This is a genomic window from Microcoleus sp. AT3-D2 (genome assembly GCF_036705715.1).
GTDB lineage: Bacteria > Cyanobacteriota > Cyanobacteriia > Cyanobacteriales > Microcoleaceae > Microcoleus.
Map to the genome: position 1 here is coordinate 1 of NZ_JAUBVE010000049.1, position 49769 is coordinate 49769.

Consider the following 49769-nt stretch of genomic DNA (forward strand, 5'->3'; position numbering starts at 1 on the left):
TTATTTTAGAGAAATGGTAAGTGAAATAATAAGCTGGGGAGTCAAACCCCGAATGGTAACAGGAGATAGTTGGTATTCAGGAGCTGGGGGGGTAACAACCAGCCTGAAACCCAGAGGTGGTGAGGATTGAGCCAATGTGTGCTAAAAAAAGATAGGCAGCATAATTGTTACACGCTTGCCTATCCCAAAAATAATGATACCAACATTTTACCAGACTCATTTAAAAAAACAACTCACGAAAGCTCAGTTTCTTGTAATGACAATTTTGCTATCTGTGATGCAATCAGAAAAACAAGTGAGATTAGAAAGACTGGCACGGGTATTTCCTTATCCAATTACAACAGAAAGTCGGCGTAGAAAAATACAAATATTTCTGGATTTACCAAATTTAACTATCTCATTCATTTGGTTCCCCTTGATTACTTATTGGTTGACCACTTATTGCCCCATTGGTACTCGTTTATCAATCGCAATTGACCGCAGTCAATGGGGGCGCATTAATCTTTTTATGGTTAGCCTAATTTGGGAAAAAAGAGCAATTCCATTATACTGGTCATTATTGCCAAAATTAGGAAACAGTAACTTGGAGGAGCAAACAGCAAATTTACAGCAAATTTTACCATTGTTTTCAGAATATAAAGTCATCGTTTTAGGAGATCGTGAATTTTGTTCTTTTGATTTAGGAAACTGGCTTAAATCAAAGGGTGTGTCGTTTTGCTTGAGACTCAAAAAGAATCATTGTATCGAAATGGAACATTTAATTTGGCAACGGTTAGATGAATTAGGAATAGTACCAGGAACTTCTCTGTATGTTCAAGGAAAAAGAGTGAGAAAAACACGGGCCTCCAACCGGATTTGATCTGGCTAGTAAATGGAAAAGAAATTATGGTAAATATCAAGTTAAAGAAGCTTGGTTTATTCTCACAGATTTAGGTTCATTGCCAGCAGCAATCAATGCTTATAAGCAGCGGATGGGCATTGAAGAACTGTTCCGAGACTGTAAAAAAGGAGGCTACGATCTTGAAGGGACTAGCCTCGAAGGAAACAGACTTATTAATATGATTCTCCTGATGACGCTTGCCTACAGTTCGGCAATATTTCAAGGCACTGAATTGAGAAAAAAGCAGGTACAAAAATATGTATCTCGTCGCAAAGAACCCAAGAAAAAATATCGTAGACGGAGTACATTTGGTGTTGGTCTAGATGGAGAAAAGTGGGTTCATTATCTCGAACAATATTCTTTGGAGGTGGAACAGTTAATGAAGTTAAGTCCTTCTAAACGCCGGTTTTATCAACAAGGTATGCGGGCTGCAACCCTTATACAGTCTATCTCGTAGACCTCTTTGTCACCCCCCCAGATTCAGGAGTAGAAAACTTGAAATTTCTAAAAAACCAGAAATTGGGTTTTCTATTCGGAATTGAAAAAAATAGAACTGTTTCAAATGAACCACACAAGTATTGTCAGGTAAGCACTCTGGCTATTCCCGAAGAAGGATTAAAGACTCATCTGAAAGAATTTGGATTTATAAAGTTGTAAAGGTGCGACTTTAAAAAAGAAGACTCTAGACATTATATTTTATATCTGCCAGATGAGGAAAAAATTCAATACATAACCAGAAGTACCTTCGTCACAATTCATGATAGTCATTGGGGTATTGAAACTTTTCATCGTGCTATAAAACAAGTATGTGGAATTTGTCGATTCATGGTTAGAGATACCTATGCAATAAAAACACATATATTTTGTTCCCTTCAAGCTTTTGTGAAATTGGAGTTTATGCGCTCTGAAAACATAATTAGCAATTGGTATGAAGTACAGAGGAATCTGTTTACTTCTGTTGTCCGTGAGTATATTTTTGCCAACCTTCACAAGGATGCCATTATCTAGACTACATAGATGATATTTTTTGTCAATGCGTAAGTCCTAAAGTAGAAGCATATCATAGGTTCACAGGATATTATCCAGAGTCCGTTCATGCCGATCGTATTTATCGAACAAGAGAAAACCGAGCATGGTGTAAAGAAAAAGGAATTAGGCTCAGTGGGCCGCCCTTAGGAAGACCGCCAGCAAATGTAAGTAAATCAAAAAAAAGCAAGCCTTAGAAGATGAGAGGATTAGAAATGCAATTGAGGGCAAGTTCGGACAAGGCAAACGAAGATTCGGTCTGAATAGAGTGATGGCTAAACTTAATAATACATCTGGTACGGTTATTGCAATTACTTTTTTGGTAATGAATCTTACTACCTGGTGGCGCCGGGTTTTTTGTGTGTTTTTATGTCTATTTGGAAAAAGAATACCTGTTTGTGGGTTGAAGATAATCTACAATTATACTTGGGGGGATAGACACAAAAAAAACTTATATTTAACCGAGCTTTCAGATATCGATCGCACTTGTTCTTTGCGGGCGATCGATTATTCAGCAAGCCCTAATTAACGCTTGATTGTCAAGAAAAAATGCCCCGTAATAACTGTCGTGCAGTCGCACAGCCTTGTAGTCAAGCCAGTGACTTCCCTCTCCCTCTTCTTTTCTCAGATGCACTTTCCCCCCATCCACATTGGTTTCCTTTACCTCCCCAGCAGCTATTATGGACGCCCATTCTTGCTTTTCCACTAATCGGTGTAAACAACAAGTGTGACCTATATGCACTCCCGTTTGGGCTTCTATTTCACTCTCAGCTTTCTCATAAAAGAGATTAGCCACCTGACGGAGGCAGCACTTTTCAAATAATGGAGCTAAACGAGTAGATTTTTTCACTCCCAATTTTTCGGCTTGTTTTTCAGTAATTATTAGTTTACCAATGCAACTTTTTACTGTGCGAGACCGTCTTGATTCTGTTCCGGTTGCCTGTTTGATAAAAAAAAACAATCTCCGGCCCGACTAATTCTAGCCATTGCTCTCGAATATGCTTTTCGATTGTTTCCAGACTTGATAATTCTGAGACCGGAGTATTTGTGTACGTAATCTCGGCAATCTCAGCAGCACAAGCTTTTAAACGCTCCTTCTGTTCAGGGGTCATAGCCACGGGCTGCGATGAACAATTACTATATGATGCAAATTCTCAAGTGCTTTTGTCAAGCATGATTGAGATGCTCTTACCCTGTTAGCTGAGGCTCATTATCAACTTGCTTTAACTTACCAAAAGATGAGTGATACCGAGAAGAGTCAGACTTCGTTTCAAGAGGCGATTCGACTTTTCAATGAAATCAAAGCATCTAACCAAGTTGAGAAAGTGGGAAAGGCAATAGGTAAGAGCGACGAAGTTTAGTTTTGGATACATAAATACCATGTTAGTCCGCGAAGGTGGACTTCGTTTGTATAGATGCGGTTTCAACCGCCGAATTATCTAAACCAAAGCTTGCCGCTGAGCCTCCAACAATTCCTGAATCCCGATTTCTGCCACATCCAAAATTTGATTTAACTGACTCCGGCTGAAACTTCCTTCTTCCGCAGTTCCCTGAATTTCGATGATGTTCAAATCTCCATTCATTACCACATTACAATCAATTTCAGCCGCTACATCTTCAAGATAATTCAAATCTAAAAATGGCTCGCCTTCCAAAAGCCCCACAGACACGGCCGCCACTTGACGAATAATGGGCGATCGCACAAAATCACCTTTTTGTACCAACTTGTTCAAAGCATCAGCCACAGCCACAAACCCGCCAGTAATTGAAGTCGTGCGAGTCCCCGCGTCCGCTTGCAAAACATCGGCATCCACAAGTATGGTGCGTTCTCCCAATAGTTGCATATCCAAGCACGATCGCAAACTGCGCCCAATCAACCGCTGAATCTCTTGAGTCCGTCCCGATAATTTCATAAATTCCCGCTCTTGTCGCTGCGGTGTAGATCCAGGCAACATTCGGTATTCCGCTGTTAGCCAACCTTGTCCAGTATTCTCCAGAAATCTCGGCACTCCCGGCTTGATTGTAACGCTGCAAAGTACCTGAGTATCGCCACTTTTTGCGAGTACGGAACCGCTAGCAAATTTGGTAAACTCTCGATCGAAACTAATCGGACGAATTTGATTTGGTTGTCTGCCATCGGGACGTTGGAAAAACATAATATTGAGGTGATTGGTAATGGTAACTGGGCCTTAAAATTTTAAAATTGGGTATTAATCTCTTCCGGTTTTTTTTGACTCGGTAAATATGCAGTCATTCAATCTAAAATCTAAAATCTAAAATCTAAAATCTTATGCCGATTTGCCCTGAGCCTCGATTAATTTGAGAATATCTTGCTGGACTTGTTCAGGGGATTGGTTGCCATCAATAGTTAACAGTTTGTTGCGGTATTCGTAATATTCTAAAAGAGGAATAGTGCGTTCGTGGAACAAATCGAGCCGACGTTGTAAAATTTCAGGATGATCATCCGATCGATCTCGTTCGATCGACCTGCTCAGCAAAACCTCGATCGGCACTTTCAACAAAATCGCCCAATCTAGCTGCTGAGCCAAATCCTCTAATAAAAAATCCAATTCCTCAGCTTGAAAAGCCGTTCGCGGATAGCCCTCCAACACCCAGCCATTAAAGACATCCCACAGCAGCAGTCGCCGGCGAAAGAATTCAATCATAGTTGCGTCGGGAACTAATTCCCCTTTTTCGACATAAGACACCGCCAGCTTGCCTAAATCTGTGTCTTCTGCGATCGCCTCCCGTAGAATGTCCCCCACAGCCAGCAAAGGAAGGCTCAAATTGCTGCACAGTAGTTCAGCCTGAGTTCCCTTTCCCGCTCCTGGCCCTCCCAGAATCACCACTCTCACAGTCCCTGCTCCTAGTGCCGCGACATTCAAATTTTACGCGATGTGTGTACCTTTTCTTAAAAGCCCTGGACGCAGCGAGACTCTCATCACCTTGGTTTTATACCCTATAACTGTATAAATGTCAAGATCCACGCCGTATTTTGGTAAAAAACCCCGTTTCTGCCTAAGTGCTAATTGAGTTCAAAAATCGAACAAACGACTGCGAATGCCACTGCCGCGAGCTTTTGACAACTTGTATATCTAGTGTTCGATCCGATGTGCACTCGGCCCCGTACACTATATATTGTCAAGCAGGCTTCAGCCGCGCCAAGGTCGGAGCTGCACTCAAGACTTAGTTGCTGATTAAATATTGCCCTATGGTTGCTCAGTTACAAACCCCTAAACTAAATTTAAACCACAGCTTGCCCTACACAGTTCAAGGGCTGGTGCAAGTTTTTACAGGCCCGCACCGCTGCTTTTTTACCAGTGTCATGGCTCAAGCCCTCAGAATTGCAGGACAGGGAGCTCCCGTGCTAGCGGTGCAGTTCCTCAAAGGGGGAATTAATCAAGGGCATCAACATCCGGTGCGGCTGGGGCAAAATTTAGATTGGGTGCGCTGCGATTTGTCACGCTGCATTGAGAATGCCGATTTAGATGAGCTGGAGACGCGATCGATCGAACAATTGTGGCAGTATGTTCAAAATGCGGTGCGCGAAGGTCGTTATTCCTTAGTTATTCTCGATGAATTGAGTTTAGCGGTTAATTTGGGCTTGGTTCCCGAAGCCGAAGTGGTGGCATTGATTGACAACAAGCCGCATCATTTGGATATGATTTTTACCGGGCCATCGATGCCGCAAAGAATTTTGGATGTTGCCGACCAAATTACTGAAATTCGCCGCAGTTAAGGACAATGATTCAATTTGCGATCGCCTGTTGAGCGATCGCATTTTTTATGTATAGCAAGTCTATTTGAGTCGTGAATGTAGAACAACCTGAAACGTTTGTGATGATTGAATCCATTGTTTACAAATCAAATGGTTTTGCTATAGAAAAATAGTATCTGAAAAAAGAGGCGATCGCTTAGCTCAAAGAGCGATCGCACGCCGATCAATTTACCAGCGACGTTACGCTTGAACTACCGGATCGAACACAACACTCAATCGATCCGTCGGCACCATCCGCTTGAGAATTTTCAAGTGACCGTCTGCATCAGACCAACTGCGAAACTCACCCACAACCACCTTTTCCACATTTGGAAGCGAGCGAACTATAGTCCACGGCTTGAGACGTTTTTCTTGCAACATACTAGATAAATCTCCTTGGTAAATTGGAGCCAAAGCCAGTCCCCATGGTTTGCCACGCTTGAGGACTGGCTTTTGACTTTGAAAACTTGCCCTTCTCTAAGAACATAGCACAAAAAAAAAATTGTGATTATATCTTATTTTTCGCTTTTTTTAGAGCTATTTTCTACATAACAGATGATTAAACTCAAAACTTGTTAACTCTTTAATTCCCAACTCAAAACTATTTCATGACTAACACTTCGACTTCGCTTGGGGGGCAGCCTGACTAATAAATTGTGCCTTCTACCTTCTACCTTCCTTCTACAAATCCCGTCGCGACAGCAGAAACCAGATCCCACCCAAACCCAAAACACCGCACAAAACCCCGCCTTCCCACCCAAAAACAGTCCCCCCCGGCAAATGTCCAGGCTTTGCTTTAGAAGTAAAATTCAGCTCCGAATAGTATACCCACTCGCTGTTAACCCGCCAGCCCACTCGATCGCCAAACTTCTCCCAAACTGTAGCATCATAAACACCAGGCTTTCCCCCCAACTTGAGCCACAAACCCTTTTGCACAGAAAAACCGAATCTGCGGTGACTGTGCCGCACCCAAAGTTGATCGATAGTTTGCAAATCCTTAGCTGGAAACTTCCTAATATCTTCCTCGCTCAAATAACCCCGTGAATTTTGCTGCATCACCTCCAGCATTTTCACAGAAGTTTCCTCATCAGCACCACGCCAATTTTTAGCAGCTAGTAGCCTTGCCAAGTGAGAATAATCAATACCTTTTTCGGACTCTAAATTCACAGAAAGTAGCGGAGAATCAGTCACCGGTTGAGTCGGTACAGAAGGACTAACAACAGTTACCTGCTGCGACTTTTCCAGCACTGGGACAACAACAACAGGAGGTTTTAAAGCATCCAAAACTTCCACAGCGGATTTGTAGCGGTCTTTAACATATTCCTGAATCAACTTATCCAAAATCTGACCTAAATCGTCGCTAATTTGTGTTCCTTTGGGCAAAGCCTCCCTCCAAAGCCACCGACCTTCAAGCGGATCGTAAAGGTCATCGTGAATGTCCCCGTAGATATCGAGATAAGGCATAACAGAAGTCAGCAAACGAATGCAAGTCACCCCCAAACTATAAAGGTCGCTAGCAGGAACAGCCCTACCGTGACGCTGTTCTAGAGCCGCGTAGCCGGGAGTTCCCAACTTAGTACCTGTTTTGGTCGGAGCAGCAGCTACTACCTGTTTAGAAACCCCAAAATCTATCAGCACTAACTTACGATCGCGAGATCTGCGGATCACATTCTCAGGCTTAATATCGCGGTGAATTACATTTCGGTCGTGAACAAACTTCAATAAAGGCAACAAATCTAACAGCAGTTCGCAAGTTTTAATTTCGCTATAAGCACCGTACTTATCTAACTCATCCTTTAAATTATTTCCATCAATAAACTCTTGTACTAAATACAAGCGCCCATCTTCCTCAAAATAAGAAATTAACTGAGGAATTTGCGGGTGCTTCAGTTCGTACAACCGCCTTGCCTCTTGTTCAAACAGTCGAACATATTTTTTAAAATGACCGGGCTTCCGCTGAAACTCTTGAGGAGGTGACAACTGTTTGATGACGCACAATTCCTCAAATTTTCCATGATTAACAGCTCGGAAAGTCCTGCCAAATCCTCCGTCTCGCAGCGGTTCAGTTGCTGCATAAAGGTCTTTTAGCAGCAGTTTTGAACCACAATTAAGACAATACTTTGTGCCTGGTGGGTTCTGACGCTTGTCTCTTGGGCAATCGAGATTAAGGCAGTATGTCATATATTAAAAAAATGCGAACAAAATTATACTCAGGGTTTTATATTATTCAAGAGTCCGATCGCGAGCTGGTTTTTGTAGAGGCGAAACCTCGAACCTTACGGAGGCGGCAGCCACCCTCGCGCTCAGAGGGGGCGCTCTCACCAGACTGCCCCTGAGCAAGTATAACTCTCTTGAGGGTTTGACCTCAAACTCGAAGTCCATATCTAACCTTAGACTCCGCTGCGTGCAATACATTTGATTTAGCGGTCAAATAGCCCGTAGATCAAACAGAAATAGTAATTTATTACCAACCGCGTGAGCTCTGCAACGCCAAAAAAACTGAGGATTCCGCCTGAGATATAATTTTATTGCCAGAGAGAAGCACACTAACGGCAGCCACAGCTTCCGTCAAGTTCGATCGGCTTTAATATTTTAGCAGCATAGTTTATTACCTAACCAGGCAGAATCAACAATCCCAAACTCCCCAACAAACGCACGTTAAAATAAAGACTAGCTTCCGCGATCGTAATCCGAGCGCGACCCGACAATTAGCCAGTTTTCCCTGTTTCCTTTTTTCAGCTATTACCAGTTACATCTATTTCCATAGGTCTACTTAATTAGGAATCGCCAGTGACACCAAAACTACAGCCCTCTCCCACTCCAAACTCCCGCAAAAAATCACCAAAAATACCTTGGTTCGAGCGGCTCATGGCACTGGTCGCCCTAGGAAATTTAAGCCTAGTATTATTTGACATAACTTACGTCTCCGGGCGAGATTTCTACCTCCGGCAACTGCCAGTTCTAACTCAAGTATACGACCCATTTAAAGGAATTAAACCCCACCGAGACACCCAGCAATATCTAGAAACCTTAGAAGAATTAAAAATTCAAGTAGTGCAAACAGGGTTGCCCTCTCCCCAAGTAGCAGCCAAATTGCAGGAAATAAACAATTTGAGCGCGAAAATGATCGACGAAGATCCCTTTCGAGTAGCATCAAAAAGTGGCACCCTAGAAAAAATAAAAGACCGGATGCGCGATCGCGTCCCAAATCCACAAGACTCTGCTAAACAATCATTCCAAAGATTTTGGAGCCAAGACTATTTAAACAAACAAGACTGGCAAAAAGAAATCAAGTGGTTTGACTCCAAAATCAAGCCATTAATCGCCACCAACTATTACCGCGAGATCGGAGAAAACGGCGAATTCACCGATAATTTCTGGCTAATCGATCTGCCATTCATTGCCATATTCGCGATCGAATTTCTAGCCCGTACCTACTTGATCAGCCGCCGCCACCGCAGCGTCACTTGGCGATCGGCTATGCTCTGGCGATGGTACGACATCTTCCTGCTGCTCCCATTCTGGCGCCTGTTGCGAGTATTACCCGTCACAATTCGCATCCACCAAGCCAAAATGCCGGATCTCCAACCCATACGCACCCAAATCAGCCGAGGTTTCGTTGCCAACTTCGCCCAAGAATTAACCGAAGTTGTAGTAATTCAACTCATCAACCAGATGCAACAATCAATCACCACAGGCGAACTCGCTCGTCAACTCTTTAAATCCCCAAAACAGCGCTATCTCGACATCAACAATATCAATGAAATAGAAGCGATCGCCACCCATCTTGTGCAAATAACCGTCTACAAAGTCCTCCCCCAAATCCAGCCAGACCTAGAAGCCCTCCTCCGGTACAATATTGAAAGTTTCCTCAAACAATCCCCCCTCTATCAAGGATGGAAGCAAGTACCCGGGCTGGGAAACCTGCCCGAACAGCTAGCAGAGCAATTAGTTGCAGAACTCTCAAAATTAGTCACCCTCGGCCCCCAAGATGCCTACGAAGCCTTCAAAATCGCCAGCGAAGACCCCATAAGCATCAAACTCTCAAGCCAGCTAGTCCAACATTTCGGGCAAGCTTTAGGAACCGAACTACAACAGCAGCAAACCTGGCAAGAAATACAACTGCTGCTGTGCGACTTTCTAGAAGAGTTCAAAATCAACTACATTCAGCGGTTGAGCGAAGAAGACTTCGAGAAAATTTTAGAACAAGCCAAAGAACTGCAACGGATAGCCCCGCGCTAGGGCAAGTCTCGCCACGGGATGCCCGGGTAGCGGTACAACACCACTTCCACGAACAACCAATTGTAGGCAGACTGTCCCCCCACATCACCTTCACCTCCGCGCCACAAATCTTTGATCCTTTACCACTGTGGTAGTCCTGCAATATCAGGGTTTTGATAACGGTCGGTCAACCGTTTTATTTCCCCAATTATCCGATGCCTTGCAGGACTACCTTAGCGAGAAAGGTCAATCGATTTTAGATTTTAGATTTTAGATTTTAGAGGCGACCCCACGGATAAATGCGGGGGCTTGAGGATTTTAGATTTTGGATTGATTCCACGGATAAATCACGTGGCGGGTACCATCAAGAAATTCTTGGTCAATTTTTTTAGACGTATATTATATCAATATATATTTAAGTTTGATGAGATTATACTTTTTAGCGTCAATCTGTAAAGTAAAGTTAAAAATTACTACAAATAGCTCTAAACCAAGTAATCTATTAGATATGATTCCTAACTGGTTTCCTAAAGACTAAAAAAAATTACAAAGCCTAGGAAAAAATAAGGCGCGTCAGTATCTTTAGTCAGCTATTATTATACCGCTCTCAGAGAAAACACGTAAGTAGCCATGCTTGTTTAAGCAAGTTACTGCCTCCAACTTTTCACTAAATATTATAGATTGCTTTTCAATATATATTTCCTCAGCCTCATTTAACTCAATCCACTGAGATTTTTCAGCCAACTCGTTACCCCAGGAGTAACACCAATAAATGTCACAGACCTCTGCAACCACTTTCCTGTCAAACCGTTATAAAAAAAAGGTGTCCCTGCGCCTGATTTTAGTATTACCATTCGTTCTGCAAATATTTGCTGCTGTCGGGCTGACAGGCTGGCTATCCTTACGCAACGGGCAAAAAGCAGTCAACGAAGTTGCTAGTCAGTTGCGGAGTGAAATTACGGCCCGCATCCAGCAGCAGCTCAACACATACCTAGATACAGCCCCTCTGGTCAATCAATTGAATGCCAATGCCCTTCGCCTAGGATACTTAAATCCAGAGGAATTGGAGAGTATGGAGCGCTATTTTTGGGAGCAAATTCAAGCCTTTCCTTCTCTGCCTAATATAGGCTTTGCTACTAAAACAGGAGAGTTCATTGCCATTGAACGCCAAGAGAATGGCCAAATATTTTTTAAAAGAGTCGATAAGGATAGTCGTACTGAATTTCATATTTATGAATCGGATAGCAAAGGCAATCAAACAAAGCTCTTAAAAGTTTCTCCTAGCAACAATATACTCAACCGTTCATGGTATAAAGACAGTGTACGGTTAGGCCGGCCCACATGGAGCGAAATTTTTCCACTTACAGGTCAGAAAACGCTCTCCCTCCCTGCCGGACATCCAGTGTATGGCGAAAATGGCGAACTGCGCGGAGTATTCGTTGCTAATTTTCTGATCTCTTTCCTCAGTGACTTCCTGCACAGCTTAAACATCGGTCGATCGGGACAGACATTCATAATCGAACGTTCTGGACTCATAGTAGGCAGTTCAACTCTCAAAGAAGCATTTATTACCAACAATGGCAAACTTGATCGCCTGAATGCTTTAGATAGCACAGATGATTTAATCCGGCTGACAACAGCGCATTTAAAAGAACACTTTGGCAACCTCACTAAAATTAATAGCTCTCAGCAATTGGATTTTACGATCGCCGGTCAGCGGCAATTCCTCCAAGTTATGCCCTTTCAGGATAGCCGAGGATTGGACTGGCTGATCGTCGTCGTCGTTCCTGAAAGCGATTTCATGGATCAAATTAACGCCAATACCCAGACAACCATTTTGTTGTGTTTCGGAGCCTTGGCGCTGGCTACCGTTTTGGGAATCTTAACCGCACGCTGGATTACCAGCCCGATTCTCCGTTTGAGCGCCGCTTCTAGGGCGATCGCCAGTGGCGACTTAGAGAAAAATGTGCAGGTAAAAGGCGTAGAAGAACTAGAAGTTCTGGGTCAGTCTTTCAACCTGATGGCACAACAGTTGCGCGAATCCTTTGAGGCGCTAGCCAAGACCAATTCAGAGCTAGAAATCCGAGTACAAGAACGCACCGCCGAACTCACGGAAGCCAAACAAATCGCTGATAGTGCCAACCAAGCTAAAAGTGAATTTTTAGCGAATATGAGTCACGAATTGAGAACGCCCCTCAATGGAATTTTAGGATACGCTCAAATCCTAGAACGCTCAACAACTATGGCTCCGAAGGAGCTCCAAGGCATCAGTATTATTCATCAGTGTGGTTCCCACCTTTTAACCCTGATCAATGACATCTTAGACCTCGCTAAAATTGAAGCTCAGAAATTGGAACTCTACGCGAAAGATTTCCATTTTCCTTCCTTTTTGCAGGGAGTCGCGGAAATCTGCCGCATCCGAGCCGAACAAAAAGGAATGGCTTTTGTTTATCAACCCAGTTCGGAAATTCCTGCAGGCATCTACGCTGACGAAAAACGCTTGCGACAGGTACTAATTAACTTACTGAGCAATGCAATTAAGTTTACAGACTCGGGACGAGTGACTTTTAAGATAGAGCATCTGGAAAAGGAGACAGGTGAAAAGGTACAAAGCAATGATCAAAAGCCAGCCTCACCAATTCACAAAATTCGGTTTCAAATTGAAGATACTGGCGTTGGTATGACACCGGAACAATTAAAAAAAATATTTTTGCCTTTTGAACAGGTAGGAGACAGTAAGCGTCAGGCAGAAGGAACCGGACTCGGTTTAACAATTAGCCAGAAAATTGTGGAAATGATGGGTAGTACCATTCAAGTCAAAAGTCAGTCAGGATCAGGCAGTGTTTTTTGGCTAGATTTGGATTTACGGGAAGCGACAGACTGGGCAAATATAACCACGATTGCCAAGCAACGAAAGCTGGTTGGCTACCAAGGTAGAAAACAGAAAGTTTTGGTTGTGGATGACAAATGGGAAAATCGCTCGGTGATTTTAAATCTGCTGGAGCCCCTCGGCTTTGAAGTAACCGAAGCTAAAAACGGTCAAGAAGGTTTAGAAAAAGTAGAAGAGTTTCAGTTCGATTTGATTATCACTGACTTAGTGATGCCAGTGTTAGATGGGTTTGAGATGATGCGCCGTATCCGAAATTTGTCAGACTATATAGACGTGGCAATCATTGCTTCATCTGCCAGTGTATTTGCTACCGACCAACATAAAAGTTTGGAGGGGGGAGCAAACGATTTTCTCGGTAAACCTGTGCAGGCAGAAGAGCTATTTGAGATGTTGCAAAAATATTTAAAACTTGAATGGATATATGAGGAACAAAAGAATGAAAAAATCAGCACTATTCCTTTTTCATCAGATCCTCAATCACTTTCTGAATCGACCTCTGTAGTAGCGCCCCCGCCCGGAGAAATTGAACTCCTACTTGAACTGGCGATGAGAGGCAACGTGAAAGGAATTGTGAAGCGCAGTGAGCACCTAGAGAAGCTGGATCAGAAATTTGTGTCCTTTGCTGTTGAGCTGCGCCAGTTAGCCCAAGGCTATCAAGTCAAAAAAATCAAAGAGTTTATTACATCCCACAGCATCCAAAAAGAATGAAGGCAACCAATATGGAAACAAGTAGCATCTTAATCGTCGATGATAATCCTAGCAATCTGGACGTGCTTTCTGAAGCTTTAGCGGGTTCGGGATGGGAGATATTGGTAGCAACTGATGGTGAAACTGCAATCGAACAGGCTGAATATACTCAGCCTGATTTGATTCTTTTAGATGTGATGATGCCAGGAATTGACGGGTTTGAAACTTGCCATCGCCTGAAGGCCAGTCCCTTGACGAACGAAATTTCGGTAATTTTTATGACGGCTCTGTCTGACATAGGAGATAAAGTCAAAGGCTTTAATCTAGGGGCTGTGGATTACATTACTAAGCCCTTTGAACAAAAGGAGGTGTTAGCTCGCGTCAACCTCCATTTAAAGCTGCGTTCTCTTACTAAAATTCTTGCCGATCAAAATCTACTTCTCAAACAGGAAATAGAAGACAGGCTCGCAGCAGAAGCAGCGTTACATCAGCTCGCGCAGGAGTTAGAAAAACGGGTAGAAGAACGAACGGCTGAACTTTCTCAAGCTTTGGATAATCTTAAAAAAGCTCAAGTGCAAATCGTTCAAAGTGAAAAGATGGCTTGCCTTGGTCAACTTGTAGCTGGGGTAGCTCATGAAATTAACAATCCAGTTAGTTTTATCTCCAATAATATCCCTATTGCCAAAGAATATATTGCCGATTTGATCGAGATGACTCGGCTTTGCCAGCACAACGTTACTTCGACCTCAGAATTTGAGGATAAGTCCCAGGAGATGGAGTTAGATTTTATTGTTGAAGATTTACCTAAAATTCTTGATTCAATGGCGGTCGGAACAGAGCGACTTTACAATCTTTCTATGTCACTGCGTAATTTTTCTCGCTTGGATACATCGGCGCTAACGCCAGTGAATATTCACGATGGGCTAGATAGTACCTTATTAATTTTAGGGCATCGACTGAAACCTAAAGGAACTTTCCCAGGAATTGCAGTGATTAAAGAATATGGGGAATTGCCGCTAGTAGAGTGTTATCCGGGGCAACTTAATCAGGTGTTTATGAATATATTGGCGAATGGAATTGATGCTTTAGAAGAGTCTACGATTAGTTGTCCGCTGTGCGGGGAAAAGAAACAGAGCAATGACACTCCACAGCTTCGGATCTGCACTGAAATGCTTCAGGATGACAGAGTAGTGATTCGGATTGCTGACAATGGGGTTGGCATAACTCAGGAAGTAATGCAGCATTTATTCACGCCGATGTTTACTACTAAATCAGTAGGTAAAGGGACAGGTTTAGGTTTGTCTATTAGCCGTGAGATCGTAGAACGAAAACATCGTGGTAAGCTGACTTGCATTTCCTCGCCCGAATGGGGGGTAGAGTTTGTTATTGAGCTTCCAATTCAGCATTAGTAAAGGGGATTTTTTAGGGTTAATTTGAGTTTTGCTGTTTTGTCAATATACCGTTAATGTTGCGATCGCCCATCTCTAATCTACCAATCACTATCACTGTCAAACTCTTTGCAGCCTATCAAGAAGCAGAGGGCTTGTCCGAACTGAAATTAGAATTTCCCAAAGAAACTCCCGTATCGCAAGCCCTAGAGCGCCTGAGTGCCTCTCCCCCCCTGTTCTAGGATTGATCGCACCGGCTTCGGTATCAACCAGGAATTTGGCCTCGCCCCACCCCACTCCAAAACGGTGATCGAGTCGTCCTTATTCCCCCTGTCAGCTCTCCTCTTCTGCCCTCGGACAGTCCGCCGATGCCGATTCTGTTTGTCACCGGACGGGCGATCGAGCTAAACTGAGAATTGAGGCCTCCCTTCGATCAGAAGAAGTCCTCAAACTTCTTGGAAGAAATTGTTTTACCTAGGAGTGGGTCAAGCCCACTTTTTTTGTTGCATTAGTCGCAGGAAAAGAGCTCAGGGCGTCTGACTTGCAAGTTGAGGACTGATTGAGTAGGGGTAATCCCCCCGCTTGAGATCCCTGCTGGGATGTTGGGTAAGTCCCAAAGTTGAAGACGAAAGTCGCAGCCACCTAATCAAACCACCTCAAAGCCAAGCAATCTCAACACCAAATTTTTCCTTGCCCGTGTCCGAGTTTAGGAGTTTTAACTTAAGTATTCGATATGACTCATCCCCTAATCCCACAAATCATTGACTTAGCTACCCCTGTTGCGGAAACACTGGGATTGGAAGTAGTGGGAGCAGTGTTTCACACCAACCAAAATCCTCCCGTCTTGCGGGTAGACATCCGCAACCTCCAACAAGACACTGGTTTAGCCGACTGCGAGCGCATGAGCACAGCCCTCGATGCTGAGTTAGAGGCAGCCGACATCATACCCGATGCCTACGTGCTAGAGATTTCCAGTCCCGGAATATCCCGATTGCTCAGCAGCGATCGAGAATTTATTACCTTTAAAGGTTTCCCCGTGACAGCCAAAACCACCGAACCCGACTCGCGAATCAAAGAGTGGAAAGGACTACTCCTAGGCCGGGATGAAACAGCCGTTTATCTCAATCAAAAAGGGCGACAGGTTAAAATTCCCCGCCCTCAGATTGTCAAAGTTGAACTAGACGAAGGAAAGGAGATGTAAAGGGAAATTTTGAGTGTTGAGTGTTGAGTGTTGAGTTTTGAGATTGCCTCGCAGCAAGCTGAAAACGCTTGGCTGCGAGTTAATTTTTAACAATCACATCTTTAGCAGCGGGTTGAAGAGGAACAACAAATAAATTGTTACAGCACCTAGCTTCCCTAATACTATCCAGTAACTCATCACTCCTCTGTAATCACTTTTTCTGGAAATTTTCCAAGTACCAATTACCGATTACCAGTTACTTATTACCACAGCAAAAAAGGAGTGTTTTATATGTCAATGGTTCCCCTGCCCGGACTAAAAGAAATGGTCGAAGGTATTAGCAAAGAACGCAATTTACCCAAACACGCCGTCCAAGCAGCCTTGCGAGAAGCCCTGCTCAAAGGATACGAACGCTACCGCCGTACCCAAAAACTCGATCACTTCAGCGAAGAATACTTCGACAACTTTGATGTAGAACTCGACGCAGAACAAGAAGGTTTCCGCGTTTTAGCCAACAAAACTATTGTCGAAGAAGTCGCCAATCCCGATCACGAAATCTCACTTTCCGAAGTACAAGAAGTAGCCACCGAAGCTCAGCCTGGGAGCATCGTACTCGTAGATGTAACACCAAATCAAAAAGAATTTGGTCGCATGGCCGCCATCCAGACCAAACAAGTTCTCGCTCAAAAACTGCGCGACCAACAGCGCAAAATGATTCAAGAAGAGTTTAAAGATTTAGAAGAAACAGTTCTTCAAGCAAGAGTTCTCAGGTTTGAGAGGCAGTCGGTAATTTTAGCAGTTACCAGCAGCTTCGGTCAGCCAGAAGTAGATGCCGAACTCCCTAAGCGCGAACAGTTGCCCAACGACAATTATCGGGCCAACGCTACATTCAAGGTTTATCTCAAAAAAGTAGGCGAAGGCTCTACTAGAGGGCCGCAGTTACTTGTTTCTAGAGCAGATGCAGGTTTGGTGGTTTACCTGTTTGCTAACGAAGTACCAGAAATAGAAGACGGGGTGGTGAGGATTGTCGCCGTAGCCAGGGAGGCAAATCCGCCCTCCCGGCACGTCGGCCCCCGGACTAAAATAGCAGTTGATACTCTCGATCGCGACGTAGACCCTGTAGGAGCCTGCATCGGAGCGCGGGGATCGCGGATTCAGGTAGTAGTCAACGAATTGCGCGGCGAAAAAATCGACGTGATCCGCTGGTCTCCAGACCCAGCAACTTATATTGCTAACGCTCTGAGTCCCGCTAGAGTAGATGAAGTGCGTTTAGTTGCTCCAGAAGGCAGGAGAGCTCACATTTTGGTCGCTGAAGACCAACTGAGTCTTGCCATTGGCAAAGAAGGTCAGAACGTCCGCCTCGCAGCCCGCCTCACCGGTTGGAAAATCGATATCAAAGATATTGCTAAGTACGATCGCGCCGCCGAAGACAGCAAATTGGCAGCAGAAGCAACTAGGCTCGAAGAACTAGCAGACGACTACGACGACGAGGAAGCAGGCGACTACGACGAGGAAACCGCAGAATTTGAGGAAGAGGAGGCAGCCGCCACGGAGGAAACCGAAGCCGCTGTTTAAAAACAGTGACATTTACCGAAGAAGAATTCAGAATTCAACAGCCAGAATCCAGAATGGGTTCTGTGCGACAGGATGGAGGATCGAGGTTGAAAGTCCCCGATTTTAATCGTGGAACACAAAAAATTCTTTCCGTGACCCTTACCCCTGACTAGAGGCATGGCGTATTTTGAATTCTGAATTCTGTCTTCTGACTCCTTGTCATAAGATTTTCTCTCTTCGGGAGACAAGGAGGACTTGTCCTCTACTCCCCCCTCTCCCCCTACTCCCCCTCTGACAAGAAATGAAACCGAACTACCGGTGCTGTGCAAGTTGTCGAAAAATAGCTCCAAAGGAAGCTTTTTGGCGAGTAGTCAGGCTCTATCCTTCTCATCAGGTACAATTAGATCGTGGCATGGGCCGTTCTGCTTACCTTTGTCGGGAATCAGAATGCCTCAAAGCAGCTCAGAAAAAAAATCGACTTGGGCGATCGCTCAAAGCGCCTGTGTCTGACGAACTGTACCAAACACTTTGGCAGCGTTTAGCCACATCTGACTGTACATCTTACTCTGGCTCACCCGGATGAAAAACCGACAATAGTTCGGCATCGACTGTATAAACCCTCTTGGCAGCCCTACCAGTAATTACCGGTAGCGCCAGCTATAAAACCCCAATCCGATCTGCCCACCAGTCTGGAAAGATTTGTGTCAGATTAGATAAGGGTAGGGTACTAGCAGAGGTATCCTCAAGGTGGAAAGGCAAACTTTGAAGCTTGAGAGAGTGGGTTTTGCCAAAACTCAGACTTCGGAGTTCCAAGTTCCCAAACAGACTTGAGAATTCTTCAACCGCAGACTTCAGCGAGTTGCATCTTTTAGATAAAATTGCTGAGCGAGTACCAAAACCCCGATTCCTGACACTGAATCAATCACACCGAATGATGTCGTCATTAGCACAAAAAATCACAATGTAAAAACTGGTTGGCATAAAAGAGGGCAGAGTGGATGAACAACGGCAAAGTAAGAATTTACGAATTATCACGGGAACTAAATTTGGATAATAAAGACATCTTGGCAGTATGCGAGCGGCTCAATATTTCAGTCAAGAGCCACAGCAGCACAATTACAGAATCAGAAGCAGAGCGCATTCGCAAAACGGCGGAAAAATACGTAGCCAGTAGCCACTCTTCCCCCGGCAAGCCAGCTCCACCCGAAAGAGCAGCAGCGCCATCTAGAGAATCTGGCCCTCACCCTAACGACCAACAAAAAAAGCAGCAAATTTTAGAAATACGCAGTCCAAAAGTACGCCCGGCTGGTGCTTCCTCCCAGCCTGCAGGCAACGAGGAGAACAAAAACCAGCCTGCGGCAACCGTGGCAACTCCTCCCAAGTCGCCTGCAGCTCAACAACTCCAGCCTCCAGCTAAACCGAATATCAATCGACCTGTACTGTCGAAGCCAAATGTCGCTGTGTCGGCGGCTCCGTCAGAAATAGTGTCGGAAACAGTTTCGGAAACTGTTTCGGAAACTGTAGGTGCGATCGCCCCGGAAACAACCGCTCAGGCTCAGGCACCTACAGCACCTCAACCGCCGTCGGAAAAGGCTCCCGAACGCACCAAGCAACCGCCGATCGCCCCTCCCGCGCCGTCGGCAAAACTCACGTCGCCGCCAGTCAGAGGGGCGTCCGATTCCGCTAGCCGTACCCCACAAAATCTGGGGAACAAGCCGGTACTCAAACTTGCAAAAACCGAGCAAGAGCAATCAGGACAGTCAGAAACTCTGGAAGCGCCGGCTAAACCGAGTCGCCCCAGCAGACCTGCACCGGGATCGGCTACCGAATCTCGCGACGCGCAAAGACCGCGCCGGGAAGGCGCTGGTGGCCCAGTCAAAACTCCACTTGCCGATCGACCCCAGCCCGGTGGCCCGCGCCGGAGCCTTGCCCCCGCAACTTCAGCTACCGGGCTGCGTAGCCGCGGCGGTGACACCGGAGCCGCAGGGGATGACACTGATGACAATGAAGAAGATAATACGCCGTTGCTGGGGATTACTCTCCTCGAAAGGCCCTCTCTCCCTCGTCCTGCCAAAAAGACATCGGTCATTTGGGAAGAAGATGATGACGAAAACTCAGATGCTGCCAAAGCTGCTAAGGCTGTTAAGGCAAAACGTTCTCGCCTCAAACCAATAGATGAGGATGACGACGACTTAGAAAACGGCTTGGATATGCCAGCACCAGTCACGGTCAGCCTGTCCCTAGCCCGCCCAGCTAAAGCGAAGTCACAAGCAGCACCCAAGTCAACACCAACTCCGGGCGCACCCGGAAGCAGTGGAAAAAATAAAAGACCGGGCCCTTCTCACGATAAAAGTTCTTCTTCTAGTTCTAGTGGGGGACGGGGCAACCGGGGCAAAACAGCCGAAGCTAAGGTAGAACGTCCAGAAAAGCTGCTGCTGAGCAGACCGATGACCGTTCAGGAACTAGCAATTACTTTGGCAGTTCCCGAAACCGAAATTATTAAGCGGCTGTTCTCTAAAGGAATTGCGGTAAATATTACCGAAACCCTGGACATTCCAGCGGTGAGGATGGTAGCCGAAGAAATGGGCGTAGAGGTGGAAACCCCAGAAAAAGTAGCGCCAGCTATCAAAGTGATCGAGATGCTGGACGCAGCGGATTTGGAATACCTCGAACGCCGTCCGCCAGTCGTAACGATTATGGGTCACGTGGATCACGGTAAAACTACCTTGCTCGACTCGATCCGCAAAACCAAGGTGGCTCAGGGAGAAGCTGGGGGCATTACCCAGCACATCGGTGCTTACCACGTAGATGTGGTACACGAAGGCAAGAGCCAGCAGGTGGTATTTTTGGATACGCCCGGTCACGAAGCCTTTACAGCGATGCGGGCTCGGGGAACACGGGTTACGGACATCGCCATCTTGGTGGTGGCGGCGGACGACGGCGTGCGACCCCAGACAATTGAAGCGATCAGCCACGCGAAAGCGGCGAAAGTGCCAATTGTTGTGGCTATCAATAAAGTTGACAAGGAGGGTGCTCAGCCGGAACGGGTGAAGCAAGAGCTTACTGAGTACGGCTTGGTCGCAGATGACTGGGGCGGTGATATCACGATGGTTCCAGTCAGCGCTATCCGTGGCGAAAACCTGGATACTCTGTTGGAAATGATTCTGACAGTGGCGGAAATGGAAGACCTCAACGCCAACCCGCACCGACCGGCTAAGGGTACTGTGATTGAAGCTCACCTCGACAAGGCAAGGGGGCCTGTGGCAACTCTGCTGGTGCAGAACGGCACTCTGCGAGTGGGCGATATTGTGGTCGCAGGCTCGGCTCTGGGCAAGGTGCGCGCCATGATCGATGACCGGGGCGATCGCGTAGAGCACGCAACTCCATCCTTCGCGGTGGAAGTGCTAGGGCTGCGGGAAGTTCCTCGCGCCGGAGACGAGTTTGATGTCTTCGCAAACGAAAAAGAAGCGGCAGCGATCGCCTCTGGAAGAGCTACATCCCAACGAGATTCCCGCCTGCTGCAAGGCGGCCGGATCAGCCTCAGCGGCTTCTCTCAACAAGCTAAGGAAGGCGTTCTCAAGGAACTCAACTTGATCTTGAAGGCAGATGTCCAAGGCTCCCTCGAAGCAATTGTCGGCGCTCTGACTCAACTTCCTCAAAAAGAAGTTCAACTCCGACTGCTGCTATCTGCTCCTGGGGAAATTACCGAAACGGATATTGACCTCGCTGCAGCCAGTAATGCTGTAATTATCGGGTTCAATACTACTCTCGCCACCGACGCTCGCCTCGCGGCAGACCAAGCTGGCGTAGACGTGCGGGAATACAGCATCATCTACAACCTCTTGGATGACATTCAAGGGGCGATGGAAGGCCTGCTGGAACCCGAATTGGTGGAAGAACCTTTGGGTCAAGTCGAAGTACGCGCTGTCTTCGCGATCGGTCGCGGGGCTGTGGCTGGATGTATGGTACTCTCTGGCAAAGTCATCCGTAACTGTAAGGTGCGGGTGCGCCGGGGTAACAATGTCGTTTACGAAGGTGTCCTCGACTCCCTCAAACGGATGAAGGAAGATGCCAAGGAAGTCAATGCTGGCTTTGAATGCGGCATTTCCTTGAGCGGGTTTAGCGACTGGGCGGATGGCGATATTATTGAAGCCTACCGGATGGTTACTAAGCGCCGGACTCTCTCTCAATAGTTTTGAGTTGTGAGTGTTGAGTTGGAAGAGAAGTATTGAGTGAAGGCCACTAAATTGCCGATCGCTCGCAACTCTTCTCTTCACTCAATACTCCCAAACTCATCTGACAGTTGACAGTTGACAGTTGACCGAAAGAAGAAGGAATTAAGAACTTCCTAATCGTCTTTACCCTTGCTTAAAATTTAAAATTCGCTCGCTCAAATAAGACTTACCGAAATAAACCAGATTTCTGCTTGTAAGTCCTCGGTTTGATAGCTAAATATTTACTCCTAGCATCGGATTTCAGAGTCAAGAGTGCATCCCAAAATCTCAAAATCCAAGATTCAAAACTCCTAATTCATAACTCATAATTATTTAAAGTGCGTTCTTTTTGGTCAGATCCTTTTTTGTGGATTCACCTTTCTGGGGCGGCTACACTGCCGATTTTCCTGGGACTGTGCTTGCTGGGACTCGCAGTGGGTTCTCCCCTGCTCCCTGTCTGGTTAGAAATATTTTTAGTGGCTGTAGCCGGTATTGTTCCTGTGCTGTGGATGCAGTGGTTCCGCCCTTTTTACATTTTTAGTATTTTAGTTGTGGCGGTGAAACCGCAGAATTTAACTTCTTTGCAGCAGCGGATTCTGACTCGGTTTAAAACTAAGTTAAATCAAGGACTCGCTCTTTTTGTCGCTGTTTTGCTGGCAATAATTTTGTGGCAACTCTACCGATTGGCTCCCCTCGCGGCTTCGGTGGCTCCCTTTCCTCCTTCCTGGCGGTGGGCTGGATTGTTGTTGGCAGTTGCTGCTTTTTTAGCTAGCAATTTGTTTTTGCAGGTGTCTGCTAGTGTGATGGCGGTTTTGCTGACGCCGGAATCAGAATTTGCAGCGACAAAACCTCATGTTTTAGAAAAAATTCGGCAGGATTTTACGATCGCCCCTTGGCAAGTCGATCGACTTTTGCCGGCTTTGGCAGCCGAGACAACTGCGGCTGTGGCTGCACCTGCAGAGTCAATTGGGCCAGCATCGGGCATAGGGAATTCGTCAGTTGGCAGTATTGTTAACCCAAAACCTGCTGACACCAACGGCGTTACATCTCTATCGGAACAGTCAAGCGAAAAAAAGTGAAATAAAAAATTAAGAGGGGGACAGTTGTAGTTTAAGCTACTTTAATTTGTACAGATGTATGCTGTACAAAAAATAGGTAAGGCCCCTCTTCGGATAGAGATTATTAATAGTCTTAATATTTAATTTTTAATCGCAGGTTGTGGATATTTTATGTTGGCTCTTTGGAGAGAAGAATCTATAATAGAAAGTGTCAAGGTCAGCTTTCAATCCTTACAGGGGATTAAAACAGAGGTATAACAATATGGCGAATTATCTACCGATCGCAGAAGAACCTCAAGCCGCAGAGGCGATCGAGCTGTGCGAAGATTCTGAAATCTGGGGCAGTCTCAAATCCGCGATCGGCGCAAGTTCAGGATTTCAACGCTGGCAGCTAGAACTCAATTTTGAGCGTCAGCAGCAAAATGCCACCATCGATCAGCAGGTTCGTTCCTATCTGCGGGAAACTTTAGAAACTTTGGCTTATTGAGTACCCTAAAACCAAATATTGTCACGGTTTGTGAATTTTACAGCCCAATTCTGCTGGCATCCCCTCCAATATGCTATGTGAGTGCCGACAGTGAGTGTCGAGAGTGAGTGTCGATCGCAACTTCGGATCTCAAATTGCAGGGGACAGTATTTCTCCTTACTTAGTCGGGATTAATTCCCGCATTCTAGTTACAACACACTCTCAGAAAAATCAAGAGAAAATTAGCCTGACACATCCCAGACAAAGCGACTGCGGCAGCTATCTATTGATCAGGCTGTTGGCTAAATTCTTTATAAGAATGCTGAACAAAAATAAAATTAACAGTGCTAGAGTGGCAGTACATCAAACCGTCCACATCAACCTGATTACAAACCTTTTGCACCGTAAGTCCTATTTAGTTTTCATTTTGTGTTCATTTTATGCAGAATCTGGTGTCCGCGCCTAGCAGCAACTTGGGGCCAAGTCAAATCCAAAGCTCGCTTGCGGGCGGAGGCTCCCATCTGAGCGCGCAAATCAGGAGAATTAGATAATTTTCGCAGTCCCTCCACCCAGGCATCCGTATCGTAGGGATCGAGAATTATGCCGTCAATACCATCACGCACCACACCGCCTCCTCCCATCGGCGAAGTAAGAATCGGCAAACCATGACCCATTGCTTCATAGATGACGAGTGCGCTACCTTCCTCAAGACTGGGAAAGGCAAAAAAGTCAGCTTTGCGATAGGCAAAACTGTAGTCAACAGCATAATCAAATTGAACTACATCAGGACGTTTCAGCCAATGACTGCAAGTTTGAGCGATCGCAGGCTCCATCGCTCCAAAAATTGTCAGCGTTCCCTTAATCCCAGCTAGCTCCCAAGCCTTCAAAAGCAAATGAACCCCTTTGCGAACGCAGGCAAAACCTAGGAAAAGGACGTTAACTTCATCCTGCGGCGGTTTTTGAGATTGATAATTGGGGAAACGATCGGGCCACCAACCTTCTGTCGTTACAAGTAGTTTCTCTTCAGGAACCCCGACTTCTTGAAACGATTTTGCTACTATCGGACTAGGACAAAACAGAAAATCAATTAGCTTGAGTTTTTCCTTTTCATCCTGAATATTTTCTGGAGTAATGCTGTGTTGAGGTTCCAATCCCAAGCGAGAGTAAGCATCGTCAAGGATTATCTTAGCTTCGCCTTGATAACTATTAACTCCCTCCAAAACAATGGGCTTGCTCTGCTTGTTAACCCTCTTTACAAAATCTAATGATATACCAGGCCACAAGTATGCCAGATCAAAATCTTTGAAATCTTTGAGAAAACGCTTCTCTGTCTTGATTATGGGAAGATTAGGGCTGCGGTAATATAGTTTTGTCAGAAATGACGGAATTGCTTCCACTACATTGGGGCCGCGACATTCGCGATCGCAACTCGGGACAACCATACGAGCCTTCAATTCAGGGCCTTGCCATTCTTTGCACACTGAAAAAAATACGTCGCTAATTCCTCGGTTTCGGGAATGTATTGGGAATAAAGCACTAAGTTTTAACATAGCATTAATTCTCTATTAACTCAAGTTTTTCGGCTTTCATCTAAACATTAGACTTCTTGAAAAATAACTAAGACGGGTTCTCCTGTCCATTTCACAAGAGTCATTTTTTTTGTGGGTGGGCGTCCCGCCTGCTCAATAAAGTGATAAAAAGGACTGTTGCAACAGGCCTATTCACATAGGAGAGGAGTGCTCAGTTTGTAGAGCTGTCTTGTTTTATCTTGTTTTATTTAAAAGCAGATTCCGTAACCTGAGAGTGATTGTACTGTAAAACGATAACATTTAAGTAAAATAACTGCCAAGGCCATAAAAACTAACAGAGCGTTGTGGAGTTAAAAAACATCCTAGTTGCTTTTATTAAAAAACAGCTAGGATGTTTTAATGACAACCTATTCCACGACTTTAGTCTGCTGTTGCCAAAACTGGACTTTTAGCTTTGCCGATCGCCAAACATTTTTTAACACCAGCAATTACATCTTCCACATCTGCATCTGTTAATTTTGCCGAAATCGGCAAGCTAACTGTATGCAGCCCGATGTACGCAGCATTCGGATAGTCTTCTGGCTGCCATCCAAACATTTCTTGATAGATAGGATGTTCCGGCATACTCATGTAATGTACCCCGACACCGATATTTTCAGCATTGATAGCGTTGAGAAACTCATCGCGGCTGATTCCTGCTTTGGCTTCATCTACCAGAATGGTGTACAGGTGATAAGCATGAATTGTATCCGGTTCGGGCTTGGCGGGCAAAGTAATCGGCAGATCCGCAAATGCTTCGTTGTAGCGCTGCCAAATCTGCTCCCGCCGCTGCCAATAAGGGGTGACTCGTTTCATTTGATGAATGCCGATCGCAGCTTGCAGATCCATCATATTGTATTTAAAACCGACCTCCACCACTTGGTAGTGCTTGTAACCCGAGTCTCCGAAGCGCTTCCAAGCATCTTTGCTCATACCGTGCAGCGCTAAAATTTTGAGCCTGTCGGCGTCTTCTTGACGGCCGGCCAGAATCATTCCTCCTTCGCCTGTCGTAATGTTTTTGGTGACATAAAAGCTGAAGCATCCGAAGTCGCCAAATGTGCCTGCTTTCCGCCCCTTGTACTCTGTTTCGATCGCGTGAGCACAGTCTTCGATTAACTTCAAGTTGTGACGGCGAGCAATCTCGCAAAGCGCATCCATATCGCAGGGACGACCTGCGAAGTGAACTGGCAAAATTGCCTTAGTTTTTGAAGTGATTTTAGCTTCGACTTGAGCCGGGTCAATATTCATTGTCACCGGATCTACATCCGCCAGTACCGGTGTTGCCCCGGCGTGGATGATCGCATTAACTGTAGCGCAAAAAGTCATGGGAGTAGTAATAACTTCATCCCCTGGTTGTAACGAAGCAGCGAGGATGCTCAAGTGCAGTGCCGCCGTACAGGAATTGACTGAAATCGCGTACTGGGAACCCTTGTAAGCTTTGAAGTCATTTTCAAAACTCATGACTTTAGGGCCTGTACCCAGCCAACCTGTTTTCATGGTTGACACCACTTCTTGAATTTCAGCATCTTCGATCGCCGGAGCGCCGAAAACCAAGAAACGGTCTTTTGAACGAATAGGATTGTTATTCATGTTGCTACTGTTACCCAGTAAGTAAAGTTGATCAAATGGAAGTGTTAATGAAGGCGGTATCAGCGTTTCTTATTTATTTTTTTAGCTCCATCTTGTTTGCTAATACCTTGTGTAATGGCATCTTTTGTATAACAAGCTTAGTAATGACCAGCCGTTTTTCCGCAAGCGCCTGACTATGACATAATTTATCTATTTTAAGATAGAGAATCTGCAATGTCCAGTAGATCGTATTTCAGTTTATGAGCGATACACAAGCTCTCGCCTGCATTTTATGTTTTAAATACTTTATTCAAAAAAAACACGGGTACTTCTCGCTTAACTTTTCGTCAACTGTCGAACATCTATCCCGATCTAGATTAGACAGCGAAGTTATCTAATTTTTGATTTTTGATTTTAGAATTAGGAATGACTGATTCCCGTCTGGTTTGGAGCTTGCCTGGAGTTAGATTTTTTTGTACTGGTGTAAAAATTAGGCAAATTTTGCACAAAAAAATGTAACTTTCCTGTAATTGATGCAGGTTCAGCAACATTCTGCGATCGCTCAAAGCAATCAACCGTCCTTGACCAAATCCACTACAATCTAGGCAAACGAATCTTGTTCAAAACGTCTTGCAGCCGTTCTGACACGCCGCCCAATTGTTCTGACAAAGCTACAAGTTTGCCGTAAGCTTCAACTAAACGATCACCCTCAACGTAAACTTCTGGATTGGGATAATTCTTCATCGCTTCCAGCAGTGTAATCTCGTTATCATTAGTTGCAGACAGCACCAATGCCTCGCGCAAAGCTTCTCGATTTGCATTCCCAGAAGGAGTGCGAATTACCTGACCCACTTCATCGAGAATTATTTCCCCAACCTTGCTGTTAAGCGTCCGATCCAAAAAGCTTTGACTGACTTTTACAGGCCTCGTCAGACTGTTGCGAACCGCTTCCGGGTCTTTTTTTGCATTTCCCAGCAGCATTTCTAACCCGGGCGACATTTTCCCAGTGTCTACAAAACTTTCTAATTCGCTGACTGGTAAAGTCATTCGGATCGCACTGTATTTGAGCACTACCTTTTCGGCAGCCACTGCAGCATTGCTGTAAAATACAATTCCCGCGCCTGCTGCTAAAAATAACGTCCACCGCCCTTTGAAAAATGATCGACCCATAGTAAAATCTCCCAACATCTTTTTCTACTTCGACTTTGACACATCTCATTAGTTACTGGACAGGCTAAGGTGTTCGGGAAATGCCAAATTATTCGATCGCCCCAGCACTTATACCATTTTAGATTTTAGATTTTAGATTTGCGAATGACTGATGGCGATCGTGGTTTTGATCACAAGTCTACAGTTGCATGATTTTTGGGAACTGGTATTACCTATATCGGATGCTAGGCAAAAAACTCGGTTCAGGGCGCTGCTACGGGCCTCTCTGTACGCGGTGCACACCCTACGGATAACACTCAACCATTCAGTTTGGCGACTGCGATTCAACCGTCAACCGTCAACCGTCAACAATCACCGACAGTGCAACCTGAATTGATAGGATTCTCTCTCCCAAGCTCCCGATCATAGAAAAATGCCTAACGCCAGCTCTTCTATCAGTGAAGGCTGGCGCTGGGCTTAAATTTATTTTATATATTTAGGGTCTTTATGAAAGCTGACCCCAATTGAACAAATTACAAGCGGTTTATGATTAGGGCCTTTAAATGTGCTGACCCCAATTGAAGCCACATTACTAGTATTACAGGGATCGCTGGCAAACCACGATTTCATAATAATTTCTTTATATTTATAACTTTTCCTTGCCTCAGATAGATTTTTGTCTCGATTTGTAAAATTTTGTTACTTAGGCTTGGGGGATCGGCCCTCGGCGCGCTGCTCCCAGCGAAACAGGAACACCATCAGGGCCACCACTCCGACTTGGAGGGCAAAATTAGGCAAAGCAGAACCAATTTCCCGGCCAGAGGCAATTTTAGCGAGGAAAACCAAGCCGCCGATAAAGCCCGAAGCGCCACAAGCTACGTAAACAAACTGTCGCAGAGGCCGGTAGGGAGTGGCCATTTCTGCAGTTAAACGATCGTATTGTTGGCGGCTGAGGTTGCGGGGGTTTTTTGGGATGTTTGTGCGATCGTCCGAATTGGGGGCTGGCATAGATTTAGAAAATGAGTAAATTAGGATGGAGCCACAAAAACCCGATTTTTACCAAAAATCCTCTGGCTGAGGTGGCCAATACGGTCGAAAAACCTGGTTTTTGGTACTGTGGGCGCAAGTCGAGTGAATATTAGACTACAACAAATATCTCACAACTGCCAAAATAAATCACCGCTGAATCCAAAGCACAACTGTCTGCAAACAGCCGACAAAAACGCCCAAAATCCCTCCTAAATTTACAATTCCCTGTAACTCGCTTTTGACAATTCCCTGAATTGCTAACTCCAACTCTTCAGGAGAAGTACCTTTTACTCGATCAACAATCACTTGGTCAATATTCAAAATCGGGATAGCCTGAGCTACAATATTTTCTAAATCCCGCTCTAAATAACGCTCTAAAACCAAAGCCAGTTCTTGGCTGACAATTCCGAGGGAAGCGTTCATCACCGCTGAAGTCTGCAATCGATTGAGAAGCAACCGCGAAATATTTTCCCAGTCAATAGATTTGGTCAACCCCTCAAGTACGTCTGTACCCCGCTGTTGAACGTAGCTGCGAACGCTGTCGCGCATAGTTTTTCGCAACTGTCTCACAGTCGAAACCGGTAAATTTTGCATCGACAAATTTTGCAACCATTCCTGAATTCGCCCGCGAATTCCCAAAGAAATAGTTAACTCTGCTAAGCGCTGATTTGTGGCTTCTCTGTCATCCAGACAAAAAGTCCGCAGCCGAGTTAAAGTGTTCCGCAAACCAAACAAATTTGCTACTACCCAATAAGTGCCGCTGGTTTTTTCTCGAAACCCTTCATCGATAATCGAAATATTGCGATCCGTCAAAAAGTCAATTAAAGCCTGCCGCAGCACTTCCGGGGGTATTACTACCTGCAACAACCACTCAGCAAGCTGAGCTGCCTGAGATTCCGTAAGCTGAATCTCCAGCAAAACTTGATCAAAAATTTGATTAAGCTGAGCTTCTAAAAAATCTTCCCGGCGCGCCAGAACTTTGAGAATTCGCGGCACAGATTCCCCCAGCAAATCTCGCAGAATGTTAGCGAGAATTTTAGCGGTTTTTTGCTCTGCGTCTGCTTTTACCTGATCCAGCGCCAACTGCAACAACCAGAGAATCACCGACTGCATCCGCTCGGTTTGCAGGAGGCGGCGAGCTAAGTTTTGCAGTTCCTGTGGCGTCAGCAGCGAACCCATAATTGTGTCGGAAATTCGCTTTGCTAAACGCTCTTGGTTGCGGGGGATCAAGCCTGGAGTGAAAGGCAACTTCCGCCCTTTGATGTAAATAGCTCGATACGGGCGGAACAGCATTTTGATAGCTATATCGTTAGTGAAATAGCCAATAATTCCTCCCACTACAGGTGGGGCCAACAACAGCCAAATGTCAGAGGGATTCATCAATAATGGGGAATTGGGAATTGTTGATTGTTGATTGTTGATTGTTGACTGTTAACTGTTGACAACTGACAACAGTCAACTGACTAATACCAATACTCCCATCATAGCTCCGGCAATCGGGTAGTGGGTGGCGGTGGCAAATCCGGCTTTGTTGGCGATCGCGACTTGCTCCTGGCCGATCGGGAATTTTTCTAAACTAGGATTAATGTAAGCATATTCTTGAGTCATGCCAAATTGCTGAGCAATGGGCACTACGAGAGTGTCTAGATAAAACTGCTGAAAGCTCCGCATTAGGGAATTGCTGGGGCGGTGGAGGTCGAGAATAGCGGCTTTTGCACCGGGTTTGAGCACGCGGTGCAATTCCTGAAGACTGCGGGGGATGTCAGTCACGTTACGCAGCCCGTAACCCATGGTGGCGCAGTCGAAGTAATTGTCAGCAAAAGGCAAGTCTAGGGCGTCAGCTTCTACCCAGGAAATGGGACTGCCAGGGGTAAGAAAAGGTCGATCGCGCCTGGCCGCCACTGCCAATTGTTCGGGGGAAAAATCTACTCCAAATACGCAACCGGTGGGCCCTGCTTGTTTGGCCAGCAACAAAGCTAGATCCCCGCTACCGCAGCACAAATCTAAACAAGTATTTCCGGGGCCAGCACTGCTCCATTTCACCGCCATTTGCTTCCAAATCCGGTGTTGCCCAAAGCTCAACCAGTCGTTCAACTGGTTGTAAACTGGTGCAATTCGATTAAATATAGTTTTAATTTCTTCGGCGTTATTAGTCATTAGTCATTGGTCATTGGTAATGGGTGATTAGTGATTGGTGATTAGTGATTGGTGATTAGTGATTGGTGATTAGTGATTGGTGATTGGTCAGCCGGAAAGAATAATTAATCCGTCCATTCATGTCATGCTGTCGCCAGTCATTAATGCTTTTTTATTTGTTAGCAATCGGTAATCTTTTGTCTAGAATCATTGGTTTGCTATCATTTTCGACTCAAGACTGAGAGCCGACTGATGACTAAGGACTAAGGACTAAGGACTAAGGACTAATGACTGATGACTGATGACTAATGACTAATGACCCTGAAAACTCGTCAATACCAAAGCAACTTCTTGAGCGGCGAGGTGAACTGTTGTGAGTTCGTCGGGGCGCAGGGAACAAGGTTGCTTCCACTGCATGGAAATCAGGGCGATTGATCGACCTTTGTGACTCACCGGGATGCTGAGGTGAGCTTGAATGCCGGATTTCTGATAGTGCGGCAGACTCGCTAGGTTTGTGTCGTTGCCAATATTCACAGCACCCTGAATAGTTTGAGAGGCGATTGCCTCTCGAACCAGAGGGTCATCTGCCAACCAATTTTCCACAGTTGAACCCGTGGTGTGAGTGCCTTGAACCGGTATTAAAACATTTTCTTCCACCAGTTGCAAAATGCAAGAGTCCGCCAAAAAATTATCACTTATAGCAGTAGCAATTGGATCTAAACTTGCTTCCAAACTCGGATAATCCACAGCCGTTTGCATGATTGTTGCTAACAGTTGTATTTGAGTTTGGGCGCGATCCAATTCCTCAGTCCGCTGCTTGAGAATTTCATAAGTCTCGGCCGCCTTTTGCACCACCATTTTCAGTTCGTTCGGGTCCCAAGGCTTGGTGATATACTTGTAAACCTGTCCTGAGTTAATCGCATCCACCAAGTCTTCAATGTCCGTAAAACCAGTCAAGATAATTCTGACCGTATTCGGAAACTGGGGTACGGTTTTGCTCAAAAACTCCGTTCCCTTCATTTCGGGCATCCGCTGGTCGGAAATAATCACGGCGACCTCGCCTTCGATGCCGAGGACTTCCAAGGCGCGAATTCCGCTCTCAGCTTTGAGCACGTTAAAATCTCGTCGGAAAGTGCGGTAGAGTAAATCCAGATTGTCTGGTTCGTCGTCTACTACCAGCATTTTGGGCTTTTTCGGTCTGTGTAGGGTCATGAGCTGGCGTTTAATTTGATCTAGCTCTGAAATGGCATTATCCATAACAATACGATAAACTCCCCTTTGTAAATTTAGGCGAGCAACTATTCTGTAACAATAGTCTCATAACTCACTTACTATTAATCTATCGCTCTGCCGCGACACGAGCCTTGCCGGTATCCAATCACACATAACTTAGCGCTAGTTTTTGATTCAATTATGACTGATACACCGCAAGATTCCTCCTCTCCTGCATCTGCACCCTCCACCAATGCTGTGGATGCCGAAAAGTTAATTCGATCGCTCCGCCGAAAAGAAGGCACTTGGGTAGAGTGGGGACAGGCCTGCACTGCACTGCTAAAAGCTGGCTACAACTCTCAAAGGATTTTTGAAGAAACTGGTTTTGAGCCAATTCAGCAAAATCAAGTAAGCGTCGCAGCCCAAGTCTACACCAGCATGGTAAATGCTGGGGCTTCAGAGGAAGTTCGATCGCACTTTTTGGGCAAAGGTAGTGATATCTTATACGAGTTTCGGATTCTCTCTCAAGTAGAGCGTGCCGGGGCGGCTGCTTTGATGCTAACCCACAATTTGGATGTTGACGATGCTCGCCAAGTTGCTAAAGCGATCAAGGAGTTTTCGCACTTCGGGAGTCTCCCCCAAGGGTTCACAGACACTCCCGGCGATGCTATGGCTTACCAATGCTGGCAATTGGCGAGACAGAAAAGCGATTTGCAAGAGCGATCGCGCTTAATTGCTCGCGGTTTAAAATTAGCTAGCAGCCAAAGCGCTAGGGCGCAAATCGAGCAGTTGCTCGTTGATTTTACCGTAGTTTCGAGACGGGAAGCGCCCCGCTTGCCCGTCTACCGACTCGATACCGAGGAACAATTGCCCCGCGTTGTCCCGGTTGTGGGCAAATTGCCGCTTTCTACGAGAGATTTGCTGGCAGTGCCTTTACCGGAGGAAATCGAGCCGTTCCGAATGGTAAAATTTTCGGGAGCCGGAGCTTGGGTGGCGATTCCCGGATGGCAGGTAATTTTGAACGCTGAAGATCCGGTGGCGGTTTTGGGAATGAGCGATAAATTGCCGGTACCGCTGCAAGGCAAAGTTGAAGAAGTTTTGATTATTGCCGATCGAGCCCAAAGACAGTGGGATGCTGAGAGTTATTTCCTCGCCGATAACGCGGGCAATTTAGAACTGCAGTGGTTTGAACAATCCCCGAATTTTTCCCTATTGGGGCGAGTTGTGCTGGTGATGCGGCCCAAAAAGATTGTGGATGAAGACTATACCAAAGATGGATGGCAAATTGATGATTAGTCAGTTCTCAGTTGACTGTTGACTGTTGGCAGTTGGCAGTTGTCGTTGGTTTTAAGAACCGGTTTTCCGGCCGTTCCACAATACATAAATTTTACGTGGGTGGACTGACTACTGACTAATGACTACTGACTACTGACTAATGACTACTGACTACTGAGGCGGTTTCGGTTCTTGAATTGTCGGAACAGAATCCTGTTTCTTAAATCGATTAAAGCCGTAAACCGCAGCCCCAATTAACAGCAAATAAGGACTGTAAGCCAACAGCCAAATACCCAAAGCAAAAAAACCGAGCGTTAATTCACCCACAGAATGAGTTGCTTTCCCCCAAGTTTCCTGCGCCCGCAAACCTAGAGAAGGTTCCTGAGTTTGTTGAGCCGAGACTGCTGCTTCTAGAGTTAAGCTAATAGTTGAATAGGCTACTTGATTTCGCAAACTTTTTAACTGAGCGTCAATGCGTTCGATCGACTCCCGAATGTTGCTCAACTCTTGAGAAGCTTTGAGCACATCGCCGACAGAACCCGATCGCTCCATAATTTTTAATACCATTTCCTCTGATTTGCGGAGGTTCCGCAGCCTAGCCTCGCTGTCAACTAATTGAGCGGTAACATCCTCAGCCGTCAGAGAACGGTTCTCTACAGTTCCGAGTTTTGCCAAAGTGTCTAAAGTAGTTTCTAACCGTTCTTGAGGCACGCGAATCTCCACAGACGCCGTTTGGCGGACACTGGAATCCGGCGGCTTTTGATTTTGGAAACCCAAGATATCGCCTTGCTGTTTTTCGACAATATTAGTAACAGATTTAGTGCTGGCGTCAATAGATTTGACAACTACGCTGAGTTGGGCTTTTTTAATCAGTTGGGGACGGGTTGCTGGAGTTTCTGCTGCTTTTTTTGATGCACCAGGAGTTTTTGACCTTTGGGCTGCTGGCTCCGGTGCTGGTGCCGATTGTGGAGCCGATGTGGCAAGTTGGTTTTCAGGGCTGCTGGGTGAACCTGCGCCGCCTGGAGCGCTGCTGGACGTTTGAGCTCCTCCGCAGCTAGGCAAAGCAATTGTTGAAGATAAAGTTAAGAATACCGCTACAGCAAAACGAGTTGTGCTGTTGTTGGCTGCGTGTGGGTTTGGCTTGGGCGGGGGGGAATTGATTTTGAGGTGAGTTTTCATTGGGGTGACTCCTATAAAAAAGGCTTGGGTATTGAATTTTATGCTTGTTTCAATTTAAGCTTCAATATATAGCGTTAGTTTAGCCGATACCGAAATGGAAACGGTAGAGGTTGAATACTTTGGGATTTTTAACCGCCGATAAACGCAGATGAACGCAGATGAAAGCCAATAAATATCGGTGTGATGACCGAAAACAATTTGGTCACAAGTCCCCGGATTCATCCGTGGAGCGAGAAAAAAGCTCCTCGCTCCCTATCGCCAGCCCCCGGATTTATGAGCTAGGTTGCTTTATTCAATCTAAAATCTAAAATCTAAAATCTAAAATCGATTGACGGTTCGGGATCTGGACATACGCGAGCGCAACTAAAGCAACTCGGTTTCTGATACCGTTTAAAAAGGCTGAACGCCACAAATATTTTTCTAATCTAAAATCTAAAATCTAAAATCTAAAATCTAAAATCGAATGACAGATGAATTTGATACTGATTTTATGCGATCGACAACCAAGATCGATCGCTCGGATGTAGCCTCAGCGCTTTCAGAATCAGGGGTTGCTGCAGTTTTGCGAGAACAAGCTTGCCTTAAAATTCGCGAAAGCTTGCGTGCGGGCCAGCAGGACATGGCGGATTGGCAAGGCGGCCCCCTTGCTGTTTCGGCGGTCCCAGGGGCCGGGAAGTCTACGGGAATGGCTGCTGCGTCGGCAATTGCGATCGCCCGCAACCAGCTTCACAACCGCCGCCAGTTAATTGTCGTGACATTTACGCGATCGGCTGCTGCTAATATTAAAGCTAAAATTCGGGAAAGATTGGCCCAATTGTCTTTATCTCAAGGCGGTTTTGCCGTGCACACTTTGCACGGTTTAGCTTTGAATATTGCGATGCGCCATCCTGATTTGTCGGGTTTAAATTTAGAAAATTCAACCTTAGTTACTCCAACTCAAAGTCACCGATTAATTCGCACCTGTGTAGAACTTTGGATTGCCGAAAATCCCCGCCGATATCAAGTTTTGTTGGAAGGACAGCAATTCGACGGAGAGGAAACGGAGAGGCTGCGGCGACAATCGGTTTTGCGGACGGAAATTTTGCCGCAGGTAGCTAAAACTGTGATTCACGAGGCGAAATCTTCTGGTTTGTTTCCCGAACAGTTGTTAGAAATGAGCGCTCTTGATACTGGGGATAGTTATGAGATTTTAGCAGTAGCTGGGGGTTTATATCAAAAATATCAGGCTTTGTTGAGGAGCCGGGAATTCATCGATTACGACGAAATGATTTTAGCCGCTTTGCGGGTGTTGGAAAATCCGAGGGCGAGGGCGATCGAGCAAAAGCAAGTATTTGCCGTTTTTGAGGACGAAGCGCAGGATTCGACACCTTTGCAAACTCGGCTTTTGGAAACATTGGCGATCGATCCCGAACATCCTACTTTACCTCCCAATTTTATCAGAGTTGGCGATCCAAATCAAGCGATTAATTCTACCTTCACTCCCGCCGACCCGATTTATTTTAACCAATTTTGCGATGAGTGCGAAGTGGAAAATAAGTTAGCGACAATGGACGGTGCAGGCCGCAGCACCCAAGTAATTATCGATGCCGCTAACTTTATGTTGCAATGGGTAAATAGCTCAAAATTAGCGGGAACAGAACAGCCTTTTCGCGACCAAACTATTAAGCCAGTACCCAGCGATGACCCGCAGCAAAATGCAAACCCTGCCCCCATTGGTCGCGGGTTAGAATTGCATACTCCCCGCGATATTTACCATACAATTGAGTTAATTGGCAAGCGGGTAATTGAGTTAGTAGAGGAATTTTTACCGACCGATTTTGAATGGGGCAGGGATGGCAAAGATATCGATTTAGGGGTAGAAGCGAGCGAGGGGGAAAATAGCGCCAAATTGCCGTTAGAGAATCTGAAATCGATGGCTATTTTGGTGCGGGAAAATAAACAAGGTAAGTTTATCAAAGAAGTGCTGGAAAATCCTAAAAAACACGGATTAAGCTTTGATTTGCGGAAATACGGGATTAAAATTGAGGATGTGGGAGAGCGGGACAGACATTCTCAAGTACCTTGGGAAATCTTAACACTGCTGCAATTCCTCGATCGCCCCCACTCTCCAGACTACCTGAAAGCAGCCTTAAAGATTTTGAGCGATCGACAACTGATTCCCAAACAAGACTACAATGCTTTTGCGACTAGCCCCGAGCAATTCCTTTACCCAGGCCCCCTAGACCCGCAGCAGTCAGACCCCGTTCGCAAATGCCGCTATTTTTGCTGCGGTTTGCTGCAAGCTAGCTTAGAACTGCCACCCTACCAAATCATTTCATTCTTAGCCTTAGCGCTGCAATACGACCAAACAGAATTAGCCACCGCCGACAAATTAGCAGAACGGGTAGCAATCCAAACAGCCGGCAACAATTCAATGCGTAATATTTTGGCCGTACTGAGCGAAATTGTCAGTTCTGAAAGATTTGAACCTGTGGATGCAGACGACAAAATAGAAGAACGCTATACCAGCAAAGGTCAACTAACAATTATTACCATGCACAAAGCTAAAGGATTGGATTGGGATTGCGTATTTTTGCCGTTTCTGCACGAACAAACCATCCCCGGAAATTTGCGAGTTTTGCCGCAAGCCCGATTTTTAGGAGATTTCACTTTAGCAGAGGTAGCGAGAGCACAAATTCGAGCAAGTTTGCACGAAAAATATCCTTTACCAAATCTAGGCGAAGCCTGGGAACAAGCAGGCTATTTGAAAACAGCAGAAGAGTTTCGACTGCTGTATGTGGCGATGACGCGAGCAAAAAGCTTGCTGTGGATGGCGGCGGAGAAAAAAGGGCCTTTTACTTGGAACAAACCAGAGAATTTACAGGAGCAAAAACCTTGTCCGATAATGCCTGTTTTGAAGCAGAGATTTCCGAGTAATGCGATATAAAAGAAGTAAGAAGTAATCAGTAATAAGTAGCTCGTTCCCTGCTCAACTCATGGGTGACAAGTTAAGCTGAAGTCCCCCCATTTGTTGCTGCGATTACTCAACAGTAAATATGTCGTGCCTCTATCTGTAATTCCTACTGCTCGACTATCGCTCGTTGCCCGATCGCCCTTAGCTCAAAATGGTGTTTCTGCCTTTAGGTAGAATCTTTCTCCCAACTGCGGATGCTCAAACGAAAGTTCCCGCGCGTGCAAGTGTAGCCGCTTCGCAGCAGCCCGACATCCGTAAAACCGATCGCCCAAAATCGGTATCCCCAACCCTCGAACATCCGCTGCATGAACCCTCAATTGATGCGTGCGTCCCGTCAGCGGCAAAAACTCGACGCGATCGCAATTTCCCTCCCTCGCCATTACCTCAAAGCGAGTAACACTGGGTTTTCCGCACTCCCAATTGACTTGCTGGTAAGGGCGATTTTCTGGATCGCCCCAAAGTGGGAGATCGATCGTCCCCGCATCAATTTTTACAGTACCCGAAAGCACCGCTTCATAAACTTTGTGAACCTGCTTTTTTGCAAATTGCTGCCTGAGTTGACTGCTAGTTTCTTTGTTCCGCGCCAATAGCAAAATCCCAGATGTTTCCCCATCTAAACGATGCACAACTGTCAAGTTTAAACTATCCGGTAACAAGTTACGCAAACGACTGAAAACACTATCTTGATTTTCCAGATAACGACCTGGAACTGACAGCAAGCCAGAGGGTTTATTGACCGCAACCAACCATTTGTCTTCATAAATAATCGGTAGCATTTGGGTAACGGGCAAGATGCCCGTTCCACAAGAAATATTATTGCTTGAGGGAAGTAGGAGTTGGGCTTCTAGCCCGCCCGTAAAACCCTTATCCATATTAGAAACAGTCGGATTTTGAGCCAATCCTGACAGCAAAAAACCCATCAACGGCTGACACCGATCGCCACAAGCGCCATAAAATTCTTCCTGAATCTTATCGCCCGATGGTGGCCCCCACCAAAACTCAGCCATTGCCAGCGGTTTCAGATTGTTTACTGCCGCGCAGTGGAGCAATTTTGGCGCGCAACAGTCGCCGGTCCCCGTCGGAATAGAATTGGTTGGCATTAATGAGGAGATCGATCGCGATTTTCCCAAAAAATTGACCAGAGTGTAAGCCGCGTGCATTTGCGTCTGAAGTTCGCGGGAAAGTTCTTTTCGCCGCTGTTTCAGCGCCTGCATCCGCCGATCCGCAGCTTCAATTAATTGTTTTAGTGGCTGCAATGTTTCATCGCGCTGCCGTTTCAATTGTCTGCGTTCAATTTTCTCCAAACGGCTTTCTTGATTCAGTTGTTCCAGGGCAATTTCTAGTGTTTCTGCTGCGAGAGTTTGACACAGTAACTGGCGTTTTTCGTCTCGCAGCAGCTTGCAATTGCGATGCCGATCGCTCAAAACTTGCAATTGCACTTCAAACTCCCGACATAAGGCTGCATACTCTTGTCGCTGCGGGAGTTGATTCAATGCAATAAGTTCCTGTTTCATCGCCTCCAATTGAGTTAACGTGCGGGCTTCCTCAAAAGCAACACGATCTCGTCCCGGAATCGGTGGCACCCACCCCTCAACAATGCTGCAACCATTCAGCAGCCCGGAAAATGCTTTGAGTATCCCCTGTTCCCCCGAAGGCATCTCCACCAGTAATATGCCGTACATCTTCCCCTCGCGATCGTAGGCATCGTCAGCCGCCAGGTACTGCATCAAACCCCGCGCGAGATCCTCGGACATTCGAGTGCGCGGCAGTCTCAGCAGCTCGCCAGTTTGAGGACAACGGCCTTCGTACCAATAATTCGGGCGCGAGTCGATCGACTCCCAATCACAGCCCGTGAAATCTAAAAGCGCGTGCAACTCTAGCATCTTAAATTTGGTTTTAAACCTGAATGAGGACATTATGTGCTTGTGTCCTGACCGAAAGCATCGAGGATACAAGCCCCCGGATTCATCCGTGGAGAAATAAAAAACGTGTATCCGATGAAACTTGCCCCCCGAATTTATCCGTGGGGTCAATGCTTCAATCTAAACTCTAAAATCTCAAATCTCAAATCTCAAATCGATTGACCCCGCCCAAAAACGGATACAAGTTTCCGAGACTCGTCGTGGAGAGATCAAAATTTTAGACTCTGGTTCAAGCTCCCAGATTCATCTGTGGGGTCAATCGAAAATCGAAAATCGAAAATCGACTGACCGTATTTTACAGCGGTGTACCGAAAGTGGGAACGGTGCATAATTTTATACCTACTCGAATTAAGTAAAAATGATGTGTCGCACCAAGCCTGATATGCTAAATTTGTTTCCAAACAGCAGCGAGATTAAGAAAAGCATAAGTTAATATATAAGACCGCAAGCTTGTTATCCCACTAAATTTTTTATGTGAAAGGCGTATGCCAGACCTCTCGACTTCGGCTACAGAAAACTCCTCAAACCCCCAACCAGCTCTGCTGCCGCCGATTTTAAGAATTTTGGCAGCATTTCCAGATTACGATCGGGGCAATAGATTGTACGCAGCAGGAAGGTACGAAGCGGCAGTCATTTGCTACGGAAAAGCCGTTCAAATTAAGCCGGACTGGGCCCGGGCGTGGCTGAATCTGGGCAAAGCTTACAAGCAACTGCACTCCTACGCAGAAACCGTAGCCTGCGCCGATCGAGCTACAGCAATTAATCCCGAAGAATACTGGGCTTGGATGCTGCGCGGGACAGGGCTGTTAAGTTTGCAAAATCACTCAGAAGCGATCGCGGCTTTCGACACTGCAATTCAAATCAATTCAGAAAAGCACGAAGCTTGGTATCAGCGGGGCAGAGTTTTAGAGGAATTGCAGCAGTGGGATGCAGCCGCAAGCTGTTACAAAAAAGCAACCCAACTTCATCCGAATTTGCCCGCCATGTGGTATCGGCAAGGCAACGTGTTGGTTCAAGCGGAGCGCTACCCTGAAGCCGTGGCCGCTTTCGAGCGCGCGCTGAAACTGGTCCCGACAAATTGGGAAGCTTGGCTGAACCGAGGTTTGGCTTTGATGAAGGCCGAACGCTACGCTGAAGCGGTAACTTCTTACGATCGCGCCATTCAACTGCAACCACAAAATAGTCTGGCTTGGTTCAATCGGGGCATTGCTTCAGCAAAATTGCACAAATATTCAGAAGCGGTGACAGCTTACGATCGCGTACTGCAAATGCAACCGAACGACTGCGAAGCTTGGTTTTATAAAGGAATGGCCCTCAAACACCAGTGGGCCGACGCAGCAATTGCTTGTTTCGATCGGGCAATTCAAATTAATTCTTTTTATCCTGAAGCATGGATCGGGCGCGGTCAAACACTGTCAGAATCGAGAGATTTTGAAGGGGCGATCGCTGCTTTTGACCAAGCCGTTCAAATTAATCCGAATTTTCCCGAAGCTTGGCTGGGTAGAGGCATCGCTCTGGCCGGATTGGAACGCTACAAAGAGGCAATTATCGCTTACAGCAATGCCCTACAAATTGAAGGTAATTTTCTAGAAGCTTGGAACTTGCGAGGCGAAGCTCTGGAAAAATTGCAGCAATACGAAGAAGCGATCGCCTGTTTTGATAAAGTAATCTCTCTGACTTCAGAAGCAGAAATTACATCAAAAGTAGGGTTGCAGCAAGGCGCAGCGCTGGAAAAATTGCAGCGTTACGAAGAAGCCGTCGCAGCTTACAACCGCGTACTTAAAATCGTGCCCGACAATTTTGAAGCTTGGTTGAAACGCGGCAACGCTTTGTCAAAATTGCAGCAGTACGAACAAGCTCTAGCATCATACGATCGAGCAATTACTGTCTGGCCGGATAACTATCAAGGCTGGGTACAGCGAGGTCTGATTCTAGGGGAAATGCAGAACTATTCCCAAGCACTCGTCGCTTTTGACCAAGTGATTCAACTCAAGCCAGACAACTGGGAAGCTTGGGCGCAGCGGGGCGACGTTTTGCAAAAATTGCAGCGAACTCAAGATGCTATTAGCTCTTACGGAGTCGCCCTCGAAATCAAACCCGATTACTACGAAGCTTTAGTCAGTAGAGAAGAATTGAGACTCAAGGGCGCGATGTCAGGAAAGTGGTAAGGGGAAATTGACGAATAGTTTTGAGTTTGGAAATTGCTTTGTTCCTCGTAATATCGCGCTGGGGTAAAGTTTGAACTATTTAACTTAAAACTAAAAACTTTCCGTCTTCTCTCTCCCTCTGCCTTCTCTGCGCCCTCTGCTGTTGATAAAAACATCTAATTCCCACAGCAATTAGTATTGCTATATCCGGCAGAATATCAGCTCATAATTAATGATATTCTGTCCCTTAAAATAACCTTAATTAAGTTGAAAATCAACGTAAAAAAGCTTTGAGTTGTTAACACCAATATTCAACAAAATTAAAATTGGGTGAATAAGGTGATTGGTAACGAACACTAGCGCAGACCGATTGAATCAATGGTTCAATCGAAGCAACTTGGTGAGCTGGGACATTATCCATGAAAACAACTGCACGCCTTTTAATTTCCTTACCAATTTCTATTACAGTGTGGTGAAATTATCGTGTTTTGAAAAAAATCCACCCATTCAGGCATTAAAGAAACTCACCCAGCCTGCTTAACCTAGCTCCCTAGAAACAATCCAAAAGAGCCGGAGACAACCTCTCCTCTAGCCTTTGTGGGTTATCTAAAGAAATAATTTCGACTTCATCTTAGATTGGCTTATGAATAATACAAAACTGCTTATCCTAGCCACGATGGGTTCATGGCGGTACTATCAAATTGGTTGGTAGTTTTATACAGTTCGTATTGCCCTTTTGCTGCCGCCTCGCGAGTGCGATTCAGCATTGCTGCAACTTGTGCTCGATCCATCGGCTTAAACGTGCGAGCCGCCTCAAACGCTTGATCGAGGAGTTGCATACTATCAATGCCAGTAATCACGACTGAAGTAGGCAGATTCATCGCATAGTGGAGACATTCGATCGGGCTTACTGTATTGCTTCTAAGCACGTAGGGGTCGCCCATAGATTTCATCCCCAATACACCTATTTGGTTCTTCACCAGCACCGGCAGAACTTGTTGCTCAAAACTTCTAAAATGAGCGTCCATCACGTTCAGCGGCATCTGTACCGCGTCAAAACGGAAATTGTTTTGAGCGGCAATTTCCATCACTCGCAGGTGAACCAAAGGGTCTTTGTGTCCTGTAAACCCGATGTAGCGAATCTTGCCCGCCTTCTGCGCTTCTACTACCGCCTCCATAGCCCCGCCGGGAGCAAAAATGCGATCGGGGTCTTCCATCCGAATAATTTCGTGATGCTGCATTAGGTCAATGCGATCGGTCTGCAACGCTTTCAACGACTCGTCAATCTGCATCATCGCAGCGCCCTTGGTGCGGCCGTCAATCTTGGTCATCAGAAACACCTTTTGCCGGTAGCCATCCTTGAGGGCTGCACCCATCCAGCGGTGGCTGCGTCCGTTGTGATAGTCCCAGGAATTGTCCATGAAATTGATGCCACGGTCGATCGCACTGCGAATGAGCTTAATACTTTCTTGCTCCTCTCGAAGGCGTCCGATATGGTGTCCCCCCAAGCCAATTGCAGACACTCGCTCTCCTGTGCGTCCCAGCGTCCTGTAACTCATCTCGCCGCTTTGGGTTTGACCTTGGGCAACTGCACTTTCAGCGTCTAGTTGGATCGGTTCATCTTGAGCTAACAAAGGTTTGAAAAACCCTTCGGAAGCTGCCAGCCCTGCTGCAACCAAACCCGAAGCAGAAGTTACTTTTAACAAATTGCGTCTGCTGATATTCATAAATGCCTTCTTCAAGAAACTACTAGGACTCACTGACCGCTTCGCTGCACTAAAGAGTTTTGAATTGTCAATTTAAGATGTCTCCAAATCCTGAGTGCAGTCCGGCTGCAACTTCCCCAACCGCCTACTTTGCCTAATCAATAGTAATGATGAAATTTCTAGTTTTAAGAGCTACTAGACCCGCCATTGAAGGCTTTTAACTCAATAGCATCGTGACTGCAAAACAGGCGCACATCTTTACTATGCTGCACCGATAATGCGTGCAGCCGGCCTTGATTGAGCAACCGATCCTTGCGATCGACCTCCATCATCCATTGGTAGGCGCGCAAACCGGGTGTGCAGCGTCGGTTAGTGGCATCCATCTCGTGTCGGTAGAAATAGGCATCGCCTGCGTGCAGGAGCCAGCCCTCGGGTGTATCAATGGCAATGCCAGCATGACCGCGCGTGTGCCCCACCAACGGGATTAGCAAAATCTCCGGCGGCAACCCGTCGAGGTCGCGGACTGCTTCAAAACCGAACCAAGGTTCGCCACCCGCCGAATAGTATTTCCAGCGTTTGACTTCATCCCACTGCCCCGGACGATAGCGCCTTTTTGTGATGAAACCGTGCCGATCCTGTGCGGCATCGATTTCAGCCTGCATGACGTGTACCGTTGCTTCCGGGAAATCCTCTAGACCACCGGCATGATCAAAATCGAGGTGGGTTAGCACAATATGGCGCACATCGCTTGGTGAAAATCCGAGCTGTTCAATTTGATGGATCGCCGTGTACTTGCGCTCAAACTGGATGTTATTAAAATGGACGAAAAACGGGCTGAGCCGGGAGTAAGGGGACTTGATATCGCGCAATCCGAAGCCGGTATCGATCAGAACCAGTCCCTGATTCGTTTCAATGAGCAAACAGTGGCAGACGAGGTGAGCCGTCAGACCGCGACTAAAGCCATCGAAAAGCGCCCCTCCAATGGGACACATACAGCCACAATTGAGATGATGAATTTGCATAAATGTCCTGTACTAAATTACTTAGGCGGGAACCATTTATTCCTCAGTTCGCATCCAAGCCCGATGCTGCATAATGCCCTCGATGAACGCCTGAGAAAACTGTGCTAAATCGCCACTACTGGGAGAAGTAAACACCCTTTTATCGGCTGCAATCTTGCCATTATCTGCGATGTTTACATCCTTTAAATCTGCACATAAGAATAGTAAAACGGGCGGAAATTATTGGTTAGCAGAACCCGGTTCAGTAAGCTGGCGGTGCATTTCGGCATTAACCGTATCAGGCAAAACTTTGCTGGCGCTGGCCATAATTTTTGTCTTGATTGAACCGGCAATGATGTTGTCCTTACCGGCCATCAAGGCTTCAAATCCCTGCTTGGCAACCTCGGCTGGATCATCTTTCTTGTCGGCGCCCGCCTTTGTGTCGTCCATTCCCGCCCGATGGAAGAAGTTAGTATCGGTTGGGCCGGGCATGAGCGAGGTGACAGTTACACCTGTATCTTTTAACTCATTGCGGAGTCCTTCGGAAAACGAGTGGATGAAGGCTTTGGATGCTGCATAAACTGCCTCGAATGGCCCCGGCATTAGGGCGGCAATGGACGAAGTGAATAGAATCCGTCCCTGGCCGCGATCGACCATATCCTTGACTACTCGTTTAGCCAAATGCACAGACGAGACAACGTTGAGGTTAATCAAATTTAGTTCGTCCTTCAAGTCTGTCTCGCGGGCAAAGTCGCCACCGACGCCGACACCGGCATTAATTGCGATCGCATCCACTGGCCGATTAGTCGCTTTAATCTGGTTGTAGAGCGTTTCAACACCGTCGTAGGTAGCGAGGTCTGCCTGCACTGTATCGACTTTGACACCGAGCCCCTCAAAGGCTTGAGCCGCTTCATTGATGCTCGGTCCGGTGGCGGTGACTAGGAGATCGAATCCGTTTTGAGCGAACTGTTTGGCGAGTTCGTAGCCGATACCGTTAGAGGCACCCGTCACGACAGCCAAGGGCCGGGTTAACGAACTGTTTATAACCATCTAAAATCCTCTGTAACTGCTTCACACTCGTTTGTCTAGGCTTGCTTTTCTCTGTAACAGACAATCTTTGTGGATTGTGGGCTTTCAACTTTTACAATGCTAGGGATGTAGGAGTGCGATCGCATCTTTCCCAGGACATAAGCTGTTAGGCATTTAAAGACGGTATCACCTAAAACAAACTTCATATAATTAGTATAATAATGACAGCATATAATCATCTCATATAAAGAGCAAATAGAGAAATTACAGAAAACGTTTAAAAACCAATAAAAACGAAAATTTATATCAAAAAGTAGGATAACAATATTACTTAAAAAGGCAATTGTGTAGCTAAAAATGCTGATTTTTTTTGTTGTTTGTTAATAAAAATTTTTCTTATTGTATTCAGCAAAAATACGTAATATCTAGCATTTTTAAAAGATGAAGAGATGAATATTTAAGTGTTATTAAAAACTATCGCTAGCTCACCAATCCAATAATTAGAATATAAATTTGGCAGATGCACAGCTCAAAGATTACCAAATTCTTGAAAAACTAGCGTCGGCACAAAATTAAGTAGCTCACAAATACAGGAGATAGATCTAGTTTGTATGATAAAGACCGGATAATCACCTCTCTTGTGTATTCAAAAGTCAGTTTTGTTTAGAAGCCGTGAGCAATTGTGTTCCCCAATATCAACATTTAATTTTTTTTATCCTGGTAAGTGCGATCATTTTTTACATTTTTACAATGTATTGAGAGTCGTAAATGGGATTTTTTATAAGCTCAAAGTGAATCTATTTTGAATAAAAATTACAAGTAATTTTCCTCCGTTTGGAGGAAGAACCGCAATTCAGGAGGGCAATTCTGGCAAAGTCGCTCTATCTGGGGTGAAATTTGATGTCTATAGCAAGTCTATTTGAGTCGTGAATGTAGAACCACCTGAAACGTTTGTGATGATTGAATCCATTGTTTACAAATCAAATGGTTTTGCTATATATGTATAAAATGCGCGTAGATATGGTTAATAACTCTTTTGATAATTATTTGGGAACCGCGATTATCGGGGGCTAAATCGGATGCGATGAGAGACGGGAGATGGAAGAGGGGAGATTGACTCGGAAGATTAATCCTGGGCTAAAAACATTTATCTCTGGTGGAACGGGCAGGAGGCTTGCCCCGGGATAACAGTGCCTGATGTCAGTTATAACTGAATCTCAAGCACTGTTCTCAATCAGACCCAATCAACCTGGTAACAGCGACGAAAAATCTCAGATATCAGGTAGATCGCGCAGCAAGAAACCAAGTGCATGACGCCAAGAGTGTAAGATGTCAGTTATCACAAATACGTTTTGTTGCCAATTGCCCGACGGCACCCAAAATTGAAAATTATGACAGCCAATTGCTGATTCTGCTGCCTTCATGTTATAGTGGTTTTCCAAGAATTAAATTCGGTTGCGTAGTTTGTTGGTGTTTATTTACAAGCGTCTCTCCGAATCTAAGTCTCTGCACCCTAATGATTCTGGAGATTTTATGTCGATTTACGTGGGTAATCTTTCATATGAGGTAACATCAGAGGACCTCAGCGAAGTATTTGCCGAGTACGGTACTGTAAGCCGCGTCCAAGTGCCAATGGACCGGGAAACAGGCAGGATGCGGGGTTTTGCTTTTGTGGAAATGGCAAGCGAGGCAGAAGAAGCAGCAGCCATCGCAGCTCTAGACGGTGCTGAGTGGATGGGCCGCGACTTGAAAGTCAACAAAGCCAAACCTCGCGAAAACAACAACAACAGACGCCCCTCGGGCGGCGGCGGCTGGGGCGACAACGATCGCCCTGCACGCGGACGCTACTAAACTTTGAGACTGAAAATTTGAGTTTTGGTAGTTGACGGCAGGTGCGAATGCTGCTTTTTTTTCGGGTTGTTCGATCGACCCATCAAATAAAACTCCCAAACATCTAAATCAGTTTTGCCCCCTCCTTCGAGGGGGCTTTGTTTTTGGCGAAAAATTCCGCGAGGTACGTCTGCGGTGCAGTTCCCACTCTAGTTCGTGATTCGATACCCTCTTAACTGCTTTTTTTAAGAGGCTGTCGGGATTTCGCGGCTCGACTCCTGTAAACTATCAAACTAGAATTAAGCAGCAAGAAAAGTTAGAATAACGGCAAAACTGAATATTGCCCAGAACAGCCAAACTATCTTTACCGAAGATTAGTCGAGAAAACCAGCCGAATATCAGCCAATATCTTGATTTTGCCTGAATAAAGATGTCCAAGGTCTACAGCACGGCGGAACTCATTAAAATCCTCGAAGAAGAGCGCCAAGCCTGCTTGCATGGGCGGCGTCTCAATTTGACTGAAACTCCTGCTACAGGCAACCCCGTGATTGACCGCTTTCTCAAATCTGAGGGCGTTCAGAAGTTCACTGCCTATCAAAATTTTAAGGCTGCCGTGCACGAATACCAGCGGGAACATCAAGTTTCTGGGATTGTCTGGCGAGAAATGGCGGTTAAAGGCAATACTCTACGCTATCCGGCAGTGAATGACGAATTAATAGCTCTACCGGTTGATTTGATTACGTTGAAGGCAGCTAAGATTGCTATGTTGGAATTCTGGCAGCAGGTAACTGCCGGGATGGATTTGTATTTAAGCATTAACAGTGGGAAGGATTTTCGATCAATCGAGCCGGTTGATGTAGAGGCTATAGCCCAGCGCACAGAATGGGCCAGCCTCTCGAAGTGGGAAAAGTTGGATTTTCTAGAAATTTTGTTGCAGTTGGGCTGGGGGAAGCCGGAGGAAGCTTATTATAAGCGGGGATGGCCGACATCGGGCAGCGAGTACATTCACGCCGTCAAACCCGGACAGCGGCCGATTTGTTAATTAGTCAGTAGTCAGTAGTCAGTAGTCAGTAGTCAGTAGTCAGTAGTCAGTAGTCATAGTGCTGTCCCCGCTCGCGAACGTTATTAGTCAGTAGTCAGCAGTCAGTAGTCAGTAGTTACTGATTATTGGGAGATATTCAAAACAAATAACAAATAACAATTGCCAACTGTCAACTGTCAACTGTCAACTGCCAACTGTCAACTGTCAACTGTCAACTGTCAACTGACATCTGACAAAGCATCAAGCCAAACCACTGATTTGGATCTGTCCAAACCTGCACCGGCATTAAACCGCGCTGCGAAAGTTCTTTCTTTACAGTATTGAGATTAAACTTGCGCGATATTTCGCTGCGGATAGTTTCTCCCGCTGCAAATTCAACCGTTAAATTCAGAGAACGCAACTGCACTGTTTGCGCTTTTTTACTTTTCAAGTGCATTTCAATTTGACATTCCTCTTGATTGTAAAAAGCCCAATGATCGAACTGTGCTAAATCAAAATTTCCCTCAAATTTTCGATTTAAATGTCGCAGCATATTCAAGTTAAATGCTGCCGTTACTCCTTGGCTGTCATCGTATGCAGGCTCTAAAATATCCTTAGATTTGTCCAAGTCAATTCCCAGCAAAAAATACTCTCCCGGCTGCAATGCACCGACAATTTGCGAGAAGAACAAATCGCATTCTTGAGCATTGAGATTGCCGAGGGTACTGCCGAGAAAGCAAATCATTCGGGTTGGCAACGGCGACGGTGCAATTTTAGCTAAGGCTAATTCGTATGTGCTGACAAGTCCGTGAATCTGGAGCGACGGATAATCTGCCAACAGTTGACAAGCGCTGCTTTCTAGGATAGTAGGACTGATGTCGATCGGCAAATAGTGCAGGGGATATTCCAGTTGACTGTAAGCATCAAGGAGAATGCGAGTTTTGGTGGAACTGCCGCTACCGAGTTCGACTATTTCGCAGGGGCCAGTTAAATTGGCGATCGCCCCCGCGCACCCCTGCAAAATAGCCGTCTCAGTGCGTGTCAGGTAGTATTCCGGCAACTGGCAAATCAACTCAAACAGCTTCGATCCGCGATCGTCGTAGAAATACTTTGGAGGCAGGGATTTGGGGTTTTGAGTCAACCCGCTAACTGCATCGCTGCCAGCATTGATTTCTGCGGGTGTCAGTGCTGCAGCGCTCACCAGTCGCTCTAAGTGCAGCCGGTTTTCCTTCGTTAAGGCTGAGTTTGTCGTGTCGGACAGTCTTGGGGATTTCATAAAGTAATTTTTAGATGCACATATGGGTATAGCACGCAGCCGCGTTGCCAAATATCGCGCTCAAGTCAGATTTTTCAGGCCACTCTCCGTTCTGTATTGTCTCACCCGATGGCGATCGCATCCACAATTAAAACTTAAAATTTATCCACAAAAATTATTGAATACTTAACCAAACTTGTTTTGTTTGAGCTTGTTACATGGAAAAAAGTTGGGCATTTCACAAACAAATTTTGTCCCCAATTGCCTCTCCAGCCATTTATCTGATGTTCGTCAAATAAACTTTGTAGTGCAAGTATTAAGGAATTTGTTAATCTGAAAAGTCAGATGACTAAAATCCTTAATATGAACAAAATTGATGGTAGTTATAATGTATCGGCTCAATAAGTAGGGGTAGCAGTTATTCTAGTTGCCAAGACAAGCCCAAGGGATGAAGAGAAGACTTGGAG

General features: G+C 45.8%; 35 protein-coding genes and 4 pseudogenes. 19 read left to right on the plus strand and 20 right to left on the minus strand.

Features of this window, described 5'->3' with window-relative positions; all coding sequences use genetic code 11:
* Positions 1-193: 193 nt before the first annotated feature.
* From QUB44_RS19455 to QUB44_RS19465, 3 pseudogenes are all read left to right on the plus strand, one after another.
* Positions 194-1337, plus strand: a pseudogene (locus QUB44_RS19455) (IS4 family transposase).
* A gap of 23 nt (positions 1338-1360) precedes the next feature.
* Positions 1361-1888: pseudogene (locus tag QUB44_RS19460) on the plus strand (IS701 family transposase); the annotation flags it as partial.
* Positions 1889-1926: 38 nt separating this feature from the next.
* Positions 1927-2431, plus strand: a pseudogene (locus QUB44_RS19465) (transposase); the annotation flags it as partial.
* Here the strand turns inward: QUB44_RS19465 and QUB44_RS19470 are convergent.
* The 3 genes from QUB44_RS19470 to QUB44_RS19480 all read right to left on the minus strand — a co-directional run bounded on the left by QUB44_RS19470 (position 2418) and on the right by QUB44_RS19480 (position 4761).
* Positions 2418-2756: a hypothetical protein gene (locus QUB44_RS19470; RefSeq protein ID WP_333369919.1), complete on the minus strand. Its 339-nt coding sequence runs from the start codon at positions 2754-2756 to the stop codon at positions 2418-2420. The pseudogene QUB44_RS19465 and the gene QUB44_RS19470 overlap by 14 nt on opposite strands.
* A 589-nt stretch (positions 2757-3345) precedes the next feature.
* On the minus strand, positions 3346-4062 hold the full coding sequence (rph, locus tag QUB44_RS19475) for a ribonuclease PH (protein ID WP_333369920.1): 717 nt from the start codon (positions 4060-4062) through the stop codon (positions 3346-3348).
* A 132-nt stretch (positions 4063-4194) separates the two neighbouring features.
* Positions 4195-4761: a nucleoside monophosphate kinase gene (locus QUB44_RS19480; RefSeq protein WP_333369977.1), complete on the minus strand. Its 567-nt coding sequence runs from the start codon at positions 4759-4761 to the stop codon at positions 4195-4197.
* Positions 4762-5117: 356 nt separating this feature from the next.
* Here QUB44_RS19480 and QUB44_RS19485 point away from each other — a divergent pair, with 356 nt between their 5' ends.
* Positions 5118-5645, plus strand: coding sequence for a P-loop NTPase family protein (locus QUB44_RS19485; protein ID WP_333369921.1), 528 nt, complete (start codon positions 5118-5120; stop codon positions 5643-5645).
* A gap of 219 nt (positions 5646-5864) precedes the next feature.
* Here QUB44_RS19485 and QUB44_RS19490 read toward each other — a convergent pair whose 3' ends face one another.
* Both QUB44_RS19490 and QUB44_RS19495 read right to left on the minus strand, forming a co-directional pair.
* Complete coding sequence (locus QUB44_RS19490; protein ID WP_333222486.1) at positions 5865-6077, minus strand: hypothetical protein; 213 nt, start codon at positions 6075-6077, stop codon at positions 5865-5867.
* A gap of 267 nt (positions 6078-6344) precedes the next feature.
* The gene (locus tag QUB44_RS19495; RefSeq protein WP_333369922.1) at positions 6345-7844 is read right to left on the minus strand and encodes a GUN4 domain-containing protein; all 1500 of its coding nucleotides are present in this window, start codon (positions 7842-7844) and stop codon (positions 6345-6347) included.
* A gap of 609 nt (positions 7845-8453) precedes the next feature.
* Here QUB44_RS19495 and QUB44_RS19500 point away from each other — a divergent pair.
* Entirely contained in the window at positions 8454-9905 is a 1452-nt protein-coding gene (locus QUB44_RS19500) for a hypothetical protein (RefSeq protein WP_333369923.1), read from the plus strand.
* On the opposite strand, the pseudogene QUB44_RS19505 reads toward QUB44_RS19500, so the two are convergent.
* A pseudogene (locus QUB44_RS19505) lies at positions 9905-10021 on the minus strand (IS5/IS1182 family transposase); the annotation flags it as partial. The gene QUB44_RS19500 and the pseudogene QUB44_RS19505 overlap by 1 nt on opposite strands.
* Before the next feature lie 635 nt (positions 10022-10656).
* Between QUB44_RS19505 and QUB44_RS19510 the strand changes: the two are divergent.
* The 9 genes from QUB44_RS19510 (at position 10657) to QUB44_RS19550 (ending at position 23342) form a co-directional block, all read left to right on the plus strand.
* Positions 10657-13482, plus strand: coding sequence for an ATP-binding protein (locus QUB44_RS19510; RefSeq protein WP_333369924.1), 2826 nt, complete (start codon positions 10657-10659; stop codon positions 13480-13482).
* Positions 13479-14870 (plus strand): response regulator, encoded by a 1392-nt coding sequence (locus QUB44_RS19515; protein WP_333369925.1) that lies wholly within the window; start codon positions 13479-13481, stop codon positions 14868-14870. The genes QUB44_RS19510 and QUB44_RS19515 overlap by 4 nt, the downstream gene beginning before the upstream one ends.
* 56 nt (positions 14871-14926) lie before the next feature.
* The gene (locus QUB44_RS19520; protein WP_333369927.1) at positions 14927-15091 is read left to right on the plus strand and encodes a thiamine S protein; all 165 of its coding nucleotides are present in this window, start codon (positions 14927-14929) and stop codon (positions 15089-15091) included.
* 491 nt (positions 15092-15582) lie between these two features.
* Positions 15583-16050 carry a ribosome maturation factor RimP gene (rimP, locus tag QUB44_RS19525; protein ID WP_333040953.1) on the plus strand — a complete coding sequence of 156 codons (468 nt, stop codon included), beginning with the start codon at positions 15583-15585 and terminating at the stop codon, positions 16048-16050.
* 270 nt (positions 16051-16320) lie between these two features.
* Complete coding sequence (nusA, locus tag QUB44_RS19530) at positions 16321-17604, plus strand: transcription termination factor NusA (RefSeq protein ID WP_333369930.1); 1284 nt, start codon at positions 16321-16323, stop codon at positions 17602-17604.
* A gap of 280 nt (positions 17605-17884) precedes the next feature.
* A complete protein-coding gene (locus tag QUB44_RS19535) occupies positions 17885-18166 on the plus strand; it encodes a YlxR family protein (RefSeq protein WP_333369932.1) in 282 nt (93 codons plus the stop codon).
* Positions 18167-18581: 415 nt separating this feature from the next.
* On the plus strand, positions 18582-21776 hold the full coding sequence (infB, locus tag QUB44_RS19540) for a translation initiation factor IF-2 (RefSeq protein WP_333369934.1): 3195 nt from the start codon (positions 18582-18584) through the stop codon (positions 21774-21776).
* A gap of 359 nt (positions 21777-22135) precedes the next feature.
* Positions 22136-22876, plus strand: a complete 741-nt coding sequence (locus QUB44_RS19545) for a low-complexity tail membrane protein (protein ID WP_333369936.1) — start codon at positions 22136-22138, stop codon at positions 22874-22876.
* A 241-nt stretch (positions 22877-23117) separates the two neighbouring features.
* Positions 23118-23342, plus strand: a complete 225-nt coding sequence (locus tag QUB44_RS19550; RefSeq protein WP_333369938.1) for a hypothetical protein — start codon at positions 23118-23120, stop codon at positions 23340-23342.
* A gap of 401 nt (positions 23343-23743) precedes the next feature.
* Here the strand turns inward: QUB44_RS19550 and QUB44_RS19555 are convergent, their stop codons facing one another.
* The 7 genes from QUB44_RS19555 to QUB44_RS19585 all read right to left on the minus strand — a co-directional run bounded on the left by QUB44_RS19555 (position 23744) and on the right by QUB44_RS19585 (position 32029).
* On the minus strand, positions 23744-24871 hold the full coding sequence (locus tag QUB44_RS19555; protein WP_333369940.1) for a glycosyltransferase family 4 protein: 1128 nt from the start codon (positions 24869-24871) through the stop codon (positions 23744-23746).
* Between the two features lie 399 nt (positions 24872-25270).
* The gene (locus QUB44_RS19560) at positions 25271-26479 is read right to left on the minus strand and encodes a DegT/DnrJ/EryC1/StrS family aminotransferase (RefSeq protein ID WP_333369942.1); all 1209 of its coding nucleotides are present in this window, start codon (positions 26477-26479) and stop codon (positions 25271-25273) included.
* Positions 26480-27052: 573 nt separating this feature from the next.
* Complete coding sequence (locus QUB44_RS19565) at positions 27053-27628, minus strand: alpha/beta hydrolase (protein ID WP_333369944.1); 576 nt, start codon at positions 27626-27628, stop codon at positions 27053-27055.
* Positions 27629-28306: 678 nt separating this feature from the next.
* Positions 28307-28615 (minus strand): DUF3493 domain-containing protein, encoded by a 309-nt coding sequence (locus QUB44_RS19570; RefSeq protein WP_333369946.1) that lies wholly within the window; start codon positions 28613-28615, stop codon positions 28307-28309.
* A gap of 168 nt (positions 28616-28783) precedes the next feature.
* Positions 28784-30016 (minus strand): DUF445 family protein, encoded by a 1233-nt coding sequence (locus tag QUB44_RS19575; RefSeq protein ID WP_333167187.1) that lies wholly within the window; start codon positions 30014-30016, stop codon positions 28784-28786.
* A gap of 75 nt (positions 30017-30091) precedes the next feature.
* Positions 30092-30793, minus strand: coding sequence for a bifunctional demethylmenaquinone methyltransferase/2-methoxy-6-polyprenyl-1,4-benzoquinol methylase UbiE (gene ubiE, locus QUB44_RS19580; RefSeq protein WP_333369948.1), 702 nt, complete (start codon positions 30791-30793; stop codon positions 30092-30094).
* A 291-nt stretch (positions 30794-31084) separates the two neighbouring features.
* Complete coding sequence (locus tag QUB44_RS19585; RefSeq protein ID WP_333369951.1) at positions 31085-32029, minus strand: response regulator; 945 nt, start codon at positions 32027-32029, stop codon at positions 31085-31087.
* Between the two features lie 156 nt (positions 32030-32185).
* Between QUB44_RS19585 and QUB44_RS19590 the strand changes: the two genes are divergently transcribed.
* Positions 32186-33280 (plus strand): RuBisCO accumulation factor 1, encoded by a 1095-nt coding sequence (locus tag QUB44_RS19590; protein WP_333369953.1) that lies wholly within the window; start codon positions 32186-32188, stop codon positions 33278-33280.
* A gap of 150 nt (positions 33281-33430) precedes the next feature.
* Here the strand turns inward: QUB44_RS19590 and QUB44_RS19595 are convergent, their stop codons facing one another.
* Positions 33431-34438 (minus strand): DUF4349 domain-containing protein, encoded by a 1008-nt coding sequence (locus QUB44_RS19595; protein WP_333369955.1) that lies wholly within the window; start codon positions 34436-34438, stop codon positions 33431-33433.
* A 463-nt stretch (positions 34439-34901) separates the two neighbouring features.
* On the opposite strand from QUB44_RS19595, the gene QUB44_RS19600 reads away from it, so the two are divergent.
* Positions 34902-37364, plus strand: a complete 2463-nt coding sequence (locus QUB44_RS19600; RefSeq protein WP_333369957.1) for an ATP-dependent helicase — start codon at positions 34902-34904, stop codon at positions 37362-37364.
* 173 nt (positions 37365-37537) lie between these two features.
* On the opposite strand, the gene QUB44_RS19605 is transcribed toward QUB44_RS19600, so the two are convergent.
* Entirely contained in the window at positions 37538-39274 is a 1737-nt protein-coding gene (locus QUB44_RS19605) for a pseudouridine synthase (protein ID WP_333369959.1), read from the minus strand.
* Positions 39275-39798: 524 nt separating this feature from the next.
* Between QUB44_RS19605 and QUB44_RS19610 the strand changes: the two genes are divergently transcribed.
* Positions 39799-41481: a tetratricopeptide repeat protein gene (locus tag QUB44_RS19610; RefSeq protein WP_333369961.1), complete on the plus strand. Its 1683-nt coding sequence runs from the start codon at positions 39799-39801 to the stop codon at positions 41479-41481.
* 277 nt (positions 41482-41758) lie between these two features.
* Here the strand turns inward: QUB44_RS19610 and QUB44_RS31230 are convergent, their stop codons facing one another.
* The 4 genes from QUB44_RS31230 to QUB44_RS19625 form a co-directional block, all read right to left on the minus strand.
* Entirely contained in the window at positions 41759-41923 is a 165-nt protein-coding gene (locus QUB44_RS31230) for a transposase (protein ID WP_445299909.1), read from the minus strand.
* Between the two features lie 199 nt (positions 41924-42122).
* Positions 42123-43187 carry an aldo/keto reductase gene (locus tag QUB44_RS19615; RefSeq protein WP_333369964.1) on the minus strand — a complete coding sequence of 355 codons (1065 nt, stop codon included), beginning with the start codon at positions 43185-43187 and terminating at the stop codon, positions 42123-42125.
* A gap of 164 nt (positions 43188-43351) precedes the next feature.
* Entirely contained in the window at positions 43352-44188 is an 837-nt protein-coding gene (locus QUB44_RS19620) for an MBL fold metallo-hydrolase (RefSeq protein WP_333369966.1), read from the minus strand.
* A gap of 219 nt (positions 44189-44407) precedes the next feature.
* On the minus strand, positions 44408-45217 hold the full coding sequence (locus tag QUB44_RS19625) for an SDR family NAD(P)-dependent oxidoreductase (RefSeq protein ID WP_333369968.1): 810 nt from the start codon (positions 45215-45217) through the stop codon (positions 44408-44410).
* 1512 nt (positions 45218-46729) lie between these two features.
* Here QUB44_RS19625 and QUB44_RS19630 point away from each other — a divergent pair.
* Positions 46730-47047, plus strand: coding sequence for an RNA-binding protein (locus QUB44_RS19630; RefSeq protein ID WP_333369970.1), 318 nt, complete (start codon positions 46730-46732; stop codon positions 47045-47047).
* Between the two features lie 409 nt (positions 47048-47456).
* Positions 47457-48068 carry a hypothetical protein gene (locus tag QUB44_RS19635; RefSeq protein ID WP_333369972.1) on the plus strand — a complete coding sequence of 204 codons (612 nt, stop codon included), beginning with the start codon at positions 47457-47459 and terminating at the stop codon, positions 48066-48068.
* 211 nt (positions 48069-48279) lie between these two features.
* Here QUB44_RS19635 and egtD read toward each other — a convergent pair whose 3' ends face one another.
* Entirely contained in the window at positions 48280-49323 is a 1044-nt protein-coding gene (egtD, locus tag QUB44_RS19640; protein WP_333369975.1) for an L-histidine N(alpha)-methyltransferase, read from the minus strand.
* Positions 49324-49769: the final 446 nt, after the last annotated feature.

Coding starts and splice junctions, on each gene's coding strand:
- rph (WP_333369920.1), bottom strand. CDS start 4,062: ATGTTTTTCCAACGTCCCGATGGCAGACAACCAAATCAAATTCGTCCG.
- QUB44_RS19485 (WP_333369921.1), top strand. CDS start 5,118: ATGGTTGCTCAGTTACAAACCCCTAAACTAAATTTAAACCACAGCTTG.
- QUB44_RS19495 (WP_333369922.1), bottom strand. CDS start 7,844: ATGACATACTGCCTTAATCTCGATTGCCCAAGAGACAAGCGTCAGAAC.
- QUB44_RS19510 (WP_333369924.1), top strand. CDS start 10,657: ATGTCACAGACCTCTGCAACCACTTTCCTGTCAAACCGTTATAAAAAA.
- QUB44_RS19515 (WP_333369925.1), top strand. CDS start 13,479: ATGAAGGCAACCAATATGGAAACAAGTAGCATCTTAATCGTCGATGAT.
- QUB44_RS19520 (WP_333369927.1), top strand. CDS start 14,927: ATGTTGCGATCGCCCATCTCTAATCTACCAATCACTATCACTGTCAAA.
- rimP (WP_333040953.1), top strand. CDS start 15,583: ATGACTCATCCCCTAATCCCACAAATCATTGACTTAGCTACCCCTGTT.
- nusA (WP_333369930.1), top strand. CDS start 16,321: ATGTCAATGGTTCCCCTGCCCGGACTAAAAGAAATGGTCGAAGGTATT.
- QUB44_RS19535 (WP_333369932.1), top strand. CDS start 17,885: ATGAAACCGAACTACCGGTGCTGTGCAAGTTGTCGAAAAATAGCTCCA.
- infB (WP_333369934.1), top strand. CDS start 18,582: ATGAACAACGGCAAAGTAAGAATTTACGAATTATCACGGGAACTAAAT.
- QUB44_RS19550 (WP_333369938.1), top strand. CDS start 23,118: ATGGCGAATTATCTACCGATCGCAGAAGAACCTCAAGCCGCAGAGGCG.
- QUB44_RS19555 (WP_333369940.1), bottom strand. CDS start 24,871: ATGTTAAAACTTAGTGCTTTATTCCCAATACATTCCCGAAACCGAGGA.
- QUB44_RS19560 (WP_333369942.1), bottom strand. CDS start 26,479: ATGAATAACAATCCTATTCGTTCAAAAGACCGTTTCTTGGTTTTCGGC.
- QUB44_RS19565 (WP_333369944.1), bottom strand. CDS start 27,628: ATGGGTCGATCATTTTTCAAAGGGCGGTGGACGTTATTTTTAGCAGCA.
- QUB44_RS19570 (WP_333369946.1), bottom strand. CDS start 28,615: ATGCCAGCCCCCAATTCGGACGATCGCACAAACATCCCAAAAAACCCC.
- QUB44_RS19575 (WP_333167187.1), bottom strand. CDS start 30,016: ATGAATCCCTCTGACATTTGGCTGTTGTTGGCCCCACCTGTAGTGGGA.
- ubiE (WP_333369948.1), bottom strand. CDS start 30,793: ATGACTAATAACGCCGAAGAAATTAAAACTATATTTAATCGAATTGCA.
- QUB44_RS19585 (WP_333369951.1), bottom strand. CDS start 32,029: ATGGATAATGCCATTTCAGAGCTAGATCAAATTAAACGCCAGCTCATG.
- QUB44_RS19590 (WP_333369953.1), top strand. CDS start 32,186: ATGACTGATACACCGCAAGATTCCTCCTCTCCTGCATCTGCACCCTCC.
- QUB44_RS19595 (WP_333369955.1), bottom strand. CDS start 34,438: ATGAAAACTCACCTCAAAATCAATTCCCCCCCGCCCAAGCCAAACCCA.
- QUB44_RS19600 (WP_333369957.1), top strand. CDS start 34,902: ATGACAGATGAATTTGATACTGATTTTATGCGATCGACAACCAAGATC.
- QUB44_RS19605 (WP_333369959.1), bottom strand. CDS start 39,274: ATGCTAGAGTTGCACGCGCTTTTAGATTTCACGGGCTGTGATTGGGAG.
- QUB44_RS19610 (WP_333369961.1), top strand. CDS start 39,799: ATGCCAGACCTCTCGACTTCGGCTACAGAAAACTCCTCAAACCCCCAA.
- QUB44_RS19615 (WP_333369964.1), bottom strand. CDS start 43,187: ATGAATATCAGCAGACGCAATTTGTTAAAAGTAACTTCTGCTTCGGGT.
- QUB44_RS19620 (WP_333369966.1), bottom strand. CDS start 44,188: ATGCAAATTCATCATCTCAATTGTGGCTGTATGTGTCCCATTGGAGGG.
- QUB44_RS19625 (WP_333369968.1), bottom strand. CDS start 45,217: ATGGTTATAAACAGTTCGTTAACCCGGCCCTTGGCTGTCGTGACGGGT.
- QUB44_RS19630 (WP_333369970.1), top strand. CDS start 46,730: ATGTCGATTTACGTGGGTAATCTTTCATATGAGGTAACATCAGAGGAC.
- QUB44_RS19635 (WP_333369972.1), top strand. CDS start 47,457: ATGTCCAAGGTCTACAGCACGGCGGAACTCATTAAAATCCTCGAAGAA.
- egtD (WP_333369975.1), bottom strand. CDS start 49,323: ATGAAATCCCCAAGACTGTCCGACACGACAAACTCAGCCTTAACGAAG.